This is a genomic window from Fluviicola taffensis DSM 16823, from assembly GCF_943372375.1.
Taxonomy (GTDB): domain Bacteria; phylum Bacteroidota; class Bacteroidia; order Flavobacteriales_D; family Crocinitomicaceae; genus Fluviicola; species Fluviicola taffensis_A.
In genome coordinates this window covers 173,015-229,869 of the sequence record NZ_CALRYJ010000001.1, presented here as the reverse complement: position 1 = coordinate 229,869, position 56,855 = coordinate 173,015, and the positions used below count along the sequence as shown (strand labels likewise).

Sequence of the window (56,855 nt, the reverse complement as noted above, 5' to 3'; positions counted from 1 at the left end):
ACAAGCGGTTTTCATGGTTGATTGTCTCCTTAAGAATGAGCTCCGGAATATCGATGAGGTAAAGCAGGTGCTGGAGTTCGCTTTCACTTAGTTTTTGAAGAATACCCCGGATTTCTTCGTTCCATTCCTCCGGATCTGTGCTTGTCAGTTCGAACTCGCCTATTCCCGAACGCTGAAAGTCCTTGTGAATTTGTGCTTGCAATTTTTCAAGCAGCTTGCGTTGACTCAATCGCAATTGCAATTTCTGAACGAGTGCATTTAAATCTTTTTCATCCATAATTCAGTCATTCAAAGTGAACTTACTACTTTTGTGTCATGTTTGAACACTCAAAAGAAGCAATCATTTTTGATTTGGGAGGCGTTTTGTTGAATTTGGATTATGATTTAACAGAAAAAGCTTTTATTTCCCTTGGTATGACCAATTTTGGAGAATCGTATTCTCAATTGCAGCAAACACAGCTATTTGACCGCTTTGAAAGGGGAGAGGTTTCTTCTTTTCACTTCGTTAATCAGCTTTTGGATCGTTTGCCATTTGGCACTACAGCGAATCAGGTAGTTCATGCCTGGGACGCTATGATTTTGGATTTTCCGGTAGAACGATTGCAGTTTTTGGAAGAGCTTTCTAAGAAACACCGTCTTTTTCTGTTAAGCAATACCAATGATCTCCATATTGATGCTGTTCGAAGATCTTTGGAAAAAACCGTTGGACATCGGAACCTGGAGCAATATTTTGAGAAAACCTATTTCTCGTCTGCAATCGGAATGCGCAAGCCGGATTCAAATATATTTGAATTTGTTTGTGCTGAAAACAATCTGGACCCGGCAAAAACACTTTTTATTGATGACAGCCCTCAGCATGTGGAAGGAGCGAAGAATGCTGGTCTGGACGCTCTTCTGTTAGCAAAAGATCAGGATGTTTTCGAATTACCCTTTTTCCTGGCATAATTCCACCAGCACTCCATTCGAAGATTTCGGATGGATAAATGCGACCAGTTTGTTATCAGCCCCGTTTTTGGGTTGCTCATTCAATAATTGAAATCCTTTGGAAGCAAGGTCGTCCATGGATTGTTTGATATCGGTAACATCAAATGCGATGTGGTGAATTCCTTCGCCTTTCTTTTCAATGAATTTGGCGATCGGACTTGCTTCATTACTTGCCTCCAATAGCTCGATCTTTGAGTCGCCTACTTGAAAAAAAGCAGTTTTTACTCCTTCACTTTCTACCGCTTCTGTTTTATAGCATTCGGTTCCAAGAAGTTCCGTATAGGTAAGAATTGCCTCCTCCAGGTTTCTGACTGCAATTCCAATGTGCTCGATTTTATTCATAGGATGAATATAATAAAAAAAGGATGAATCAGTGGGGACGCGATGCATCGCGTCCCCACTGAATTTTATAAAATAAAAAAAACCGGTCACTGAGTCCCGAAGTTTCGGGAAAGTGCCGGTTTTCAATTATTTTTTAAGGTCTTAACCTTTAAAGAATTTTTCAGTTTTGTTATCGAAGTTGATATAGTAAGCTCCTTTCAATAAGTTTGAACATGGAACTGACGAACCGATACCTTTCTTGACGATGTTTCCATATGCGTCATAGATTTCGTACTTCGTTTCAATTGGCTTCCCTGATGCTGTGAAATTTATTTCATCCTTGACCTTAACAGGGTTCTTGACGACTATCGGAACGGAAGACGTGAATTTTACATCTTTCGAATTTCTTTTAGCACCTGAATGGTCAATTTGCACCACACGAACTGTGTTTTCACCGGAGTGAGGAGCAACCAGGAATTCATAAGCGTTAGTACCAGGAGTACCTTTTCCTTGAACTTCACCAATCTTCACCCATTTGTTCCAGCGATATTGTTCGATGATAAATGGAAGTTTTCCTTGTTCGTTTGTAGTCTTCCAGGTTAACATTCCACTATTTTGAATTTGGATGTCAACCGTATTGAAAGTACTTCGTGGAAGTAAAACTTCCGGATTTAAAATTTTCGGTTTACAACCGTCATTGTGTTCGATAACAATGAATACCGGTTCACCAATTTCTATGTTGAAAAGTGAAAAGTCAATTTCAAAAGCCGATATGGCTGTTCCTCCTGGCAAGATATCACCGTTGACAGTTACTTTTGTCGCGCAAAAGCCAAACCCGTCTCCGTCTTCCGGATTTTGGACGTATAAATTTTTACCCTGATAACTTCCTTCAATAGAAAGAACCGCTGAGCTTGAAAAGCTTAGCAGTAACGCGAAAGAGCAAAGTAAGAATAAGTTTGTATGTTTCATTTTCTACTTAGTAGCTACACTAAAAACTGTGGCAAGTATAATAGCTATTTTTTACATTACCAACATTTTACGCAACGAAATTACAATTTTTTTTTCAATTCAACCACCTTAAGAGTTTATTTGTCATGAAATATTGCACGTTCGTCGATTAAACTAGTGATAAACTTAATATTTTAGATATGTAAATTTTGATTTTTTAAGTTATTTTAGTAAAAGATTTTTTCTATTCTTGTATTGACAAACTCTTTCGCTACTATGAAATTAGTTCCTATAGTTCTCCTAATTGTTATCCTTACATCTTGCGGTTCAGATAAAAAACAGTTTGAATACGCCGGAGGAAGTTTTAAAATGGCTTTGGATAATACTCCGTCAACCTTTATTGCAAGGGAAGTAAATGACGTGTACTCTTTTGAATTACTTTCTCAAGTGATGGAAGGGCTGGTAAGCTTTAATGCGGATGATCTTTCCCTTCAACCTCAGATTGCTGAAAAGTGGAGTATCAGTAGTGACGGTACGGTATTCACTTTTACAATCCGTGATGATGTATTCTTTCACGATAATCCCGTCTTTAAATCTTTAGATGATCGGAAACTGACTGTGGATGATGTGTTATTCACATTTGAAAAGGCGTGTAAACCGAATGAGGAGGGAAATCCTACGGCTGCGTATCTATTCCTGCTTGCAAACCAGGTGAAAGGTGCCAAAGAGTATTACGAAGGAAAGACCAAATCGATTAGTGGTATGAAAATCAAGAAGAACCAGATTGAGATCACTTTGATTAATCCGGATCAGACATACATTAACAAGCTTGCTAATTTAAGTGCAAGTATCGTTTCCAGAAAAATCGTTGAAGCGAAAATGGAAACAGACGTGGTTGGAACAGGACCGTTTTGCTTTACAAAACCCAAAGAGGAGGAGACCTATATCTTATTGAAGAATCAAGATTACTACATGACTGATAATAAAGGGAATGCATTGCCTTATCTGGATTCGGTGGTTTTCTATGTTCAGACCAGAAAATTGGAACAGCTTGAAATGTTTGAACAAGGGAAGACCTTATTGATTTCAGGATTACCAACTTCGCGAATCACTGAGATGCTGGACGGACGAATTTCCGATTTTAATGAGCAACCTCCATTGAAGGAATTGTACAATAATCCCTTGCTAACAACTCAGTACTATTTCTTCAACATGAATGACCCCCGTTTTCAGGATGTCCGTGTGAGAAAAGCATTCAATTATGCAATAGACCGGAAACGCCTGGCGGATAATGTACTTCGGAATCAATATTACGAATACGGGATTTATGGAATCACTCCTCCGATCAGTTCGGTCTTTAAAGGATACGATTTCTCCGAAATAAAAAAATACGGATATGATTTCAATCCTGAATTGGCGAAGCAATTGTTGGCAGAAGCCGGTTATCCTGCGGGTAAAGGTTTTGGAAGTGTCGACTTGCGATTGGATATCAGTGATTTGAATACGGCTGTGGCAGAAGAATTGGCTGACCAGATTTACCAGACTCTTGGAATCAATGTGAACATTGACGGATCGAACTTTGAGCAAAGGAACGAAGACGGAAACATGGGGAGAGGGGATATGTTCCGCACAGCTTGGATTGCGGACTATTCGAGTCCTGAGACATTCCTGGGGAACTTCTATGGGAAATTGGTTCCGAAGGAAAAAGATATGCCATCGAGTGGAAATCAGTCGCGTTATGTGAATCCATTATTCGACAAGTATTTTGAGCAGGGTCGTTCGGCAAGCCAGAAGAAAAGGTTGGAGCTGTTTTCAAAAGCAGAAATTGAGTTGATGAAAGATCCACCGATTATCCCGCTTTGGTATGCAAACGATTTTACATTGAGCTATTCCCGTGTAAGAAACCTGAAAAATAATCCGATGGAATTTTTGGATTTGCGCAGGGTATATATCAAGGAATGGACTAAAGAGGAATATTTGAAGTCTATTCAATAAGTGTATATTTACCGCTTGATATACTCAAAGAATGAAAACTATCCTTACCGTATTGTTTTGCGCGATGGTATCACTATTGATCGCGCAGCCCACCCAAACCGTTCGTGGCACTGTTCTGGATTCTGAATCGGATTTTCCGGTTTTCGGAGCTCAAGTTGTCATTACACTTTCCGATAGTACGAAACTGAAAGCATTCACCAGCGAAGCAGGTGTTTTTGAGTTTTTAAATGTACCGGTAGGGAAACATCCCATATCGATTAAATCAACGGTTTATGAAAACTATGCAGCTTCCGTAGAGGTCAATTCAGGAAAACAGACTGTACTGGAAATCAAGGTGAAGGAACGCATCAGTGAAGTGGAAGAAGTGGTCGTTACTGCCCAAAAGCCAGGAGAGGTCAAGAATGAGATGGCAACTGTTTCTGCACAGCAATTTTCTGTGGAGGAGACGGAACGCTATGCGGGTTCGCGGGGAGATCCTGCCCGGATGGCAAGTAATTTTGCAGGTGTCCAGGGAGCAGATGACTCACGTAATGACATTGTAGTCCGTGGAAATTCTCCGCTTGGAATCGTTTACAAAGTAGAAGGAATAGATATCCCCAATCCCTCGCATTTCTCCATTTCCGGAAGTTCCGGTGGACCGGTTTCCATTATCAATAACAAGAGTTTAGCGAATTCGGATTTCTTCATGTCTGCATTCCCGGCAGAGTATGGGAATTCCGTTTCCGGTATTTTCGATTTGAAATTGCGCAACGGAAATTCCAAACAACATGAGTTCACAGGTCAGTTTGGATTCCTGGGAACGGAAGTCCTGGCAGAAGGACCTTTGAGCAAGAAAAGCAATGCGAGTTATCTGATCATGGGACGTTATTCCACCTTGAGCTTATTCCAGTTCATGGGAATCCGCATTGGAACGGATGCTGTTCCTGTTTATGGAGACGGTGCTTTCAAATTCAACTTTCCTCTTAAAAAAGGAGGTCAACTTTCCCTTTGGGGAATGGGAGGTAAGAGTGACATCAAGATCCTGATTTCCGAACAAACAGAATACACGACCGATTTATACGGGGAAGGTGACCGCGACCAATACTTCGGAACAGGAATGGCAGTTGCCGGATTGACCTATAAAAAGTCGCTTTCCGAACGGACCTTTTTAACTACGACCTTTTCCGGAAGTATCGAAGACCAGCATTCGCATCACGATTTGTTGAACCGTTCATTGGATACGACCTATACTGATGGAGAACCTAAAGTAAACATTCGCGTGGACAGTATTTACCGGATCATGGGCTATGATTTCAAGATCGCCAAGTATTCCGGGATGTTCACCATCAACCATAAGATCGGGAAACAACATGTGATCAAGACAGGTTTGAATGCGGATGTCCTGACATTCAATATGACAGACAGTGTATTGAATGCAGCGGGAACTCAATTCCTCAATCGTTGGGACTATAAAGGAATGGGAGGGGTTTTGATTCAGCCTTTTTTCCAGTGGAAATACCGGATCACCGAAACAATGGATTTCACTGCCGGATTGCATGCGCAATATTATTCTTTCAGCAATTCATTGAGTCCGGTGGAACCCCGCTTGGGATGGAAATGGGCCATGAAAGGAAATCAGAAACTATTTGCAGGAGCAGGACTACATAGTCAGACACAACCGTATTATACTTACACCTATCATTTGGAAGATGCTTCAGGAGATAAGGTGTATCACAACCGAAAGATGGGTTTCACGAAATCGGTGCATTCTGCATTGGGTTACGAAAAGAACTTCAAAAAGGGATTCCAGTTCAAAACGGAAATCTATTACCAGTATTTGTATGAAGTTCCTGTAACTGTTCAGCCATCTTCGTTCTCGATGATCAACCAGGGAAGCGGATTTGCACGATTCTTCCCGGATACTTTGAAGAATACCGGAACAGGAGTGAACTACGGTTTGGAATTGACCCTGCAGAAGTTTTTCGATAAGAGCTTTTACATCCTGACAACTGTTTCCATTTACGACAGCAAGTATAAAGGAAGTGACGGAATAACGCGGAATACAAGCTACAACGGATTGTACACTGCCAATATCCTATTCGGGAAAGAATTTCATGTCGGGAAGAAACATACCATTGGTTTTGGAGGAAAAGTGACTGTTGCCGGCGGTAAACGTTATGGTTACATCAATTTGGCTGCTACCAGTGCTCAGAAAGAACTCATCTTTAGTGATTCAGCATTTAATACGCGTCAGTTCAAGGATTACTTCCGTGCGGATTTAAAAATCAGTTGGAAAATGAATGCGAAGAAAGCGACTCACGAGATCGGTTTGGATTTGGTGAACATTCTGAACACACGAAATATCTTAGGATTGGCTTATGCTCCTGATTTGGCAAACCCAAGTAAGGAACCGCTTGCGGAGAAAACACAATTGGGTTTCCTTCCGATCTTCTATTACCGGATCAGTTTCAAATTGGCGAGCGGGAAGAAAGAGTAATTCAAAATGCAAAATGAAAAATTCAAAAGTTTGGACTTTCCTGTTTTTTCTAATAGTTGGCTCATTTCTTTTTTCCTGTAACAGCCCCAAGCGACAGAAAAAGATAAACGACGGAAAGCTTTTTGAGAAACTCAAGGAGAAAAAAGGCTATTTGAACGCATTGGAGCTGAAAAGACTGGAGCAGGATTTCTCATTGAAACTGTTGGATAAATATGATCTGTCCGGATTTGATGAAGAAGATACTTTGGCCTATTTCGTACGTTCCGGATTGCATGTATGGATTGCAAGCTGTTATTTGGAAAATGAACAAGAGAGCCACTATCCGTTTTTCTGTCTAAAGGAAACACCCGAAAAGGGATTTAAGCTTCTGAAACATGGAACTGTTCCTGTACTTTACGGAGAGTGTTCTTACGATCTGGATAAATTGCTGGTTTTAAAAGGAGATTATGTCATTATTTCGCAAAAATCGAGTGGAAGCGGATTTTGTGATGACAACCCGATCGTCTTTCATAAAAATGGAAAGCAACAAGTTGAGAATGGAGACAATCGTTTTCAAATCATAACCTGGAGCTGTCAGGATGGAGAAGAGATCTGTTTCAAACGCGATTTCAAATTTGAATTGGATAAACCTGATTTACTGGTCCGCATCCATGAAGTATTCTATGACTGGGAGGCAGAACAAGATGTTGGTTCAAGAAACTACGATCTACGTTTTGTAATAAAGAACAACACGATCTATTTTCAGGACACACTTTATAAATAACCCGATTCCGGGTAATCAATCGAATTGATAACTCAGACTAAAGCCATAAGGTGTCGGTCTGATATTAAACTGGCTTTGAGCCTTATTGTTAATCCACCGATTCATTCGATTTGCCATCCAAAGATCGTAAGCCAGTAAGAAGCCTCCTTGCAGCATGAAACTGGAACCAAAACCCTGATTTCTGTCCGGATTTTTGGTGCCGCTGTAGTAGTTGAGCAAACCACCGGATGTGATGTAAACAAAGTCTAATCCGGCATTGATTAAAAAGATCTTTTTATACTGTTTTGCCATTTCAAATTCGGAGAGACTTTTTTTGCGTACTATGTATGGGGAGATTAAACTGTAAGCTGCAAGTGATCCGTTCACGACATTCCAATACCCATTCATTTGATGAAAATGGAGTGCTTCACCATCCGCATTTTTGACCAGAGATGCTGCACTTGCCATATTGATGACCGACCAGGAACCAAGTGCAATTGATCCGTTTCTAAGAGTTGTTTCAACTGGTTTTTGCTGTCCAATGGAAAGCAAAGGAATAAATAGAAGCGTGATCAATAGTCTCATGATGGATAAAGATTTCTGGAATATAAAAGATTATCAGTTGAATATCAAATCTATTTCATTCGCAACCAACCCAGGATTCGGGAGTGATCGATTTCCCACAATCCATCATCCGATTCCAAATCGAACACATCTCTCGGATGATCGGGGTTCCCGGCATTCTGCTGAATGATTTCCACCTCGTCTTCCGTTACTTTTGAAACAATGACTACATGTCCGTATTCATTCGACCAGGTTGCATCCATAATGATCAGATCACCGACCTGTGGTTTGCTCTTGCTTGGGTTGGTATATTGGATCAGATCACGGTCTGCATTCAATTCACCGTCTTTTAGATCCTTGTTGAAGAAATCGATGGCATTTCCATAAGCATTGGGCATCTTGTGCTTGTAATGCTGATAATAATACCGTTTCACAAATTCCACGCATTGGTATTTCAATCCGATATTGTATCCATCCGGTGAAGTGTTCCGTTCGCTTACATTTCCCATTCCGCCATTGTAATAAACTACCACCTGATTCAGACTGTCAAGCGGATCACCGATTGCATACACCCGGTTCGGTCCTTCCTCCTTCTTATAAAGGAAAAACACCAAAGTACCGGTTCCGAGGATAGCCATGCAGAGGAAGAGAATTTTTTTCATTGGTTGGAAAGATTGGATTCTATGATTTTACGGACGTTTTTCAACCCCTTTTGGGTGCAATATGTTTGATAAGGAAGTGAGAAAACGGGACCAAGTAAACGGGTCAGAAGATTTCCCGGTTTGGAAAAGGTTTGAATTTTGAAACTGATTTTCCCATTCGTTTCTTCCAATAGGAAATAAGAAATCCCACATTCAACATGTCCTTTCAATGTTTCGTAACTGAATCCACATCTCTTTTCCTCATGGATGACCTCTTTTATTCGAACTCCGAAGAGTACCTTTTGAGAGAATTTCGGGAAAGGAGGAAGGTAAACTTGTTGTAAAATGGTATCACCTGCCTGCATGGTTCTTTGTTCATCTTCCCATTGGGTATAAGCAGAAAGAATAGTTAGGGGGAAAATGTGATAATCGAAAAACGATTGAAGATGGAGTTCTTTGAGATCGGAACAGTTGTGAATTTCAATTGAACTGACCTTTTCTCGTAATTGACTTTTTTCATAGTTCATTATTGGAACTTGTTTGAGTTCCTCCAGATATTTCCTGAACTGTTTTTGTTGGTTGAAAAAGGCAATTTTCATTGTTATGGATTTGGACCAAAGTTAACTTACAATCGAATACCAAGCACACATACATCATCCACTTGTTCCAGATTTCCTTTCCAATTCTCAAATCGGTTGGATAGGGCATTTTACCTGGTTTCGTATCTGAGCAATCAGTTTGCATCAAATATACTATTCTGCGGAATATCAGCTTACTATTTGGATTTTAAGAGTTCTTTTTTCCAGGCAATAACATCTATTCCTTTTGAATAATGAATCAGGTCCGGTTTGCGATTCAGATCAATTGAACCGATCTGATAATTCGTGTGGATGTCTGAAATACGAACTTCCTGAAGTTCCCAAGGTAAGTGATGTATTTCATACAAGTAGTTTTTTTCACCTTTGTCTAAATACAGACAATAGCGCTCTGTGAGCCACAAGTCCAGTTCAGATTTTGAAATGGTGTTATTGGAAACTTGATAGTTTGCTGCAAATTCAAATCCTTTTTTCTTTTGATTGGAACTGTAAGTTTGAATTTCGTTTTGATGGTTTCGCTTCATTTTTGCTTTCTCATACGGTAATCCTGAAAGCATTTTGGAGATCACTGCGGATAGTTGTTTTTCTGCTTCAATATTGAGAAAGTAAACTCCCGGTTTGCCGTTGTGGATTACGTAAGTTCGAATATTGATCTCATGAAAATGGGAGACAGGAGAAAAGGAAGGTAAATTTTTCGGTCTTATTTTTTCCATCGTGAATGCGACAATGGAGATCCATGCTTCATTCTCAAAGGTATCCAATGTTAAACCGCTTGGTAAAAGTTGTTGCAGGGTATCTGCGGGGACTTTCCAATGCAGAAATAAAGCCTTATTCCATTCTTGATAGTAACTCCAGCGTTTAACCGGAAGAGGCCATTTTCTGTGTGAAACAGTTTGATACAGGAGCTTTTTGGTTGACTTTTTCATGGAATTAACACCTTTTTATAATGGACCGACCGAGTACTGCAAGGAGATCTTAACCATTTGTTTGTCCAATTGCTCGACCTTCTCCAGGCTTGCGATCGTTCCGATTTCCGAATCATTGATAATCAGTTCTTTTTTCAATGCGTTTTTGGAATTCGTCTGATAGGCTTTCAATAGCTCTTTTTCGAGGGTTTCCCAATCTACCGGTGCATGGCAATGATCCTTGATTTCATTTAAAAGTGAAACGGTTGTTTTTGCCCAGTAAGCCAGGTCATCTGTTTTCCCGGAATAATTTCTGGTGGTGAATTCAAAGGTGAGTGAATAGTATTCGCAACCGGAATTGATGATCGTCAGGTAATTTCCGCTTTTCAGAAGGGCATATTCGATTCCCTGTAGGACATTTCCTTCTTGAATTTTTTCCAATTTGAAGTTCCAATCCCGAAATGCTGTGCTGTCGAGTACCGGACTTGGAATGGATCGCGTGCAATCGTAGTTCAAGGTATCTTCCGGTGAAATGGACACGGTCTTTATCGGCTCTTTCTCTTGTTTTTCGGGATATTCTAGCTCGAAAACCTTTGGTTCGGAATGGTCCACGCAAGATGGAAGGAAGAACAGGATGGAGTAAATCAACTTTTTCATGAATATTACAAGATTTTGCAGCTTGTCCAATTCAAAAATAGGAAATAGTAATCAGGATTGACCTGATTCTGCGTAATTTTGAAACATGAAACCAGAACGAAAAGATATCAAACCGGGAATGCTTGTGATGTTCATTCAAAAGAAGCACCAGGCTTCCGGCGAATTGACAGAAGGAATTGTGAAATCATTGCTTACAAGCGCTCCTTCCCATCCGCATGGGATCAAGATCATGACGGTGGATAAATTGGTTGGACGGGTTGTAGAGATTGTGGATTCCGAGGTGGATTGAATGATATAAAACCAGTCGGGGCGGAAAATTTTCCGCCCCGACTGGTTTATTTTATATTGAGATTTTTTACAAATCAAATTTGATTCCTTGTGCCAATGGCAACGAATCCGTGTAGTTGATGGTGTTTGTCTGACGACGCATGTAAACTTTCCATGCATCAGATCCTGACTCACGTCCGCCACCGGTTTCTTTTTCACCACCGAAAGCTCCACCGATTTCAGCACCTGAAGTACCGATATTTACGTTTGCAATTCCACAGTCAGATCCCGCTTGAGATAGGAATGCTTCTGCTTCACGCAAATTATTCGTCATGATTGCCGAAGACAATCCTTGTGGAACTCCGTTTTGAATTGCGATAGCGTTTTCAACACCACCGGAGTATTTCATCAGGTACAATACCGGAGCAAATGTTTCGTGCTGAACAATTTTAAATGTATTCTGAGCTTCTGCAATTGCCGGTTTCACATAACATCCGGATTCGTATCCTTCTCCTGAAAGAATTCCTCCTTCAACCAAAACTTTTCCACCTTCTTCTACAACCTGAACCAATGCATTCTGGTAAGCTTTTACCGCATCTTTGTCAATTAGTGGTCCAACGTGATTGTTCTGATCCAATGGATTCCCGATACGCAATTGTTTGTATGCGTTCACCAATGCATCTCTTACTTTATCGTAAACAGATTCGTGGATGATCAAACGACGTGTGGAAGTACAACGTTGACCGGCAGTTCCTACCGCACCGAATACGGCTCCGGGAACAACGATTTTCAAATCTGCACTTTCCGTAATGATCACGGCATTGTTTCCACCCAATTCCAATAAGTGACGACCCAAACGTTTTCCAACTGCTTCACCAACCAATTTACCCATGCGAGTAGATCCGGTTGCAGAAATCAATGGAACACGTGTGTCATTCGACATCAATTTTCCTATTTCAGCGTCTCCGACCAACAAACAAGAAACTCCTTCAGGAACTCCGTTTGCTTCGAAAACTTCTTGAGTCAATTTTTGACAAGCGATAGCAGTCAAAGGTGTTTTTTCAGATGGTTTCCAGATACAAACGTCTCCACAAACCCAAGCCAAAGCTGTATTCCAGTTCCAAACTGCAACCGGGAAGTTGAAAGCAGAAATAATTCCTACGATTCCCAGCGGGTGGTATTGTTCGTACATTCTGTGTCCTGCACGTTCCGAGTGCATGGTCAAACCGTATAACTGACGTGAAAGTCCAACTGCAAAGTCACAGATGTCGATCATTTCCTGAACTTCTCCTAAACCTTCTTGCAATGATTTCCCCATTTCGTAAGAAACCAATTCGCCTAAAGCTTGTTTTTTCTCACGGATCTTCTCCGCCAACTGACGAACAACTTCCCCACGTTTCGGTGCAGGAACCATTCTCCAATATTTAAATGCTTCTTGTGCTTTCAATACGATCGCCTCGTATTCTGCCTCCGTTGCCGAAGAAACAGATGCGATCACTTTTCCGTCAACCGGCGAAACTGAATCGATTTGAGTTCCACGCGTGTTAAACCAATATCCTCCTGTTGAAGCTCCACGGTTTACCGCTTCGATGCCCAATGTTTTTAATGTTTCTTGTATTCCAAGATCTGTTGCTGTTGCTGACATTCCTTTTCGATTAGTTTGTGCAAAATTACACAATTTTGGTGACTCCAAGTGAATAGCAGTCAATTATCAAGCGAATAAATGTTAAGGATTATTTTGATTGGTAATGTGGATGATTGTATTTTTATTTTGTTGAGTATAAAATATCCCAAGCTCCATATTTCATTTCCTTTTCAAAGGTATCACCAACATAATTAAATGGTTCTTTCTACTTGATACCTTCAATCCAAATAAGTATTGGCTACTAATCATTGTCTGCGATTTCTTCTAAACTTAATTCAGAGAAATCAGTTGCGATCAATTGCTGTTCGCCATCAAGGATATATATTATCGGGGGATTTTCCGCATCTTCTTCTAAATCAAAAAGCAGCATTCCGTTATGGTTCATTTCGGCATAACCATGAATGTGAGGCTTATACATTCCTAGAACTGCAAACGGAATCCATTGCTTGTTATCCACTTTTAGTTCAAACTCCTCTTCATCCAAAAAGTATTGATAAATGGTTGCGAAGTCGCTGACTGAATGATTGCAATAGGCATCCTTTTCCTGGTCGGTCATTCCTTCCATTCCTTTTGCCCATTCGTCGTTGTCAAGGATGATTTGATTCCAATCCAGCATAGAGCAGCTTTGAACTTCACCATCAATTTCGATCTCTAAGTCTTTTCCGAGATAATTCTCAAGCAATTTTTTTAGATTTTCCATTGTTCTTCCTATTTAACCCCTTCAATCTGCTTCAAATGCTGTTCCACCTGGTATTTATTGAAATTGTCCCAATGAGGAGGGGAAGTGGTTTTCTCACCAACCATGGCATCGATGCATTTATTTTCGTCCTTGTATTTGTCGTGTAGTACTGCCAGGATTTGAAAGAAAAATTCATCGAGCTTCCCGATCGCATCAAATTCTCCTTTGTGTGACGATAGGTTTAACAGATTCAGAAGCTCTTTCTTTTCAGCTTCGGTTATTTCTGTCAAATGACCGTATTTCAGGGATTTGAAAACCAGGTTGTTCCATACCACGCTGTCGTGTGCCCAGCTTACATCCGGAAGATTCAAGGAGTGCTCACAAATTAGGATGATTGCATGAAGGACATCATTCAGATAGCTTGCAGGGAATTCATCAAAGCTTCGGAATTCGAAACCGCTTTGGTACATTTTTTCCTGGTTGAAATCCAATCCGACATCCGAAAGCAATTCATAATCCAGTTCCGATTCAACTTGATCGCGCCACCAAATATTTTCTTCCTTGCCAAATTTCAGGAGTTTTCTGAATTCGTCCACGTTGTATGTCAGAACCTTTCCTTTTGCCATTGCTTTGTTGAAGGTACCAACTCCGGTGTAGCGCGACATGGCGTTTCTCATGGAACCGGAAGCGAATTTCTCATTCAGATCATACTTCTTGCTAATGGTCTCCATAATATCCGGACTGCCCAGTGTTGCTATGAAGAAAGGCTCAAACCATTGCAGCAGGTAGATGGCGTTGGAATGGATCTTCTCAAAACCGGGATAATCGATGATCCTGCTGTTTTCTGTCAGCGTTGGTAAGGTAATGTGAAAATGGTAAGTCCCGTTATTGAACAGAACGAGGTGGTCCTGATTGGACATGAACATGTTCAGTCCGATGTTGTAATTAGGAAAATGCAGTTTTCCGTTTAGAACCGAAGATTCGTTCAGTTTATCAATGAATAACTTTTTAGTAGCTGCCAGCTCGTCACATGAATCGGAGATGGTTCTGTTTTCAAAGTATTTGGTTACAAATTCAATCGAATCGCCATCAAAATTTACCGATCCCATCGGGTTGTTCTTTTGAGTGAGCATACTCTGAATATTGTAAGGCTGGGTTTCCAAAAAAGCCTCCAGGATCGATTTTCCTTGGTATTCCGGATTGTCGACAACCGGTTTGGTAGTTGCTAAAGTCTTGTGTTGGTAGTTTAAATCCAGTTTATCCAGTGAATGACTATTGATCATTCGGCTGATCTTATAATTTTTAGTTTTATCGAAAGCTGCTTCCAATAGATGATCTAAGCCCCCCGATTTATAACAGGTTCTGTAATCAATACTGTAGCGTTCGCAGCCAATTTTTTCTTGTATGAATGCACCGGAAACGATGAGTGATTCCTCGAATTGCATATAGGTTTCGTTTTCCAGTCCAATTCCCCAGTAATACTTCTTTTTCTGATTTGCTTTCATTTATTGTAATTGGCTTAGTAATGTATTTAAGTTTTGGCTGAACAATGTCTGTTTAATCATGGTAATAGAAAACATGGGAGGAATAACGCTCGTGATTCCACCAATCTTTCCGCGCTTTCGAAAAGTAGTTGTAATTCAATTTTCCAGCTTGCGATTGCAAAGGATAGATCACCACACCATTTTCGCGGTATGCTTTTTTTGCAGCTGTTTCAGGAACAATCGGTACGATGTGTCCGGAAAGTCCTACGATCTTCCGTTTGGCGCAAATGATCCCAACTCCGCCTTCTTCGTTTACTTTCCGTTGGATCTCATCCAGGTCCGTCATGCGTTTCCAACCAAAGCTGGCTCCCCACATCAACAGCCAATCATGGATCGCACTCGAATAGATGCGGGCAACGGTTTGATCAAAAACAGGCTCAACCTCCTGTCCGGCGAGTATTTTTTCGAGTGATTCAGCTGTCCACCAAACAGTAGGGATATAGACTTGTGCAAAATAGCAAAAATCATACGCGTACACATTGCAATAGGTATCATCCACCGTTCGTTGATATCTCAGACTGTGTTTCACGTCCAGTTTATCGATGAGCTGTTCGATACTGGCCTTTTTGGTTTCTACATTCGTCAGGTCTCGATAAGGAACACCGGTATCACTGATGGGATGAGGTTTCGCTGCCTGGGAATCTAACCGGGATTCCGGGTGTACCGATAAATGGGCACTTTTTATTCGCCTATCCGGTGTTGGATCTTCGACTAGCGCTGTTGAATTCGTTGCTGTAGTTTCTTTTTTCATTTTGGCCTTTTTGAAATGAAGCGTCATGATTGCATCCGCAGCGGCGGATCGGGTAAAGGTAATTAATTACGAATTACGAATTACGTCCCAATAGCTATCGGGATACGAATTACGAATGCCGGATTAGTGAATCAAAATCAGAAAGAATGGAATTTAGTATCAAGAAAGGTGAATACCGTATGTGAGTTGTGAATTGAAAAAGCACGAGTGTCTAACTCGTGCTGGCAAAGGATTATAAGATATGCAGTTTCTTTTAACCGCTTATTTTCAATGACTGAATGAATCCGTCGTTTAGTTCAAAATGGAAGTTCAAACTAATAGGACTGCCCTCAAAAGTGCCTGAAATTTCTGCCGACAAAACACTTGAAGAATCGGTTTCTCTAAATGCTACAGGTTTCATTACCGTTTTATATTTTTCGTTTCCTTTGGCTATCCACTGCTGGATTTCAGTTCTTCCTTTGTGTGTTTTTCCTTCGTCAAACATGACTCCTGTTTCTGAAAAACAATTGGCATAAGCGACACTGTCATAGTTGTCTTGTGCTTTTACTAAATCTGCGATTACTTTTGGTAAATTCATGCTGTTTATTTTTAATTGATTATTAAACTGTTGGTATTGTTCCTCCGTCAATTACGAATTCCGTTCCGGTTAAATAATTGGCTCTTGGCGAAACAAGGAAGCCAACCAATTCTGCAACTTCTTCCGGTTGTGCCGGTCTGCCGAAAGGGATTCCTCCTAATGCGTCCATGACACCTTCAGTGGCTTGCTCTACCGTGATGCTGGAGCTTTCGGCAATTCGTTCCATCATTGCTATTGCTGCCGTGGTCTTTATCCAACCCGGAGACACTGTCAGTACGCGAATACCTTTTGGTGAAACTTCGTTGGAAAGACTTTTGCTGTAATTGATCAAACCTGCTTTTGCTGCGGCATAAGGCAAAGTGGAATCGTACAAAGGCAACTTGCCTTGAATCGATGCTATGTGGATGATGACACCGCTTTTCTGTTCCAACATTTGTGGTAAAAATCCTCTGTCTAAGCGAATGGGTGCGAGCAAATTGGTTTGAATTCCCGATTCCCAATCTTCGTCTGTCAAAACAGCAAACCCACCACTTGGTGTTTCGGAACCACCGAGATTGTTTACCAGAATGTCCAATTTTTGATAGGTTGATAAAATTTCTGCAGTCACTTTTTGTGTTCCTTCCGGCTTACTCAGATCAGCTGAAATGAAATGCAGTTTTTCATTTGCTTTTTCGGGTTGATTTCTTGCTGTGATAATAACTGTTGCACCTGCTTTTAGTAATCGTTCTGTAATGGCTTTTCCTGCTCCTTTTGTTCCACCGGTTACCAAAGCAATTTTGCCTGATAGTTCATTGTCGAAATTAAATTCCTGTTCCATTCTATACTTATTTTGTTAGTCAATCTATAAGCACAAAATTGAGGTGTATCATCTCTTTTTACAATAAGGGAAAGTCGAATTGCATAGGGATAAAATTTTCCCTATTGTGTAGTTTGGAGCAGTGCATTAACTTTATCTTATGAAAGATCGAAAGATTCCTTTAAACTTGAATTGTGGTCTTGACCTGATTGGTGAAGTGCTGTATGGCAAATGGAAAATCCGCTTGTTGTGGTTCATAAATGAAGGACATAAACGTCCAAGTGAATTGCAACGCAAGATTCCTGATGCTTCACGCAGGGTTCTGACTATCCAGTTGAAAGAGTTGGAAGACCACGAGTTGGTTACGAAAAAAATCTATCCGGTTGTCCCGCCGAAAGTAGAGTATAGCCTGACGGAGTTTGGTAAATCGTTACTACCTGTTATTGCAGCTTTAGGAAACTGGGGCGATGAGAATGAAGAGCGCTTGCGAAATGTTATTTTGAAGGGGTGAGAAAGTTGGACCAAGTTTACTTTCTTCTTATCTGTTTAACGATTCACCCTCATTTTCCCAACTCATGGCAACTTTTCCTTTTGTGCGCATGGCTTCAATATAGCCTATTGCTTGTGGAAGTTCCTGGTAAGGAAAAATTTTTTCTATTCGGGCAGCGATTTTCTTATCCCGGATCAGAGCGGCCAGGATTTCCAGGTCTTTTGTGTTGGCTTCGGCAGTGAACTGTGTTAAGGGAAATTTGCTGAACACTTTTTTCAACAGGACCGAAATCATGAGCCCCATTGTTGTGAAACCAACCATTACTCCGCGCCGTCCCATGCGTTTATAATCGTTGAAGGACAAGTTTCCGTTGGTGTCCACAACCAAATCGTATTTCCCGGTGTGCTGATGAATATTTTCCCGGTCATAAGCAATGACTTTCCGGGCACCCAACGACCGGACAAACTCTTCGTTTTTACCAGAGCAGACAGCAGTGACTTGTGCTCCGTAAGCTAAGGCAATTTGAACAGCAAAATGGCCCACACCTCCCGAGGCGCCATTGATCAGCACCGTTTCTCCTTTTTTCAGTTGCCCGTGAGTGATGAGCGCTTGCAAAGCAGTTAATCCGGCGATCGGAACGCATGCCATTTCCGGGAAGGTTGTTCCTTCAGGCATTTTGGCGCAGATACTTTCTTCCACGCAGGCATATTCGGCAAAAGCACCTCCTGAAAGAGATTCTCCGAATACCTTGTCACCAACCTTGAATTGCGTAACATCCTTTCCTATTTCTGTTACAATTCCGGCAAAATCGGCTCCCAGGATTTTATTTTTGGGTTTGAATAATCCAAAGGTCAAGCGGGCAAAAAACGGTTTGCCACGCAAAATATGCCAATCAGCCGGGTTAGCTGAATTTGCACCTATTTTAACGGTTAGCTGATTCTCTTTCAGAGTCGGCATTTCGACCTCTTCTAAACGAAGAATTTCAGGTCCTCCGTATTTGGTTTTAGTGTACGCTTTCATGGAACATTCTGATTCGTTATCGTCATACAGTTTCGGTTGTGGCGAAACCCTCAGGATCTTACTTTGAACGGATCCTGAAGCGAAATTAACGGTTTTGTCCCTTGATTTTTTGTGCTTGTGAGGAAATAGCTGATAATCATGCCGGGCGGTCGTTAGAGGCTGTAAATGACATTCGCGGGTTCCCAATAGGATTGAAATTGGAGTTGTGTTTAGTGTTTGTCGGTCGCTGTCAATCGAAGTATATCATTAAAAACAGGACGCTCAAATAGGTCCAAAGCAACGAAAGTAAGATATGTATGAATGTTTCAAATTTTTTGCCTCTCCACAGGTCAGTCTAATTCTGATTGTATCTATCATGAATCTCCATCGCATGGAACACGGATTGCACATGGGTTTCATTTAGTTGCGTGATATTCACTTTGGACAGATTTTCAAGAATGAAATCGGTATTCGCTGCAGTAAACAGTTCCGTATTCATTTCGGAATACAATTCCTGAATTTCAAGGATGATCTCTACATCTGATAAACTCATGTCATTCGAACTGGCTCTATCCAGGTTGTTATAGATATACACGGTGTATTTGTCAAAATTGGATTCCGTGTCCAGCTTGGTAATATCCTCTCCGCCGTTGAGGTTTATGGATATCGCCTTGAATGTATTTCTTAAACCCTGGAATTTCCTGAGAATCCCCAGGAATCCCCAAAATAAACCGGTGAATAAATTCAATAAGGCATAGAGAAAACCTAAAAGATAAGGTAGGATTCCTTTTCGCAAACGAAATGTCTTGGAATTGTAGTAGTAATAGAATAAACCAAAGTTTACAGATATTTTGTAATACCTGCTGACGTGTTTATTGGGTTCAATTTTATTCATGGATTCTTAATTTGTAATCACGTTAAATTGATGTCGGGCTAATTTTTTTCACGTCCAACCCAAACATCTCCTATTCGTTGATAATATGTTTTGCCATATTCTCCATCGCTTATCTTGGAAGCGGTTTTCTTTATGCGGCTATGGAATCGCTGGTCCTTGTAAAATTGTTTTGGGTTCTGGTAGTTTTCCTTAGGCCAATGATAATCCACATTTTCATGCGTATCGTATAAATTCTTCCGTTCCCATGTAAATCGTTCCAATTGATCTTGACTTTTTCCATACGCTTCCGTTCTAATTGAAGCGTCTTTTGTGGATTGATCAAACCAATGATCTGTATAGCGTTCAATTCGTTCATCAATGGCACAAACCACTTCGGATCTGATTATTTGAGGTTCACATAACCAGATTGCCAGGTAATAAGGCTTGTTTAGCTTTTCGAGTTCTACTTTCCACCTGTCGTGGATTTCAAACAGCAATTCGACGATTCGTTTACGGATCAGCCCTCTGTTCGGATGATTCCCAAAACCATACTGATCTTCGAATTGGAAATTCAGGAAGTGCTCATCTGAAAGTTGCCCCGGATCAAACCTGGAATCTTCCGAAGTTGATTCAAGGTGTTTTAAAAGCGTTTTATTGTTTCGGATTTTGGACATGGATGCTGATAGATTGGACTTGGCGCAAGATAAGGGTTATGCTTCGTTTGTTTCATTATAGATGTCTGGTCATTTTAGAATCACTCTTTAGTTTCTTCAATCGGATTTTGGCTAATTGATCCGATGGTTTTAATCGAACGGCTCTTTCGTATAGTTCAATTGCTTTTTGACTATTTCCTTCTGAATAATATGCTTCTGCACGAACCAGTATTTTCATGTACATTTCAGCTTCTTCGGGATCCGCTGAATTCACCAACTTGGTATCCTTCACCACCAAAAAACCCAACAATCCTTTTTGTAAGTGCACCTTGATACGTTCTGCATGGTCGAGATTAGTGCTGCATGGAAAAATCAATTGCTTCTCAAAACCATGATACTCCACAATTGCATAGGGATCTCCGCAACCATGACGACCTTTGGACAATTTTCCTGTTTTGATGACTTTCAAATCCACCAATTCTATTTTCCCGGTTGGAATATAGAAGTTCAAAGCCATAAAGAAGAACATCAATAACCCTCCGAATAAAATAATGCCGTGAAAAGCCTGTAAAAAGAAGCCGTATGCATTTTCTACGTAATACCGTATCTTATTCCTGAAAAGAAGAAACAGAATGAAGCCACCTCCGATAAAAAGCGTTAGGGGAATAGATACGTTGATAAACGTTTTTCGGAATAGTGAGATCTCCCAAATAATTGCTCCGATGGAAACAAATGTCATAATAGACATGAGTCGATCAGCTTTCTGATTTGGCTTCTTTTTTTGCGCCATATTTTCCTTATTATCCCCGGATTCCCTTTTTATTTACCCTGCTGTTCACCGCCGAGTTCATTTATGATCAATTGGATCCGGTTATTGTAACTATCGATTTGCATCTGGTACCTGTCTGTGTCTTCCGAAATGGCTTTGTAGAGGAGTTCGTAGCACTCGAGTCTCAGTACACAGTATTCCCTTAGCAGTTTGTTATTCGTTCTGACCTGAGGTGGTAAGTCCATTTCCTTGAAACTATCCAGCAGGTCGATGCTTTTCTTCCAATAAACAATGCCTTTATCCTTAATTGCATAAAGTAACTTGTCGTTGGTTGTATTGGTGGGTAAGCTATATACTTCCAATGCCGTCTCTTCCATGGAAGCGAATTCTTTCATTTTGGCCTCATAGGTCCCGATGTCATTTGGAAGGACACGGTAAACAACAAAAGAAAAAATCAGGAGTAGGGTGAACAATAAACTGATCGTACCGAATTTCAATTTGTCTTCATCCGGTTTTCTAAGACTTGGGATGAACGCATAACCGATAACAAGTCCGCTAAGCAAACCACCCATGTGGGCTGCATTGTCTATCCCGCTGTCCGCTTTCAATCCATTCAGGATATTGTAACCGACAAAGACCCCAATGCTCGTCAATAAAGCTTTTCGTGCCGATTTCTCGATGAGGTTTGTTGACAGCATCGCAAGGAATACTCCATACATTCCGAATATTGCTCCAGATGCGCCCGCACTGATTGTCAGGTCGTGCCAGCACAAGCTTGCAATACTTGCAGTGATCCCTGTTAGAAAATAAGCAGCTGCAAATTTCGCCCTTCCCAAATACGGTTCCAAAAGCGAACCGATGTAAACCAAAGCGAACATATTCATCAGAAGATGGAAAATCCCGATATGCAGGAAACAATTCGTGATGAGCCTCCACCATCCGCCTTCCAAAGTTAAGGGGCGGAAATTTGCTCCCCAGGCAATCAAACTCTCGTTGGCGGGAGTCATGAAATGAACTCCGGAAATAACCATCAGGATAAAAATCGCTAGGTTCAGGTTTATTAAGATCGGCGTGACGAAATAACCCGGTGTGGGTTTGAAGATTGAAATAAAATCGGTGATCCCTTCTTTGGATGGGGTTTCTTGACTTAAGAAATCTTGCTCCTTTAGAACCAAATTCGGTTTAAATTCTTCGTATTTCTGTGCCAGTTCTTCCGGAGAATAGGAGGCTTTCAATTCATTGAATGTGGTGATCAGCTTTTCAATATTCTTTCTGTTCTTCCCCCAATCCACCATCTGATTGCCCGTGCATTCACTTTTCAGGTTTGCATTGTTGCCGTCGATTTTCACTTTCACTTCTTCACTCCAGGAACTCATGGAGAATGCCGTAAAAGCAATGAAACCGGTTTCACTCGTGTAACCGATATTCCACCCCAATTTCTTTGCCGCTTCCATTGCGAGGACAAGAAATTGTTCTGTCGTTAAGTTGTCAAGAGGGATGTCCTGAATGTATTTTGGTGAAACTCCGAATGCCATGTTGATGATTGTCTGTTAGTTGTTTTTGATTACGTTATGGAATGTAATTATGAATGGTTACCAAAACTTCCACCAAGGCTTGGATTCATTGCTTGAATCAATTGGTTTTGCGACCTCTTGTTTAGGGTCCTGATTTGCGATTTTTTCTTTTTCCCCGGAAGCAGCAGAGAACTCAGGCGGATAAGTTTTTGTTCCTTCTATGTAATAGTAGATTGCAGTCCCAAAACCTGCTTCAGGAGTGATGTTACCAGATTGTTGAATTATAAATCCGGTGGCGATGGCTGCAGACTGGGCAAATTGCTCATAGGATAAATTCCGCTTATTCAGAATTTCCAATGCATGATTTTGCAGCAAGTCAATCGAGTCCAAAAAGCTGGTTTTAGCCATTTGCTGATTGTCATTCTGCATCTTACTGTTGTCAATAGGAACACCTAAATTAGTTAGTACAGCATGCGTAATATTTACCAACTGAGGACCTTTACGATTTGCCTCGTCTGATAGCATAACCGTTCCGGGTTTTGGGGAATCAAGTTGAAAATTGAAAGACCGAAACAAAAAGCTTCCTGCTAATCGCGCAGATGCAGATATTGCTTCTATCGTGTCAACTTCTCTTTGATCACTTCCTAATTTCCAGGCAATTAATTCAACGAGGTCATTTACTGCTTCGTTTTGATCTTTCGTTATTTCCATTTTTTTGGTTTTATTGGTTAAAAGTATTTATTCTTTTCGTCCCATCGTTAAAACCATCAACGCGAGCCCTCCGGGGATAATACCCAGGAAAGTTGCATAGATAGTCAGGTATAACGCGGTTGATCTATGAAAGACCAGTTCCAGCAGCACACCAATCAATGCAAGGGCAGAGGAGATCAGAATGACCAGAATGATAAACTTTTTAAGCATGTTTTTTCTTTCAGTCGTTATGTGCCTATTACTCTAAGATCCAAGGGGTGATCACATCATCGTGAAGAATATCACCATCAGTGTTCCGGGAAACACGAAGACCAGCGACGCAATTCGGGCAAAGTTAAACCAGGCGCTTTGTCGTCTGAATAGGTAAGTAGCCAGTGGGATCAGCAGCAGAATTTGAAATAAAGGAAACCAGGTAAAGATGGATTCCTGTCTGATCTCTTCATGCTTTGTTATTCCGAATCGATCGTCTTTCATGTTGTAGCTTAACTTCTTCCCCGTTCGAAAAATAGGAGAATAGATCATATTCAAACTGTTTTCCTCCCGGGCATACCAGTCTCCCAATGTTGGAGTGAACATGTATCCTTCCACGTCCAATACCTTGTGCCAGGTATATTCCCAGTCCCGATTGATTTTCCAGGATTTTTCCGATAGTTTTTTTGTTGGTCCGTCAACGAACACCTCAATGGTGGAAATCACCAACATCAGCGTACAAAAGACCACAACCGATTTAAAGAGAATCCATTGCCACCCGGAGGTAATGCGCTCATAAAATTCTTTTTCCTCACGTGCTTCCTTTTCTCTTTTCAGCCGCACTCTTTCAGCCGCATTGCGCATGGATTCCTGGTGGTTCATATTCTAATCGTTTCAGTTTATTGCAATATTACTGATTTTCTTGGAATTCAGTTGGTGATTGAACAGGTTGGAAGATGGCTTTTCCTAATCACCTGCTTTGCCAGCTTGGGGTTATTCGCAGATTAGTAATTTTCCACTCTCCAGTCTAAGTCTAGTGCATCAAAGTCATAGTCAACATACTTGTGTTTACTTATTAAGGTACTCATTTCGATGTCTTGTTTTGTAGGATCCAGGATGAGCCAGATGGTTTCATCTATCTCATCCAGGTTTTCTTTTATGAGTGTTTTTAATTTGTGCTGAAGGTGAAAGCTATAATGCAGTCCAGCCGAAAAACCTTCTAACATTCCTCCATTTGGGTAAGTCAGTTTATAAACCTCTTGTCTAAAAATGAGCAGGTTATTATAGAGCCACGCAATGTCCGGAGGTCTTAGATTGATATTTCCTGCCATTTCCGGATAGATTGAAGTAATGGTTTCAATTATTTTCCAGGAAAGCTCCGCATTTGCATGCTCTTCGCGGTCATGAAGGAACTCACCGTTCAATAAATACTCCAGATTTGTCAGCTTGTTAAGATGCCTTGCCCTGTCCTGGCTTTGCTTGTTACCAGAAATGGAATATTTTATTTGAACAAGCGGATTGACATATTTTTTTGTAAGCCCAAATGCATCAAGCAATGATTCAATTTGCTCTAGTCGAGCCTTTGCAGGTTTACTGTTTTTATTTTGAGGAAGTGACCATACATAGCGATAGTCCAAAATTTTATATAGTAGGTCTTTTGCTGTCATACTTTAATTTGCACAGAACTTATTTCATGCATCCTAAAATACAATTTATAGCGCAAATTATTTTTACTGCCTCTCTCAATTAAATGAGGTTCTAAATTTTCAGTTTACTAATAACCTGAGTTCGATTATTTATTGCTGTCATCTCATAACATATATTTATCATAGTATTCAGCAAAAGATTGAAACTGAAACTCATTTGCTTTTTTTCCTATGGTAGTATTTTTTGCAAGTGATTCAAACGCATGAAAGGCGCCTTTAAACAGTTTAAAGTTTACTGGAATATTCTCCCTTCTAAGAGATTCAACATAGTTAATCGTTTCATCTTTAAAAGGTTCTAAATCGCCAACAAATGTGATAGTTGGAGGCATGTTTTTGTAATCAGTATTCATTACAGGAGATGCGTAGATGGGAATAGTGCCCTCAATGTTTTTAAGATAATAACTCCAGCCTACTTTATTCGTTTTCGCATTCCAAGCAGGTACTGAATTCATTTTCTTGGCTGATTCTGTATTTTGTAGGTGGTCTATCATTGGGTATATAGGCATTTGAAATGCAATATTGACATCTTTCGTATCTCGGACTTTTAAGGTAACGGCAGCGGTTAAACCTCCACCTGCACTGTGTCCTGCTATAATAAATTTGTCTGAGACAATTCCAAGTAATGATGCATTTTCTTTCATCCAGAGCAATGTGTCATAACAATCATTAAACCCATCAGGATAAGGGTTCTTTATCGATTTTCTATAATCAGGTGCTACAATTATGCAAGGACGGTTTTCAATAAATCCTTTTATCGCGTCTAACGCATTTTCCGGAATTCCCATCATGTATCCTCCTCCGTGAAGGTATAGCATTCCTGGCAAATTAGTATCAGCGTTTTTAGGTTTAAAAATTCGAATCCGGATGTCAGGACCATTATTTTTACTTGGAATAAGGCGCTCTTTACAATCCAACCCATTTATCGATTTCCCCTTTGATAACTTGATGAGACTATTAAGAAGATTAATCGTCCATTTTCTAGTAAGCAAAGATGCCATTACCTTCATAGGAAAGTAATAGCGTCTTAATTCCTTATCGTACATCTTCTTTGTTACACTCATAATATAGTTATTTTACCTAATGGTTTTGAGTTTTTGGAAGAAGTGGAATACGAAGTGTTAAACGATCAATTTACCGCAAAATTGGTATGAGACAGGATGTTCAATCATCTAATGCCTCCGCTTTTTTTCAAACCCGTATTCACTGTTCTCCCTTCTCCATTTATTTTGACTTGCCACCTCAATTAAACGATGCTCTATATTCTACTGGTGTCAAGTTTGTTTTACTCTTAAATAATTTGCTAAACGATTGTGGATGCTCAAAACCTAATTGATAAGCAATTTCGCTTACAGATAAGTTGGTAGTCGCCAACGTTTCTTTCGCTTTTTCTATCAACTTAGTGTGGATGTGTTGCTGTGTGCTTTGCCCTGTTAGTGTTCTTAGCATATCACTCAAATAGTTTGGTGAAACATGCATCTTGTCGGCAAAGTATTGAACCGTTGGAAGTCCTGATTCTAGCAATTGGTTGCTATTGAAATACTCACTAAGTAAGTTTTCCATTTTAGTCAGCAGGTCATTATTTCCTATTTTTCTGGTCAGAAATTGTCTGTTGTAAAATCTATTGCAGTAATTGAGCAATAATTCGAGATGTGAGACCATTACATCTTGGCTATACTGGTCAATGGAGGTCTTGTATTCTTGTTCAATATTTTTGAAGATGCTTTCAAGCATTTGCTCTTCTTTGTCTGATAGATGCAAGGCTTCATTTACTGCGTATGAAAAAAAGCCATAGTCTTTGATTGCCTTACCTAATGGATAATTTAAAATAAAGTCTGAATGAAAGACCAACCACCAACCTGATACCTGATAGTTTTCGTCACTTCCTACTGACAAAGTTTGTTTTGGCGCTGTCATTGCCAATACACCTTCATCAAAATCGTAATAATTTTGTCCGTATTTAAGTTTTCCAGTTAGATTCTTTTTAAGGGATATTCCATAAAAATTGAAAAAGAAATGTGCTTCATCACTATGCTCTGATGATTTGACTTCATCCATATTTATCAAACTAATTAAAGGATGAAGCGGCTTTGGTAAACTCATCAAGCGATGCAGTTCTGAGATTGAATTAATAGTAATATGTTTTATTTTCTTAGCCATTTTTCAACTGTATTGCAATCAATTCTACTGGTTGTTAGCACAAGTATAATTGATACGTCTTACTTTTTAATTCGATTTTGGTTTTTTTACAAACATCCAAGCCCAGGCAATAAAAAGAAACTGAATAGGAAGCCTGATAATACTTGCGATAAATTTCTTGTCTTCTGTTTGGTAATACCCGATACTCTCCGGTATGTGAATAACAAAGAAAAACACCACTAACATTGCTACAATGAGCTTCGCAGCAATAGCTCTGGTTTTGATTGGTATCAGTAATAGAGCCAAGGAAATTTCGATGATACCACTTAGCGTTATTAATAGCGTGTGTGCGGGTAACCAAGATGGCATCATTGCAAAATACTGCTCGGGTTGCATAAAGTGCATAGACCCCATAAATAGGTAAAATGCTACTAAAAGCCATAAAGCTATAATTTTTACTATTTTCATCTTAAAATTCGTATTTATGGTTTGTTAATTTTTCAGACACCTCCCACAATTTTTTAGCTAGATTGCTGTCATAGGAAGTATCACTTGAACGAACCAATTCCGGAAAACCTTTCATTTCGCTCATTTTAGTTGGGCCAAAAAACTCAGCACCTTTTAAACTTGGTTCTGTAGCTGCTCTCAAAATGGGCAATGAACCCATATTCACTTTTTGTGCCAACAAAACATTCATTACTTTCATCATAAAACCAGCATCTTTTTGAAGATTAGTAGCCGTATATCCAGGGTGAGAGGCTGTTGCTATTGAATGGATATCAGCAGCTTTGAATCTGCGATCAAGTTCATAAGTAAACAAAAGATTGGCAAGTTTGCTCTGTGCATAAGCCTTTTTGGTGTCGTAACCTTTTGAAAAATTCAGGTCATCAAAATAAATGGTCGGCTCAAAATTCTGTCCTTGACCTTTTTTATGTAATACACTGCTTTGTGAAATAACTCTACTATTGGGCGTTGCTTTAAGTAAAGGCATTAGCAAGCCCGTTAGCAAAAAATGGCCTAAATGGTTAGTCGCAAATTGCAATTCTTGGCCTTGCTTAGTTATTTCCTTTTGCGGGGTCCACATAATACCAGCATTGTTAAGCAATAAGTCGAGTTTGCTGTACTTCTTTAGGAATTCATCCGCAAAAAGTCTTACCGAATCTAAGTCTGAAATATCTAATTTCATCAAAGTTACGTCAGCAGACTTGCAGCGTTGTTTAATTTCCTGTTCTGCACGTTTGCCTTTTTCAAGGTTGCGAACCGGCAAAATGATTTTTGCCCCTTTTTCACTTAATACTTTAGCTGCTTCCAGTCCAATACCACTCGTTGCACCTGTGATTAAGATTGTTTTACCTTGTTGAGAAGGAATATTGTCCTTTGTCCAATTTACTGTTGCCATTCGTTTCAATTTTAATTGTTGTTGATGGCACAAATTTCCGTCAAATTGCAAGGTGCTTTGTAGTCAAATCTCTGAGTGCTGTATCCAAAACAAGGATATGTCGGAAATCCATTCTCTATTTTTGAATGTTCAAAGTTTGAAGGGGCTTTTCATGGTGATAGTTCTGTTCTATGCGCAGCTTCTGAAGCGAATGAAAGGATAAACTCGGGAACCGATCTTCCATCTTCCTTTAGCAATCTTCTATCAATTGAAATTAATCCTGAAGTGTTGGGACAAATGCTCGTGCCAACTGAGTGATTGAAACCTTTAGAATGGTTAATCTTAACGCAAAATAGCGGCAGTACGGATCAGTCGAATTCGAAGGTTATCGATACGTTCTACCCGGAAGAGAAAGTTGATTCCTCCTGCCTCATTGCTAAAAGTCATCAGCTGTTTTCTTTTTGAGAAAGTCCAAAACCCCTCGTTTAAACCTTTTGGTTCGTAAACATAACGTCTGTTCAAGGTTTTTAGCACCTGTAATTTATTGATGGTTTTCTCAATGTAATAAAACTGATTATGGATTGAATCTACAATCTGAATAATATCGCCGCTTTGCAGTTTCGCTAGTTCCAATAAAACAGGAGATGTTTCGGATGTTCCGGCATTTGGATCCTGCAGCAGCAACTGATAGGTTACGCTATCAACTTCCATGCTCCGGCGCTTTGCAGCTTTGCGCAGATCGATAAAAAAGACATAAAATTCGTTGGCTATCCCTCTTGTGTCCAAATCATTCTGTGCAAAATCTATTCGCCAGCTTCGAGGATACAGTTCATCCATTTTCTGATCATCTTCTCCTGTTATTTGCTCCAATGATTCCAATTCATAAGATTTGACCAGAAGCAGTGTGTCTGAGAAAATTTCGGACGAATCGGCGACGTTCCTGTTGTAAACAATCCATTGGTATCTTTTCAGTTCTTTTTCTGAAATTTTATTTTGAGAAAATACCGGAAGAACCAAGAAGCAATAGCAAATTAAAAGCAATAGTTTCATAGGAACCCTAACGTTTAATTTCTGAAAAGTTACGTTCTTTTTTCTGGTACTGGCAACATGATCGCGCCAGCTTGGGGAAGAAGCTTTTGTTTTTTAGTCTTTCACCAATTTTTTAGGGAACTCAAATATGTCCAGAAAATAAAGACAATCTGTAGAGGAACTCTGAACCACAAATAGGCTAAACCATTTCCGTCAAATGTTCCTTTCTGATAGTCAATATGTTTTACAGCAGCGTTAATGTTTGCCGGGAGCAGTACTATAAAAAAGAGGATTAAAACCCAAGCCGAATAAACTTTAAAACCCGGAATTATCAAACCAATTCCTAATAGTATTTCTAAGACACCCGTTAGATAAACTATTTCGGTTTTTAGTGGTATTCCGGATGGGATCATCATTGTCATACCTTTTGTAAAAGCAAAATGTCCTATCGCTGTAAAGAAAAGCATCGCACACATTCCAATCCTTGCAGATAATAACAAGTCGTGTTTTTGAGTTAGCAGCCTAATGGAAAGGATTGATATGAAGAAAACGGCAATTAATACGATGAATGGTTTCATTTTTTATGATTTTGTTTTTGCAAAGTTCGTTACAGGTAGAACTTTATGCAATGAACCCAAGTTAAGAAATGCGTTTTCGTATTCTACTTAATGCCTGTGGTGTAATTCCGATATAGGATGCAATATATTTTAGTGGGATCAGCTGCAATAAATGCGGTTGTTCTGTAAATAAATTCAAATAGCGCTGTTCTGCTGAGTCTGTTAATAATGTTAATTCGCGGATGGATTTTTTCAAAAAAAGGTCTTCGCCTGCAAGTCGTCCAATTTTATTCCCTATTTCTGTCTCGGAATAGATGTGTTGTAAGTCGTCATAGGTCACACTCCAAAGAATGGTTTCTGTTATTGTTTCTAACTGGTAAGTTGAAGGTTTTTGCGTTAAAAAAAAGTCGTAGGCGCTTACAAAATTTCCTGCAAATGCAAAACCGAAAGTTAAGTCTTCAAATTCGGTTGGAATACAAAAACGAACAATTCCCTTTTCGATATAAGACAAGTAATTTTCCTTTTGGTCTACTTTTAACAAAAGTGATTTTTTGGAAAATTCTCTTCTTACAATCTTGGATGAAAACACCTCCCAATCACGATCTGAAATGGGTGCGAATTTCTCAAAGTATCTTCTGATTTCATTCATTGATGCAGTCTGTTCTTAAAATGACACCTAGCTTATTTTCAGCCACCTAAAATACAATTTATAGTGCAAATACCATGCTTCTGTGCGCCATGTGTAGTTTTTGAAGTGTACCGCAACCGATCTTCCATGATCAGGAAGCAATTTGTCATGATCGGGAACGAAAGTGAAATCGTCCGGAACGCGTGTTCAACGATCAGGAATGAATCTATTGTGATCTGGAACCAATCTATCTGGATCTGGAACCAATCTTCAATCAATTGGAAGCAATCTCTTGGGATCCGGAATCAATCTTCAATCAATTGGAACGCATCTCTTGAGACTTTGAAGCAATCTATCGTGATCTTGAACGCATCTCTCAGCTTCTTGAACCAATCTATTGAGACCTTGAACGCATCTCTTGGGATCCGGAATCAATCTTCAATCAATTGGAATGCATCTCTTGAGACTTTGAAGCAATCTATTGCGATCTTGAAGCAAAATTTGACGGGAATGGGGGAAGGTGTCTTCAGCAAGTAGGAGAGAGCTTGTTATACGTAATCTTATAATTCGTTTAATTCATACTTCTTCTTTAAACCTTCATTCCAAAAGCAGCTTGATATCCGGGCATATTCATTATTGGTTATTGAATATTCAATAATGATGGTATCTCCTTTTTTACGATAATCGAGCCATGGATGACCAATATTGTCATCAGTTATTGTGTAGGTTTTATTTGATTCATTTTTGTAGCTGAAAGTGATGGAATGAGATGCCCCTCTATGTGTATGAGTATCTTCTATTTCTTGTACTATGCCAATTGTGCGCTTGGATTTCTTATATGCCTCTTTTTCATTTTTCTCAGAAATAATAAAATAAGGACCTAAAATTGCGATGAGCATTCCTGCAATAAGAAAGAATCTGATTTGAAGTTTTTCTTCATCGTATAACAGATTGTATAACTTGGGGTATTTCTTTTTAAGCATTCGTTTCTTAATTCCTATTGACGGTTTGTATCCATTGTCTGCGTCTTGCTTAGGTGTAAGCGTATAATTTACTTGGCGCTATTCATGATGTCCTCAAATTCGTTCATGGTGATGATACCAAGTCTTGATAACGCCATAGAAAAGTAAGGTTCAAATTCTTGTCCGCCATCCTTGTTTTTTATTTCAGTAAGCATTGGGACAACTTCCGGATTGTCTTTGAAAAGATGAATTCGTTTGAATGCGGCAAGTTTTACATGAAGGTCGGTGTCATTTAAAACAGCATATTTAATAAGTGGAAAATAGTCGGATTTACCCGTGTCGCCAACGACCATAATTACACCCATTCTATCCGCTTTATTTAATTGGGAAAACTCCTCAAGGGTGGGTATTGCTTTCTTTTCGTTAGTATGTCCAGATGCTTGTTTGTTTTCTTGTCTGCCGAATAGTTTGTTGAATATACCCATGGTCTAAAAGTTTTTTGTTTACCTAAATGTCGGTCCGATGCTCATGCCAGCTTTAGTTAGCAGAGATCACCTGTTTTCAATAAAATTTAGTTTCGGATTTGCTTCATATAGTTTTGTCACAAGCCATTTCCTGTCTGTCACCCTGTTTATTTTGTATTTGGTCAATCCATACAAAGCAAGAGGTACTGGTACAATAAATGGAATGTAGGCAAATGTATAGTTTTTACTTTGCGCGTTTGTAAAGAAGACAATTGATCCCTCATTTCCTCTTCTATCATTTATTCTGATTGAAACAATTTCTTTTAATGGAATTTTAAAAATCATTCGACCATCGTAATATTTGATGAGGTAATCATCCTCAATAATGCATTTGATCTTCCATCTTTTTCTAAATGAATTATAAATTAAGAAAGTAGCGAGCGCAAGAAAGAAGAGGTTGAAAATTACCATAAACAGGACTTTGTCTTCATTGTTTACAGCATTTTGAGACAGTATTGAATAAACAAACAATGAAATTAGAAACCCGTGGGCCACTAAAGAAGAATAGACATAATCTTCTAATCTGAATCTGAATTTTGGATTTGTTTCAATTACGGTTGTCATTTGTTATCCTGTTGTTGCCTAAAAGAGTGTTAAATCAATCTGACTTGAACCTCTGTCAGACTAGTTTTTCTTTTTATGAACTTTCAACAATCCATTTTCATATAATCCACCGGCATCAATTCTGGTGATGTCTTCCATTGCAAATAGGATTCTCCCTCGGTCTAGTGTACTCCGGGTGCCAAATTCTTTGATAACAATGGATTCTGCATCCATCTCTTCAATTTCCCCAATGATGCACATTCCATTATCAATGTTTTGAATATGTAAATTGACATGTTTAAATGCTTTGTTCACTGATTTTAGAATTGCTTCAATGGAATCGATTTTAAGTGACTCGATATTCTTTTCCTGATCGTGTTTATTGATGATTTTATGGACACTAGTCAGATCATTATTTGCCCACTTGATTCTGGTGATATCTTCCCGTTTGAAAACAACAATTCCATTGAACAATCCATCGTCGTTATAGTGTTCAAGAAGAAGAAAATGGTCATTGAATTGTCGAATGAAACCATAGAAAGATTCATTAAACAAATCGGTAAAAATGTCTACAAATGATTTTTCAGTTTGTAATTTCTTTAGGTTCTTTGATGCTATATCCATTGTGAGGTTAATTACGCCTATTTATTCATGCACCCCTAAAATACAATTTATAGCGCAAATAGCATGCGTTTGGGCGCTGTGCTTAGCTTTTGAAATGAATGAAATAATTTATCCGATGCTTGCCGTCAGCTCACGCATAGTTAGGGTTATCTAATTTATTTTTCAAAATAGTGAATTTCTCGAAAACGCAAGTTGGTAACTTTTCCTTTTTGCATGGTTGAGCATAAAATCCAATTTCCTTGTTCATCATAAACATATTCATAGTCATTTTGGAATGAAATTCCCGGTCCTTCTCCCTCGATATGTAGCAGATTTCCATAAGCATCATACTTGAAAAATTGAGTTTCGATTATCTTTCCATTCACATCTTTTTTAACCCAATTTTGCATAAAACCTTGCTCGTTATAAAAGTAAGTCCAGTTGTAGATTTCGATATCACTTGTATTAAAATTCCGAGCTGAAAGGATGCGATTAAGTGAGTCATAAGCGTAGTAATAAACCGGCTGTTTTTTCCTGTCAAAATAACTTTCAATTCGAATGATATTTTTCCTGTCATCAACCGTATAGATAACACTATCTGTTTGCATAGTGCTTACTGCGGTTCCGATTACTTGATTTCCTTTTGTTTTCCAATCCAGGCTTGCACTAAAATTGTTCAAAAAAAATTCACCATAGCGACCTTTACCGGTGTTCTGATTAAACTCTCCCTTTAAAATTACGATAGTTGATAAATGACCAAGAGAGTCATAGATGTATTCCATTCCTTTAGTCCTGGATATATACACTGATTTTATTTCCCGACCTAATGTGTCAAAATATTTTTTTTCTTGAAAAAACGGACCTGGTGAATTTAAATGTGCTTTAACAATACTGTCTATCTTTTCTTTTGAGACAGGTTTATAAAACTCCTTTGTATCCACTGATTGAACAGCTCCCTGAAGCTTATATCTGGCTCTATTTCCACATTCTGAATAGGTGAATAAAGAAGTTACACGGTGTAATCCGGAAAAATAATCCTGACCCATTACTTTTGATGTAAGTAACAAGGCACATAAAATCATACTATTTTTCACCCTACTCATAATTACCACTAACTTATTTCTACACACACCGAAAATACAATTTATAGCGCAAATACCATACTCCAAGCTGGCGCGAGTTCCTGGGCAATCTTCAACGAACAGAAACCAATCTTCTATCTTCCTTCAGCCAACCTGTCCCGCCAACCTCAAGAAATGATTGATTCTGTTTGAGAACTTAAAAAATCCTTTTTAACTTGGCAGGACTTAATCATACTAAAAACAAATGCTATGAACGGAGATATTCTAGATCAACTATCAAAAGACACAGGTTGTCCAAAATGTGGAAGTAATTCGGTTAGCGCGGTAGGCTGGAGCTGGTGGGGAGGAATGATCGGACCCAAAATGATGAACCATACGAAATGCCAAAGCTGCAGTTATACCTACAATAGTAAAACACGTCAGCCAAATACGAGAGGCATTGTTATCTATTCTGTCATTGCGGCCGTTATTGGATTGGCACTTGTCTTTTTAATAAACCGCTGATTCTGGGTCGGAAATACGATTCGAATGAAAAGATCGGGAAATTAGCAGGGGGATTTTAGGGAGTTGATGGGGGTTTGAGAGAGCAAGAGTTGCAAGCTCGTGCTAACAAGAGGAGCAACATGCTCGTACTAACTGGGAGACTTGCATTTATTTATCTTCTAATTCCTTTTTTAATATCAACTTTTCATTTTTCCTCTCAATTTTATTTCGTTCGGATTTCATTTTTTGTTGATATTTGTTCTTGTCACCAAGAAAGTGCATATTTCTTTCGGCTAGCCATGTATTTTGTCTCACCATAATTCCATTCCAAATACAAGTTTCATCTCCACATATATGTTTCGAGTATTCTCCAAAATTTCGATGTTTTATCTTTTTGTCTAATAGGATTTTTTGTTGATTCTTGATAACATTGTTCCAAATGTTTTCTTCGTCTCCTTTTGTTAAATCTAGCCCAAGTGTTGAAACTTCTACAAATGTACCAGGATCTTTTAATTGTAAGAAATCAAAAGTCTTTTTGAAAATTGTATGAGCATAATCTCTGACTTCTATTTTTTCCGACATACTTAATTTGTCATTCTCAATAATTGATCTATACAGTCCTAAAGTATTAAAGTCATTGTATTTTTTATAATTGTCAATATAAAAGAAATATGCTTTAAGTGTCAATTGATTAAATTTTTGTCCTATTTCCATTGACGTTTTTTATTCGGTTTAGTTCGTCTTACCGCTTTTTCAAATGTGCTGTTATAAGGCATTTTTCTATTCATTTTTATGGAGATTTAAGTACAAGTTCATTAACTTCTTTGTCAATTTTTACCCATTCAGCTCTTTTTTCTATGTCGTATGGAGTTTCACTTGTAATCATAAAAAGTGGTGTCAAATAGAAAACTTCAACTGTCCGTTTATTGTAACCTAATCCGCCAATATCTTGCATTTGAAATTCTACTTTTTTAAAACTTAGGTGTTCGTTTTGAAACAAAATTGTCTGCGTCTGCCAAGCACCTGATGAGAATAAAATTTTCATTGGGTTTACGACAAAAATTAAAACCAAGAAAATTGTCGGATAAATAGTTCCTATAATTCGTTTAGTCTTTGTCTTTATTGAAAATAAGTTCCAAAGTAGAATTGTCGGTGTCCCGATTAAGAAACCAAAGTAAACGAACGATTTTAGAAATTGGTTCTTGATGTCAAAACTTGTCAAGCCGTCTAACAGAAAAAGTAAAACTGTCAAACAGTATATAATATTTAATATTTTGCTAGTCTGTGTCAATTCGTTTGTGTTGTCTTAAAATGCTCTATAACGTTTCCTTGCTGGAGCTTGTGGCGGCTTATGGAAAGTAAACGAACAATTTACCGAAAAACTAGCCATAAGTTTTAGCAAGTGTTGTGCGAAGTTTTAGTATAGAAGATGAGAATTCTTTTCTTGTAATCTTGATAAGATGACTTTTCTTAAACTGTCAAAAAAGTTTGGTATTACTTTACTAACTCGCTGATAAAAAATTAATATGTCATTATATTCTACTAAGTCTTTGCCTGTGAATTCAATTATATTTTCAATTTCGTCCGTTTCTAATATGTTTGAATGCTTTATGGAGTTATTTACTCTTCGTAACTGATCAACTTCAAAATAATTTTCTATTTCCGAAAGTTCAACACCATGTTGACTTAGAAAAGTTGAGACTTTATCTATTCCAGATGCTTTTCTACTTTCAAAGTCAGAATACATATTTGACAATATATGTTTAAGCGCACTTTCAAAGGTTTTATAAGCATATATAATTTTCATTTCCGCTAAAATCTTTATTTTCTCAGCGGTCAATATTTCTTCAACTATAACTTTAAAATCTTTAGTCAAATCAATTTTTCGCGCTTGTAATTCTTTGACTTCTTCTATTTTGGTTTCAATACTTTGTTCAAGTAAAAGATCAAAATCATTACTTTTTAACATATATAGAAAAACTGAATATCGAATGTCCTGAGCTTTACGTTCATTTCCATTCTCGTCGAATGTTTTCATGGTTCCGGTTCTTAAAAATTTCGCACAACTTATTTATCCGTCTCAAAAAATGAGACAAATCTCCCCTAATTTAGTGGTTAAGTCTCACAAACAAGTTTTTCAGATAAATTTTCTATATCACCCCACCTCGGCCTTCAATTCCAGTAGCGTCAAAATTTGCAAGCCAAAATGTGATTGGTTAATTTGTCAATATACTCTGCTTTCCAATAATGTATGTCATTTATGTGGTTGTAATCAATATTCTCGTCTTGATAAATATTGAAAAATGGTTTTTGCAGAAAAATTATAATTGTGTCATTATTGGGCCAACCTTTGGATGTTTCAATAACCTTATTTCCGGATTTTAATTCAGCATTTAAAATTACTTTCAATCTCTCACTAAATTCGTCTATGTGCTCTTGTGTTATCATAAGAATTATCGTTAGTCTTATCTCAAGGATTCAAGAATTGGATAACTACCTGCTAATGAACTCGAATCATTTAATCGTTTTATGCCAAATTGAATCATTCATTTCTGAGCCTGACATATTTGTAACCATGTATTTAATAAAAACATTTTCAGATAATCCACTTTGATAGAGGTTTTGTCTGAATTGATTATTTGCAGTCAAATTATAAGTGGATGAGATGTCTATTTTCCAATTCTTTCCTTCTTTTTTGAATTTAATTTGATTTCCGGAATCAACACCATCAACTAAAAATTCAGCTGTTGCTTCATTACCATTTAGATTAATCTTTTTCAATTCAGTTATTGGTAGTCTATTCTTAACGTTTAGGCCTTTAGACAGTGTGAAATACATCAATTCTTTACCACTGTATTTTTCTAGAGAACTGCTACTCATAGTTTGCCTTAAATAAAGGATGAGTGTTTTGTCAATGGGTGGTTGCATTGATAAATTGACAGAGTCAGAAAATTTAGCCTTTTCAACAATGTTATTGTAATAAGCAATAGTTTCTTCACTAATATAACTCACCATTTCATCAATATTTTTTGAAGAAACAGCAATTTGATAGTTATTATAAGCATCTGTAATCACTTCGGAATCTCCTTTTTGTCCAGTACAAGATATTGCAAGAAAGATGATTGTTGTTAAAAAGAATAAGTGTTTTTTCATGTTGGTTGTAAAGGTTCAACAGATTCCCTATATCACCCCCTTAGCCTTCAATTCCAAATACTTGTTGATTGAATTAATCGACAAATCTTCCGGTTTGGAAAGGATGGTCTGGATGCCGTTTTGGCGCAGCTCGCGGGCAATGTTCCACTTCACGTTCGACATTTTATCGGCAACCGTGGCTTCGATGAGTTCTTTGTGGGTGTGAACGGGTTGTTGTGCCAATTCCTGCAATTCGTTGTTCTGGAAGAAGATCACGACCAATACGTGGCGTTTGTTCAGGCGTTGTAGCATCGGTAATGCACGGCGCATCGCAAATTCGCTTTCAAAATTGGTGAAAAGGAGTAGGAGGGAGCGCGTTTTTACTTGTTTGCGGATCGTTTGGTAGAGCAATTCGAAGTTTCCTTCTTTGAACAGGGTTTTCTGATTGTAGAGGGTTTCCAGAATGCGTCTCAATTGTCCCTGGTTGCGTTCAGCCGGAACGATGGAACCCATTTTGTCCGAGAAGGTAATCAAACCGGCACGGTCGCCTTTTCGCAAGGCAATATTGGTGAAGACCAAGGTGGAATTGATCGCATAATCCAGCATGGTCATTTTGTGAAATGCCAATTGCATCGGTCGGCTTTTGTCAATGACGCAATAAACCGGTTGCGAACGCTCTTCCTGATATTGGTTCACCATCAATTCGTTCTTGCGGCTGGTAGCTTTCCAGTTCACGGTCCGGATGTCGTCGCCTTGCACGTAATTGCGGATCTGTTCGAACTCGCTCGTGTTTCCGATGCGGCGCACCTTTTTTATTCCCTGAGAAAGCGTTTGCTGGTTGAAAACTTTCAACTCGTATTGCTTCATCTGCAAAACAGACGGATACACTTCGATTCGTTGAACTAACGGAATCACAATGCGTCGTTGAGCCAGGAATAGGGTGGAGCGGACAAAGATGACCACGTCCCGGAATTCGTATTCCCCGCGTTCGGTTGGCGTGAAGCTATAATTGAAATCTTTGGTCTTTTTGGGTAAGAGAATGGTGTTCCAAACGGCAGACCTTTTTTGCATGAAGAGCGGATACCCTTCATAAATCCCAACTTGTAAGGGCTGGGCAGTTTGGTTCAAAATGGAAACCACCACTTTGTTCTCGTCTCCCAGGTTCATACGCTCCAGGTATTTCCGTTGCACACGAATGGGTTCTTTGAACAGGTTGACAAGCAAAACATCCAGGATCAAGGCAAACAGCAGCACAAACAAGATTGTTTTGCCAATGATGCCCAGGAAGGGAACGAAAAACGCCCCTCCGATCAACGCAACTCCTATTCCTGCTGTGAGGAAGAAGAATCGGGTGAGATGGATGCTTGCAAGTAGTTTCATTAACGCGGAACTTCGATTGTTTGAACGATTTCGCGGATAACCTCTTCCATCAATGTTCCTTCCATTTCCGCTTCCGGAGTCAGGATCAAACGGTGATTCAATACGTGGATCGTCACAAATTGGATATCATCCGGAGTAACGAAATCGCGTCCGCGGATGGCTGCAAATGCCTTAGCCGCTTTCAAAATGGAAAGCGAAGCACGCGGCGAACCTCCCAGGTACAATTTGGCATGGTTACGCGTCTTATTGACAATTTGAGCGATGTATTGGATCAAACGATCCTCAATGATGATTTTCTCTACGATAGTCTGTACTTTGCGCAATTCATCTGCTGTGAATACGGCTACAATGTTCTCCAGATCGGGCGATTTGATCTGCTCTTTGTAACGAGTCAGGATCAGCATTTCTTCCTCCAATGTCGGATAGTCCAGTTTGATCTTGAAAAGGAAACGGTCCAATTGCGCTTCCGGCAAATTGTAGGTTCCTTCCTGTTCCACCGGGTTTTGTGTGGCAATCACCAAGAATGGGAAAGACATCGTATACTGTGTTCCGTCATACGTGATTTGTCTTTCTTCCATTACCTCGAACAAAGCCGCTTGTGTTTTCGCCGGAGCACGGTTGATCTCATCGATCAGTACGATATTCGAAAAGATCGGACCTTTCTTGAAGTTGAAAGAACTCTCTTGCATGTTGAATACCGAAGTACCGATTACATCGGAAGGCATCAAATCCGGAGTGAACTGGATCCGCGAGAAATCTACGTGAAGTACGCGCGACAATGCTTTAGAAGACAGGGTCTTCGCAACTCCCGGAACACCTTCCAACAAGATATGGCCATTGGAAAAAATCCCCGCAAGCAACAACTCGATCATTTCAGATTGACCGATGACGTATTTCCGCATTTCTTCGCGCACGCGATTCACTTTTTCAGCAACCCAAAGCAGGTTGGTCTGATCCCGTTGAACGAAACTTGGGGTGACCGCTTCAGGAGCCTCATTCGATGCCGATGACAAAGCACTTGGATGTTCTTCCGGAGCAGAGTTATTTGGAGCCGAATCGTTTGATTGGCCTTCTGTGTTTGGCATGTATGCCGCTAAATCGTCATTTCCTTCCTGGATCATGATTTATGAAGTTTAATGAATTCTACAAATTGATTCAATGCAGACTTTGCTCTTCTTGAAAGTAAGGTCTGACGTATTATAAAGGTATTTCCATCTTCACATTCGAAGGTGATACGGGATTTCTCCACGTTACAACGAATGGTCTGATTTAATGAAATTACGCGTTTTCCGGCAACTAAGCCATAAATGATGAGCTCGTTTGCCTTGATGGTTGCAACCGGGATCCGGATGTAGCGTGAAGCGAAGTAAATCAATACGATTGCAGGAATGATGAAGAACATTCCGATACTTCCTCCTAAGGACAAAAGATACAATCCGCGGATTAGGGTCAATAATCCCATTAACAGGATAAAGGCTCCCATGATAATCCACTTGTCCAGGTTCACCTCCTTGTCGGAAGCTACAAAACTTTCGGTCGGACGAAGAATCCCCGTTTCAATATAGAATGCGCGGATTTTTGCATTGACCGCACCCAAATGTTTGTTATCCACGTTGTTCTTTCTGGAATCCAAGCTTCTCACGATATCCACGAGTTTCTCCGAATCGGATGGCACTTTTGCAATCAGTTTTTCCAGGTTTTGCTCCAGGTTTTCTTTTCGGGACAGGTCGATGTAGAAATGCCTGTTGATGGAAGAGTAGAAGTTCTTGCGCATCACCTGCAAGACTCCTATCGGTGAATTGCGGGAAATGTAAATGGAACTCAGGGTTTCCACAAAGGCCAAAGACATGTTCCGTTTCTGGTTGTAGCCCGGAAGGATTTCCTCTTTTCGTTTTGCCCGGAAGAAGACGTAAAGCAACAATAAGACAATGAATAGGAGGAATGCCAGTCGCAAAGCCGGATTCTTCAAAATGAACTGGATCAGGGAAGTATCTTCTTTTTCAGATCCTTCATCTGCATTTTCATCCTCAAAGTCTGAAATCGGCTGACTTGAATCATTGATCCCACAAGTGAGGAAAATAACCGGTTTATCCTTCGGGATCTTGTTCAGTACAATGCGGGCATGGGCATAACCGTTCGGCTGAATCACCTGGTAGTTCTCGAATAAATTCGGGATACTGTGGAAGTGAACTTTTCCTTTGTGGTGTTTCTCATAAAATGCAAACGGATGTTTCATCGCGTACATGTAGGAGCGGTAGTTCGTGTCGATTATTTCGGTTTCCGAAAAGGAATACCAGTCTTCATTGATGGTGTCATTCTCATAAACATGGTAGAACGGAACAGTCGTGTCACCGATCCAGGCGAAAAGAACCTTGCTGTAATCCCAATAAAAAGCACCTTCTTTAAAATGACGTTCGTAGAGGTTACTGGTCAGGTGATTGAAACTGAGGTAAACGGTGGCTCCGCTATCCGCATAATGCATGATGGAGTCGTAATAATCGTCTGCGCCAAATTCATCTCCGATAAACAGGTAAGTCGCTTCTTCGTGATTGGGAATGGTATCCAGGTCTGACCAGTATTTCAGGTTGTAAATGGAATCGGTGACGTGAACATCCAGGAGATCCATGAAGAAGGAAATGTTTCGCGGATTTTCGTCTTTCAGGTCATATACTTTCTTCCAATCGGAACTGTATCTTTTCTGGATGTATCTGGTGGAATCCCCGGTTCCGTCGAGCAACCAGACTACCACACCGATAAACAGTGCGAATGCCAAAAACGATATGATCACTTTTCTGTTCATTTCGCTTTTTCAATTTTTTGGAACGCTGTTTTCAACTGGGGTTCGATTACCTGATAGCTTGCGGAATCAATGTTGTAATCTCCATACCAAACCAAATCGTAGATCGATACGATCTGCTCAAACTCGCGGGCAATCGGTCGGCCTTGAACTTCAATGATGTAATGCATGTTCGTCTTTTCCCGTTTCCAGAAAATCCATCTTCGCTGAATCAGTTCTTTCATGGCAAAGAGGAAGTAGATACGGACACATTCTTTGTAATTACCTGAAGCAGTTGCTTCTTCCAAACGCAATTCGAGTTCTGTCTTACTTATTTCGGCAGGATTCAGGTCCTCCACCAAGGCTTCAAAAGGAATGGTCTTGATGCGGGGACTTCTGTTCTTGATCATGTAATAGATGAGGATTGCCAAGGCAACGACCAATAGGATAATTCCCAGCCACTTCCAAAAGCCGGTTGAGATATTGGGTGCATCCAGATTGGGGCCTTTTGGCGCATCAAAATCAGGGATGTCTACGGATTCGGAAGGCTCGATATTGGGGTCTTCGTCAATACTTCCTGATCCGCTACCATCGCCATTTTTTCCGCCTTTTCCACGTTCCAGATCTTTCGGGGAATAAGGAGTTCCCTGATAAGGTTTGGTGGTTCCGTTCGGACTTCCCGAACTGGTAGAAACCGATTCATTGATGGAAGTCGGGCTATCGTAATAATCCGATTCCGGACCTTTGTATTTTTCAGATTGCTTGTATCCGTGTTCTTCACGGATCTGATTCCACTTCTCGCGGGTGGTCAGTTCTTTTTTCTTACCTTTTTTCGCGCCATCTTCAGCGTTTTTAGCAGAAATAGAAAACGGAACCCCGATGGTCAGGGAAATCAATAAAACGATATGTGGAAGAAACTTAATCAAAGTCAAGTGAAGTTTCTTGATAACGTTTGCGTTTTCCAAAATTGGCGAATTGCTTTCTCAAACCGGTCGATTGACTTTGTTCCTGGAAAGTATGGTACATGAATCCCATCATGATCACAAAGAAAGGAAGTGAGAAGAGCATGAAAATGACGTAGATGATTTGTCGGGTGATATTTGCCGGAACTAAAAAGTCGGCAGTGTAATAGCGGGAAACATTCTTGACGAAACCTGCCAATTTATCGAGGAAATCTTCCAACATTGGTTCGCGCATGAAATTCACTTCCTGGTAGCTGAGAACACATGCTATCGGTTGAGCGAAGATGAAAAGCACCAATCCCATCAAGGAAATTCCAAGAAGTACCGTTCCATAATTCTTCGCTCCGAATTTGAATCCGTTCCCGAGTTTTTTTCCAAAACGCTCATCTCCTAAAATAATGGATGCGCCCTGAAGCCAGAAAAACGGTGTAAGGAATACCACCAGGAACATCCAGTACCAGGGAACATAGAAAAGGATCAGGAAGAGGAAACTCATTCCTAACCAGGTTCCGGGAAGTTTTTGAAGCATGAAAGGAACAAACAGTTTCAAACTTGCTTTTTGCTCCTGGTTCCGGAAATGATACAGGATCGACAAGGTAAAGATGGAAAAGATGATTGTCCACAACAAAGTGACAACAAAATCACTGATCGACTGGATGTCAAATCCCATCATGATACTCAACTGAGAAGCCCAGTCATATTCGTATTGATGCGTCAGGTCTTCGTAGCGCATCAAATCCTGGAAGACAACGACCGCAATGATGATTGGAATCGTAAGCACCAGGTTGTAGCGCATGATCTTACCGATATGCACGCGATAGAAAGAGAATGAATCTGAGAAAATCTGACCGAAAGTCCGGATTTTATGTAAATCGAATAGGTTGACATAGGTTTTAATCGGAGGATCGCTTTCATGAATCAATTCCGGATGACGTCTTGCAACGACAATGGGGAAAATGATGTAATAGAAAATGATGATGGCGAATGAAATGGAAATAATCGCCCATTTTGCCCAATCAGCCAGTTCCTGGTAATTGTGTGTCACATAACTTTCCAAAAAGCCTGCGGCAATGAGGAATGGAATGAGTGACATCATAATCTTCAAGCCTCTTTTGGCGGAAAGTTGTAAACTCTGTAATCGGGTATAGGAACCCGGGAAGAGCAATCCGTTTCCGAGCGTGATTCCTGCTCCTCCTGCAATGGCAATGGAACTGATCTCAAAAGCACCGTGGATCCAGATTCCAAGGAAAGAAACGATCAGTAAACCTTTCAGGTGAAAGAAATACTGGAAAGCCCCCAACATGATGGAGTTATTGAAGATCATGATGTGAGTCCCGATGGTGAAGAGGATTCCTGCTATGAAGGTGTAGAATGAAACGGTGATGTTATTGAGCGTAATCTCCAGGAACATGCTTACCTGTGATCCGCTGTGATAAACCCCCAGGGGATCTCCCTTTTCAATGTTTTTCAAAGTCATCTCAACATACGCATCACCCATGATCATTCGTGGGAAATCGGGATTGAAATGTGTGGAAATCACTCCGACCAGTGTCCAGAATAGGAAAATGAACAGCGCAAAGAGTAAGTTTTTACGTGATCTGTAAATTTCCAATGGAATGGAAACGCGCCAAACGGTAAATAGTTTCCGAAAGGAATCTTTTCGTTGTTTGTGCACTAAGTTGTGCACTCCTTGAGCTATCTGGTTCAGATAAACACGAACCGTACGCTTGTTATAGAACGTTTGGGCATAACTCAAATCATCCGTGATGTCGGAATATAAATCGGCGATTTCTTCAGGATCACTTGTTTGATTTGAAGTCAAAGACTGGAATTTCTTCCATTTTTCCTTGTTCTGTTCTATGAAGGAGGTTTCTTTCATGCGGTTCGATAAAAATAGTTGTTTTATTGAATCTGGAAAGCCTGCTGCTGAAATTTATTTTGAAGTCCGGTGCTTCGACTGCGCTCAGTGACCTCAGACCGTGTTTCAAGTAAAAAACGAAAGAAAAGGTGACTGAGTTTCGGTCATCGAGCATAGTCGAGATGTCGAAGTCACTTTCTCTTGGAAGCCTTATGCGATACTTCGAATTTCCCGATTCTAAGGAAGAACCCACCTTTTTCCGTTTCAGTCGCTTTTCCGGTTTTGAAATCCACCGGTGTTTTTGTTTTCTCTGAAATCGTGTTGGTGATAAGTGGAATCGGATTTTTCATATTGGAACCTCCCGCATTTGAAGCCAAATCGTTATGAGGAGCTTTATTCACTTCTTCATCCAATGTAGGAGAAACCGGTTGCTTATCGTTTTTGATCGGAGGCAGAATCGTCGGTTGATGCGGTTTGTTGTCCGCAACTTGATTTTTCTCCGGTTCCGGTTGGATAGGAATGATTTGCTCTTCCCGCTCTTTCCCTTTTTGGTTCTTGTTTCGATCCTTTTTAGGGTTCGGAGCACCAATGGCTGTGTTTTTCTGAGCAACAAAGGTGCTGTTTTCCTCTATTGGCTGAGTAGACGGATCCACTTCCGGTGATTTTTTATCTTTTGGATGCGTTTTCTGGTTTGTTTTCGTGTGATTTGCGAAGACACTCGGATCTTTCTGCGGATCACCGGAATTGAATCCCACTTGGAAGAACAAAAGAACGACCGCCGCCGCACTTGCAATGCCGACGATTAGTTTCCAGGAAACAAATGCAATTTCCTTCTCTTTCAAATCTTCTTTATTCGGATAAGCAACAACTACCGGTTCCAAACGTGTTTCCCCGTAAGCGGCAACCACTTTTTGAGCTTCCGGATGTGAACCTAAATACCCATCAAATACCTTTTCTTCTTCTTTGGAAAGTGCGTGTTCTATTTTTCCGATTGCGAAATAATCCAGGTTCTCATTGGTAACGCTGGTCACTTCTTCCTTTTTTAGCAAGAGTTTTTCGAGTGGGTCCATCTTTTCCGGAGCGTCATCGAGAAAAACGAGTTCCTCATCCACTTGCAATTCCGGATGTGCAGCCAGGAACTCCTCAAACGCAATTCGCTCCGCTTCGGAAAGGGTTCCTTCCAAATAATCCAGGTAAAAGGATTCGTAATTGTCGATATGAATGAGTTTCTTCATGCTACTAATTCTGTTGATTTCAAGTAGTTCTTCAAAGTCTGACGGGCTCTAAAGATATATACTTTCACTTGTGATTCGTTCAATGCCGTAATCTCTGCTATTTCATTGTAATTATATCCTTCATAGTCTCTCAATAGAATGACTGTCTTTTGAATTTCAGGAAGCCGGTTCACAGCTTCTTGCAGTGTTTTCTGAACATCGAACAAGTGACTTAAGGTGTCATCCTGCTTGACGTCCTCGCCATCAAAGCTCGTGGTGCGTTTTTCCTTTTTCAGGGTATCGACCAGTTGATGGTAAGCTGTTGTAAACAAATACGACTTCGCTTTGGAAGCTTCAATTGTTTCGTGTTTTTCCCAAACCTTCGCAAACGTTTCCTGAACCACGTCTTCGGATAACATACGATTTCGGGTGTGCTTGACTACAAACCGATAAATATTATCAGCATACATTTCTACCGCCTCGTTGTATTCTTTCCTAGTCATGTAGTCGTTTAACAATCGTAAGACTGTCTCATGCCTGTAAAGTTACAGCAATGATTGCTTTTTTTTGAAAAAAGTTGCAAACCACCTGTTTTGTAGCGGTTTAAAATGTACTATTGCAGTGATTTTAACAAATTTCCTATGAAACTAATAGCAGTATTCCTTTTAACTTTTTCCGGATTTTCAATTGCAAGAGCTCAATGCGACATGAATGTCCGTGAAGCTTTCGGTGGAGTTTGTTCCATAACGATTTACAATACCTATATCACGATCGGTGCCATTGCGGATGCTCACGTGCATGATGTGTACGATGCCAACCGGGTAAAAGAATTGATGGGGGAGCAAACCTCGATGCTTCAAACGGTTATTGGGCTACTTGAGAAGTGCAAGGTGGTGAAAAGCAATGGACTTGAAGCGGAAGATGTTCAATTCGTCAAAGATCTGACTGCCTGTCTGGAATCTCTGAAAGCCGAAGCACAGGACTTGAGTGATTATGCAATTTCCAAAAGTGAAGAGGCACAAACCAGATACAATACCAATCGGGATAAGGCCTGGAGCCAGATAAAAGCGCTTTTGGGTCTGGAATAGTTATTTTCGCGTATCTATTTTGATTTTTCACTATGACGGAGAAGAAGGAATTCTTGTTCAATCGTTTTTGGTTTCAGGAAGTGGTTTCACTTATCATGAAGCTTCACCCGGTCATTTTATTCTTGCTTGGCTGGCTTGATTCGAAAGAGAGTTTTCTGGTTTTGATTTTGGGATATTTGATGTTTGCCTTGCGTATTCAGGCAGCAATGGCGATTTCGTTTATTTATGATTACCAATTACGTGTCTTAAAAGCAATCGGTCGGTCAACCGGATCGAAAATTGGATCCGCGCTATCCTACTTGATAGGATTCTTGATCGTCCTTTGCATTTGGCTTTTCATCTACCTGATTTTCTTCGGATTGTATTATGATTCAGTTGCGCGGCAATATGCCTTTGGAGGCCCCGGACCTTTTGATGGAGAATCAGGTCGCTTGTTGATTCAGACACTTTGGATTAATGGGATTTACTTTTTAGTACTGGAAGTCATTCATCTGAGAAAAATGGTGAAGGAACTGACACCGGAAAAACACGACCTCATGCGTGCAATCTTTTTAAATGTACCCTTACAAAACTTAAACAAGTGGTCTGCGTTCCCCATGATTTGGTTGATGATCTGTTCTGCAGGATTTATTTTCCTCTGCACGGCAAGAGCATTTCATGGCGCAATCATACTCTATTTTATTTTCGATATCGGTTTTACCTTTTTGAAGCGTGTAGAGAAACGAAAGATCGGGTGATTAGATTTTAGTAATTATCCTTTTGACGGTTGAATTTTCTCCGATTACTTCCAATAGGTAAGAACCCGAAGCCAATGCTGACAAATCAATTGTTGCAGTATTAGCTGATTCCCGGAAGGTGATTTTTTCACCATGCAAATTGAATAAATGGATTCGGTGAATTTCTTCGGAGGATTCAATACAAATTAAATCAGATGTTGGATTTGGGTAGATTTGAATTTCAGTTTCTTTCCCGGAAGTAAGACCCAAAACAGTGCTTTTGTGATAGGCAAGTGTTCCACCCACGGCTGACCAGATAAATTCAGGATCCGAATTTGAATCGATATTGGCAATAAGCACTTCATTGGTAAACAGGGAATTGTTTTCATACAGAAATGTTTGTCCGCCAAACGTTTCATCTCCATTATTGTAAAGCATCCGTACCTTGTTGGAGTAGGCCATGTAAAGATCCTGAAATCCGTCTGCATCTGCATCAACAGATTCCATGGAGGTAATAGAAGCGGAATTAAACAGGGTGCCTTCGAGTTGAAAAGTTTCATCTCCGTTGTTGAGATACAATTTCACGTCTCCGGTAGAATGTTGGACTACCACATCTTTGAATCCGTCATTGTTTATGTCTACCGCATGCACCAATCGGGTAATAAATTGTTCTGAAGTAATTAATTGTGGAGTAAAATTTCCTGCGCCATCATTGTAGTAAACAACTCCACCGATGGTTTCTGCTGTGATGACATCCGGATGTCCGTCATTGTTCATGTCAGCCGTTTCTATATACATACACTCCAACACGTTCGGAGAGGTTTGTGTGGTGAGAATGTGTTCTTTGGTAAAGGAGGCATTTCCATTGTTTCGGTAAAAATCAATAGAATGTTGACCGATTACAACGATATCCGGGCTTCCGTTGTTGTCAAAATCTTTTACAACCAAGGCATTTAGGAAGATGATTCCTGAATCCACTTCTTGTTTGATAAAACCAGCACTTCCATTGTTTAGATAAATGACCACTTCACCATACGTTTGACCAACTGTTGTTAAATCTGGTGATTGATCGCCATTCAAATCTCCAACTGCCAGATAAACCGGGTAGGAAAGAGTTGAATCAATAATGGTCTTACTAGCAAAAGAGCCGTTTCCCATAGTTGAATAATAGGCAACTTGGTTAGTAAAAGCCTGAGCAACAATGATCTCATTTTGGTTGTCATTGTTTAGGTCTGCAGCAACCAAGCGTCTGATGCCTTGAGAAGCAGCTGAGTTGTCAATCACATTTATCGAACCGAATTGAGGAATTGCAATGGAGGATATTAATAAGAAAAGTAGAAGCGTACTGTTTTTCATCGTTTGAATAGTCATTGGATAAATGAGTTTGGCTATTAGATACCATTTCTTCAATTAGTTGGAAATTATTCCGGTTTTCTATCTTTTGGGTAATCAGAGGAACCAAAAATGGGAACTTCTGAAACTAATACGGATGCTATTCATTAGCACATCTGTTGGAAAGGATGCCTCAACGGATTTTAAATTAGGAGATAAAAACGAATAAGTTGGTTTTAGCTTTCTCAAGCGATTGGAGTAGCGGAAAACGGTCGATTAGATTTTAGCATTTTCTTGAATTTTAAAAAGAAGGAATTCGTTAGAACCCCTTCTTTTAACCTAACACTAGTAGCTCTAATACTATACTGCTTGAAACAAAGGTATTCAGAAGGGACGCTGCATGTTATTTTTTTTTACAAATGGCGTTTAAACTTTTGTGGACTGTAAAAAAACGAGTTGTTTGAACTAAAAACATCTTTTCATTTGTTGTCTGAAGATTATCGATTCCTGACTTTTTGCAAAGGAATTCGAACCATTTGTAAAGAAGAATCCGTGCGTTTCTTGATCCGTATTAAATTCACTCCAAAGCTTGCCCAGGCAATTGGTAACAATCTATTTGGTTGGGTTTGGTAAATAAGAGTATCATCTAAAAAGTTGGAATCATGAAAAGTAAATTTTTAAAGTATTTGAAATTACCTGTATACGGTATTTTGTCGATTGTTGCTGTGTCTTCTTTTGTTGGTTGTAAAGAACGAACTTCCTATGCATATACCTTCGAACATACGGTGAAAGTGAGTCCGGTAAAAAACAGTTACAATGTGGGAGACACTGTTTATTTTGAAATAGATTTGCCGGGTGATATGGAAGCCTTGGTACACGATGAGAAGAAAAACACTTTTTTTTACAAAACATTTCACTTGGCAGGTTTCGATTTTTATGATGGGATACTGGACTGTTATAAGATTAACCAAATAGGTAGTGAGTACACCAAATTGCCCGGATTGGATGCGTTTACAAGGATTTCTTATTCGGGGACCTTGGTTAATAATGATCATACTTCGTTGGTTTACCGGCTTGAAAAGTCGAATGGGGGGCATCATTTCAAAGTGGGTTTTGTTTGCCAGCAGTCCGGGATCTTCTATTTCAATCCGAAAACGTTCTATTCCGGATCGGGAAGGGTAAATGCTCCCGTAGATTTGAACCTTAGTTCGGAAGTTGATTACGATTATCTTTCTCTAATTGATTACCCGGTCAATCCAAATGCGAATGGAACCAATAATAACAATGCTCATTTATATCCGGTAACTACACCGAATGTGGTTCCTATGAATTATCAAAAACAAAGTTTTCTGGTAATTGTGAACTAAGTATTTGTTTGAATTTTGCTGATGGGTTGTTTCGATTTGATGTTTTGCTTAGGCAATAACGCTTTGATGAGATCATGAAAAGAAATTTCGATCGAAACATGAAGCGAGTAGTTAATGAGCAATAGAAGCTAGTTTTCTGTTAACCTTTTATTTTACGAACAGCTTGAAATACTTTGCAAACAATTAGGAAGAAGACACTTGAGAGCGTTAATTTTGTATGATGCTGAATAAACCCAGACAATATACGGCCATTGTCATTGATGATGAAACACTCGACAGAAAGCTGATCAAGGAATTGATAAGTCAATACATTCATGGCATTGTTATTCTGAATGATTATCCGGATATCGTTCAAGGTGAGGCAGCAATCCGTGCTTCTAAGCCAGATATTGTTTTTCTGGATATCAATATGCCAGGTGGAAATGGTTTTGATTTGCTTGATAGGTTTTCCAAGAATCACCGGGATTTTTTGCTCGTTTTTATAACCGGTCATGATGAATATGGTATCCGAGCTGTTAAATCCGGAGCTTTTGACTACTTGTTGAAACCAATAGACATCGATGAATTAATCATGCTCTCGGATAAGATTTTAGATTATTTTGAAGATAACTCCAAGGCATCTGAGGCATCCATTTCCGTATTCACAAATCGGGAAAGGGAAATTCTTTCAGAATCCGATATTGTTTGCATAGAAGCAAACGGAAGCTATTCCCGGATTTATTTGTTGGACGGTTCGGAAAGATTGGTCTCAAAAAATGTGACACAACTGATGATTGAACTGAACAGTCAGAAAATTAAGCGCGTCCACAGATCATTTGCGATAAATCCATCCCTGGTAAAGAGTTATCGGGTTAGTGGGGGAGAATTTGATGTAGATCTTCCCAATGGTGTTTTGGCCAAGGTCTCCAGGAAATTCAAAAAAGAATTTAAATTGTATGTGGGTTAAAGGGCTTGTTGTTGCACTCGTATTAATCGGTAGCCTTCATTCAAGAGGTCAAAGTTACATACTTGAAAAATACGGGGATAAACAAGGCTTGAACCACAGTGTGGTTTATCGGGTTTTTCAGGATTCCGAAGGATTTGTTTGGGCAGCAACCGATAATGGATTAAATCGTTTTGAAGGGGAAGATTTTTCTTCGATGAATAATCGCTCCGAGCTGATTTCCGATTATTTATTCGGGATGACCGAGTTGAAATCGGGAATTTTATTTTCAAGTTACAATAATGGGCTGGTGCATTATTCTTTTCGCGACAAAACCTTCCGGAAGTATAAGAAATCGGAGCAAGTAGCCAAACCGATCGATAGTTATGTTCACGGGGATTTTCTGCTGGTAATTGATAATGTAGCAACCCTTTGGATCATTAAGAATGGAAAGACGATTGCTCGAATGCCATCTGTGTCCAGTGTGTTTAAGTCGGACGGAAAAATCTATTTGTGTGCAGGTCTATCCGGTATTCAGGAACTGAAACTTTCCGGAAATTCGTATTCTCTCAGTACGCTCTACCGGAGTAAAAACCAGTTCATGGTTCAGATTGTTCCGATGAAAAATGGAAATTGGATGGTTGTTTCAGCGGAGGAATTACTGGAATTTAACCCTGTTTCAAAGGAGATGTCCGTTTTGAAGGGCTCAGAAGGAATTTCCATGTATATTACCGGGTATAAACCTGCATTTAAAGATTCTTACGGAACAATCTGGTTAGGGCTGTTGGACGGAAATGTTTATCAGTACGATGAAAGTAGGCAACATTTGAAGCTGACCTTTGAACGCACCGTTGTGAACCAGTTTTTTGAAGATAGAGACCGGAATCTGTGGATTGCAACGTATGGGTTCGGGTTGTGGAAAATCGCTCCTTTCCGGGCCCGGGAATATTTATTCGACGGACATCTGAGTACGGGATTTGGAGTTGTTTCACGCGGAAAATCCAGTTATTTTGTAGGGTACCGTCAATTGTATCTTCGTGGAAATAACCCCCAAATACTTCGAGATATTAATTTGTTCCGGAAACAAGTCCGGACTGAAAACCTGCTAGGGGTAGTTTATGCAGATGATCAACAGTTTTTTTATTGCCGAAAATATACCCTGTATTACAATGACTGGAAAAACCTGACTTATGAGGTGAACACCGGAAGTTCGAATAAAAACCTGTTAATTTCTCAGGTGCTTCCCATAAATGGTCATCAATTTGTGATAGCAACCAGGAAAGGAGCTTTCCTGTTCGATAATCAAAAAAGAGAAACCAGGAACTTTGAGACACTGAAAAATAAAATCGTTTACAGCGTGCATTATGCCAATCAAACGTTGGCTTTTTGTACCAATAAAGGTGTTTTTGTGGGTGATTTGAAAAAACTTACACGTGTTCGATTTCCGCAACAGCAGCAGACAGAATCGATTCGCTCTGTATTGTTATTTGATTCGAACAGATTGATTGCAGGATCCAATAAACAGATTTTTTATTTTAATCGGTCTTCCGGCAAACGCAAGGTGCTTAGCAAAGATGTTTTTTGTTCGAAAATTATAAGTGCCTACGGGTATGTTTGGGCGCTCTGCGACAAAGGATTGATCCGAATAAACAAAGATAACCTGAAGGCAGACCTGATCTCATCTGATTACGGGGTTCCTACTTGGGCTAAATCTTTAATTGTGAAAAACGGTAAATTCTATATCATGTATCGGGACCGGGTCCTGGAACTGTCCGCTCACAATTTAGTGAAGCAGCATTTCAGGAAGAAGCTCCGGTTGAATCTGGATTTTGTGCTTTTTGGGGAAGAGGAGTATTATACTATTCCGGATCAAGTTTTACTGAAAGAACCACTTAAGAAGGCCGTTTTTAAGTTTGTACTTCCAAGGCATATGTATGCAAACGGTTCCCGTTTTTTTGTTAAAATCAATGATGAAATCGAGCTCGAGGGATCCGCAAGAGGTCGTTTTAATCTCTTGAACCTCCCGCATGGAACGAATAAGTTTACGTTCTTTGCTCAGGATGAGAATAGCAAGATAATTGCTCAAAAAAGCTATTACATTTATAATCCGTACCCATTTTGGCGTCACCCGATGGTGCTGATCATCTATTTGATATTACTTATTGCGCTCATTTGGTTTATTTTCTTTAAACGGCTTCAAAAATTGAACAAACGGAAGGCGTTGGAATTGGAAACGAACAGGCTGGTTTATGAATTGAAGCAAAAATCGCTCATTAATATGCTGAATCCTCACTTTCTAAATAATGCTATCAATTCCATTCAGGCATTTGTGGTGATGAACGATCAGCGAAAAACACTGAAGTACTTGTCCCAATTTGCGCGATTGATGCGTTTAAACCTCGAGTTGCTGAATTCGAGTATGGTTCCTTTAAGCAAAGAGATTGAGAGCATCCGTTTTTATACCGATTTTGAGCAGGTAAGAACTTCCCGTAAGTTTGAGTTCCTGACTATTATAAATACCTCGCGAGATTTGAAGGAGTTTCAGGTTCCGTCCTTCATTATTCAACCCTTCGTGGAAAATGCCATTTGGCACGGGATCTTAACCACTACTGATCAGAATAGAAAAGGTCGTATCATTTTGGAATTGGAAGAACGGGAAAAAGACATTCTGATTTGTGTAAGAGATAATGGGATTGGAATCAAAAAATCCCTGAGCATGAAGACCGAGAATGCCTTAAAAATTTCGTTGGGGACACAAATCATTAAGGAACGATTTGAGATTTTCAAGAAGGGAGACCCCCATTATGGAATCCAAATCATCGATAAATCGGAATCCGGAGGCACAGGAACACTGGTGAAAATTACCGTTCCTAAAATTATTTCAGAAGAAATGATTGATGAATTAGCCAGTCGTAAAAAATAACCTGCGGTCCGCAAAAATTAGTTGAATTACACATTTTAGCTGCTTTACTTTTGGTAAGTTATTAGCGAATTGCTACAACAACTTCTAACTAATTGTTACGTATTATGTGGAAAAAACTACTTTTTTTAAGAAGGGAAGCTTTATTGCCGACTTTGTTATTTTTATTGCTTTTGGTATGCTCCATTCACAGAGCTCAAGCTGCTACCTATTATTGGAGAGGGGGAACTGGCGAATGGTCTGATGCAAGTAATCATTGGTCTTCCGATCCTGTGCAATTTCCTTCATCGGGGCAATTTTATTCATCCCAGCCAACCTCAAACGATGACGTCGTATTTGATTCTTTCTCTGGTCCTGTTGGAGGTTATACCGTTACTTTGGGTATCGGTACCGCTAAAACGGCAAGAAATATTACGGTTACTGCTTCGGTTAATTGGGCCGGTAGTTTGTATTTTAATCTCTATGGAGATATGGATCTCAGTAGTCCGATCAATTTTAATTTGTATACGGGACAAATTTGGGTCTACCAGCAAACGAGCGGAGTAACGAAGAATATGAATGTGGGAACCACTATTTTCACGACTCCTATTATTTTTAAACCCAATTTTTCTGCCAATACGGTTATTAACGGTACTTATACGAACACCAGTTATTTAGAAGTTGATCTGGCCGCTAATACAGACCGGGTTACGTTTCAAACGAATCTTGCGAATGCCGGAGGAGGATTAATTCTTAAGAGAGGAGAGGTTTATTTCGAACAAGGTTTTACGAATTACTTAAGCAGCTCTCCGGATTTTATTATTTCTCCGAATGGAAAATTAGTTACCAAAAACAATTCACGAACGGGTACTATTTACAATGCAGGTATTGTTGATTTAAATCCGTTAGGAAGTAGTTTAACACACAATTTCGGAACGGTTACCGGAACCTATTATCTTTACACACCAACTGCTGTATCGTTGAATATTCAAAACTGTACAGTGAACATTGGAAATGTTTGGTCTTACGGGAGCAGTACAAATTCGATTTATACCTTGCAAGCTAATGGAAGTACGCTAAACTTTCGTCCAACCGCAACGGAATTTCAACCGAAGAATTACACCTTCTCAAATGTCAATGTGGATAGTTTGGGGGTGCCTTTCCGTTTATTGTTTCAATCTGTAAATTCCGGTACAACAACGCCTTCTTTTTCAAACTTGAATCTGATGAGAGATATTGATCTGAATTACTCCACTTCAGGTTTAGGGATTTTGCTTCGGGTGAATATCGATAAGCTCATCTTATGGCCGGGGAGGTCTTATTTTTACAAAACATCTATTGGTGGTTCTTCACCCAATGAAGCAATCGGAAGTTGCGCACGATTCGTATGCGATAGTCTCTTCCAAATGGGAACATGTGAACGCCCTATCTTCTTATATAAAATGGCCTATGAATTAGGAGCACCCGGTTCCGTTCTTTCTGCTAATATTCGTTCATACGATGGTATTTGGGCATTGGGTGGACCTTACAATACAGGAGCAGGTTCTATTATGATGTCGGGTGGAGCATCGGGATGGACATTCCCGGCACTTCCGACACCCAGAACCCTGATTTGGGTTGGGCCTATTCCTTCTCCTGCCAATATCGGGAACGCAAGTACTTATGGTTCCTGGAAAAATAGTGCCAATTGGCGTGATGCAGCTGAATTACCGGTTGCAACCGGACCCGGATATACACCAGGTACTCCGGCTTGTCCGCCTACATTAATGGATTCCGTTGTTTTCCATAATAACTCGTATGTTCAGGTTACTGATCTTTCAAGATCCATTGCCCGAAGCATCAATTGGTTGGGCACCGGAAGAATCTTCGCTGCGAACAATGTAGACATGGATATTCACGGAACATTGACCTTTAGCCCGGGAACGATCAATGATTTTTATGGAACGTATCATTTTAAAAATGATCGTCCTTATCGTTGTCAAATCAAAACCAGTAACAAACCATTTAGGGCGGGTGTTGTATTTAATGCAGCAAGTAATTCCAATAGTTGGTTAATCGTGGATAGTTTGACTGCGTTAACATCGGATTTAGATTGTGGAGGACAAGGAAACTATTCCATTTTGATAAAGAGCGGTCATGTGCACACAGGTACGGTCAATTGCGCTGCGGGGAACAGTGCAATCATTTCTGGAAGGTTATATGCGTTTGCAGGTGGACTTAGTTTGTATGATAGTGATGTTATCGTGACCGGTAGCGCAGGACCAAGTGCGGTTTTGAAAATCGAAGGAGTTACGTTGAATGCCGGAACTTCCAATTTTATTTGTAATTCCCAAAATTTTCAGACGCTTGATTTTGGAGCAAATAAAAAGTATTATGCGATTACCTTGTCAAATACTACTACTCCGATTTTTATCGGTGATCCTTCTCATGGCGTTAATTTCACTTCAGGTGATACGGTTGTTTCGCTGAAAGTGAATGGCAATACCAAGCCTTGGTTTCAGTTTATTAGT

The 56,855-nt window shown here is 39.7% G+C and carries 61 protein-coding genes (2 of these 61 running past the window's edge); 14 read left to right on the top strand and 47 right to left on the bottom strand.

Annotated features, from left to right (window positions below; genetic code table 11):
• Positions 1–277, bottom strand: partial view of a hypothetical protein gene (locus AAG807_RS00995; protein ID WP_341899975.1) — the 5' portion only. 68 nt of this gene lie to the left of the window's left edge; 277 of the gene's 345 nt are visible here — the first part of the coding sequence; its start codon is at positions 275–277; its stop codon lies beyond the left edge, outside the window.
• Between the two features lie 38 nt (positions 278–315).
• Here AAG807_RS00995 and AAG807_RS00990 point away from each other — a divergent pair, with 38 nt between their 5' ends.
• On the top strand, positions 316–945 hold the full coding sequence (locus tag AAG807_RS00990; protein ID WP_341899974.1) for an HAD family phosphatase: 630 nt from the start codon (positions 316–318) through the stop codon (positions 943–945).
• Here AAG807_RS00990 and mce read toward each other — a convergent pair.
• A complete protein-coding gene (gene mce, locus AAG807_RS00985; RefSeq protein ID WP_341899972.1) occupies positions 925–1,326 on the bottom strand; it encodes a methylmalonyl-CoA epimerase in 402 nt (133 codons plus the stop codon). The genes AAG807_RS00990 and mce overlap by 21 nt on opposite strands.
• 141 nt (positions 1,327–1,467) lie before the next feature.
• On the bottom strand, positions 1,468–2,274 hold the full coding sequence (locus AAG807_RS00980) for a hypothetical protein (protein WP_341899970.1): 807 nt from the start codon (positions 2,272–2,274) through the stop codon (positions 1,468–1,470).
• A gap of 255 nt (positions 2,275–2,529) precedes the next feature.
• Here AAG807_RS00980 and AAG807_RS00975 point away from each other — a divergent pair, with 255 nt between their 5' ends.
• From AAG807_RS00975 to AAG807_RS00965, 3 genes are read left to right on the top strand one after another with little or no spacing between them, the layout of a single operon-like run.
• A complete protein-coding gene (locus AAG807_RS00975) occupies positions 2,530–4,248 on the top strand; it encodes a peptide ABC transporter substrate-binding protein (RefSeq protein WP_341899968.1) in 1,719 nt (572 codons plus the stop codon).
• Positions 4,249–4,279: 31 nt separating this feature from the next.
• A complete protein-coding gene (locus AAG807_RS00970) occupies positions 4,280–6,724 on the top strand; it encodes a carboxypeptidase-like regulatory domain-containing protein (protein ID WP_341899966.1) in 2,445 nt (814 codons plus the stop codon).
• Positions 6,725–6,737: 13 nt separating this feature from the next.
• A complete protein-coding gene (locus tag AAG807_RS00965; RefSeq protein ID WP_341899964.1) occupies positions 6,738–7,487 on the top strand; it encodes a hypothetical protein in 750 nt (249 codons plus the stop codon).
• Positions 7,488–7,502: 15 nt separating this feature from the next.
• On the opposite strand, the gene AAG807_RS00960 is transcribed toward AAG807_RS00965, so the two are convergent.
• The 5 genes from AAG807_RS00960 to AAG807_RS00940 all read right to left on the bottom strand — a co-directional run bounded on the left by AAG807_RS00960 (position 7,503) and on the right by AAG807_RS00940 (position 10,829).
• Positions 7,503–8,051, bottom strand: a complete 549-nt coding sequence (locus AAG807_RS00960; protein ID WP_341899962.1) for a hypothetical protein — start codon at positions 8,049–8,051, stop codon at positions 7,503–7,505.
• A gap of 50 nt (positions 8,052–8,101) precedes the next feature.
• The gene (locus AAG807_RS00955) at positions 8,102–8,692 is read right to left on the bottom strand and encodes a CHAP domain-containing protein (protein ID WP_341899960.1); all 591 of its coding nucleotides are present in this window, start codon (positions 8,690–8,692) and stop codon (positions 8,102–8,104) included.
• On the bottom strand, positions 8,689–9,270 hold the full coding sequence (locus AAG807_RS00950) for a DUF1990 family protein (protein WP_341899957.1): 582 nt from the start codon (positions 9,268–9,270) through the stop codon (positions 8,689–8,691). The genes AAG807_RS00955 and AAG807_RS00950 overlap by 4 nt, the downstream gene beginning before the upstream one ends.
• A gap of 176 nt (positions 9,271–9,446) precedes the next feature.
• Entirely contained in the window at positions 9,447–10,193 is a 747-nt protein-coding gene (locus AAG807_RS00945; protein WP_341899955.1) for a DUF2071 domain-containing protein, read from the bottom strand.
• Positions 10,194–10,208: 15 nt separating this feature from the next.
• Entirely contained in the window at positions 10,209–10,829 is a 621-nt protein-coding gene (locus AAG807_RS00940) for a hypothetical protein (RefSeq protein ID WP_341899953.1), read from the bottom strand.
• An 85-nt stretch (positions 10,830–10,914) separates the two neighbouring features.
• Here AAG807_RS00940 and AAG807_RS00935 point away from each other — a divergent pair, with 85 nt between their 5' ends.
• The gene (locus AAG807_RS00935; RefSeq protein ID WP_341899951.1) at positions 10,915–11,118 is read left to right on the top strand and encodes a YwbE family protein; all 204 of its coding nucleotides are present in this window, start codon (positions 10,915–10,917) and stop codon (positions 11,116–11,118) included.
• Positions 11,119–11,184: 66 nt separating this feature from the next.
• Here the strand turns inward: AAG807_RS00935 and AAG807_RS00930 are convergent, their stop codons facing one another.
• The 6 genes from AAG807_RS00930 to AAG807_RS00905 form a co-directional block, all read right to left on the bottom strand.
• The gene (locus AAG807_RS00930) at positions 11,185–12,741 is read right to left on the bottom strand and encodes an aldehyde dehydrogenase family protein (protein WP_341899950.1); all 1,557 of its coding nucleotides are present in this window, start codon (positions 12,739–12,741) and stop codon (positions 11,185–11,187) included.
• 241 nt (positions 12,742–12,982) lie between these two features.
• Positions 12,983–13,441: a hypothetical protein gene (locus AAG807_RS00925; protein WP_341899948.1), complete on the bottom strand. Its 459-nt coding sequence runs from the start codon at positions 13,439–13,441 to the stop codon at positions 12,983–12,985.
• An 8-nt stretch (positions 13,442–13,449) separates the two neighbouring features.
• Positions 13,450–14,925: a hypothetical protein gene (locus AAG807_RS00920; protein WP_341899947.1), complete on the bottom strand. Its 1,476-nt coding sequence runs from the start codon at positions 14,923–14,925 to the stop codon at positions 13,450–13,452.
• Positions 14,926–14,977: 52 nt separating this feature from the next.
• Positions 14,978–15,715, bottom strand: coding sequence for a hypothetical protein (locus tag AAG807_RS00915; RefSeq protein WP_341899944.1), 738 nt, complete (start codon positions 15,713–15,715; stop codon positions 14,978–14,980).
• Positions 15,716–15,968: 253 nt separating this feature from the next.
• Positions 15,969–16,292 (bottom strand): nuclear transport factor 2 family protein, encoded by a 324-nt coding sequence (locus AAG807_RS00910; RefSeq protein ID WP_341899943.1) that lies wholly within the window; start codon positions 16,290–16,292, stop codon positions 15,969–15,971.
• Between the two features lie 22 nt (positions 16,293–16,314).
• The gene (locus AAG807_RS00905) at positions 16,315–17,109 is read right to left on the bottom strand and encodes an SDR family oxidoreductase (RefSeq protein WP_341899941.1); all 795 of its coding nucleotides are present in this window, start codon (positions 17,107–17,109) and stop codon (positions 16,315–16,317) included.
• A 139-nt stretch (positions 17,110–17,248) separates the two neighbouring features.
• Between AAG807_RS00905 and AAG807_RS00900 the strand changes: the two genes are divergently transcribed.
• Positions 17,249–17,599 (top strand): helix-turn-helix domain-containing protein, encoded by a 351-nt coding sequence (locus tag AAG807_RS00900; protein WP_341899939.1) that lies wholly within the window; start codon positions 17,249–17,251, stop codon positions 17,597–17,599.
• Positions 17,600–17,626: 27 nt separating this feature from the next.
• Here the strand turns inward: AAG807_RS00900 and AAG807_RS00895 are convergent, their stop codons facing one another.
• From AAG807_RS00895 to AAG807_RS00820, 16 genes are all read right to left on the bottom strand, one after another.
• The gene (locus AAG807_RS00895; protein WP_341899937.1) at positions 17,627–18,598 is read right to left on the bottom strand and encodes an NAD(P)-dependent alcohol dehydrogenase; all 972 of its coding nucleotides are present in this window, start codon (positions 18,596–18,598) and stop codon (positions 17,627–17,629) included.
• A gap of 334 nt (positions 18,599–18,932) precedes the next feature.
• A complete protein-coding gene (locus AAG807_RS00890) occupies positions 18,933–19,472 on the bottom strand; it encodes a hypothetical protein (protein ID WP_341899935.1) in 540 nt (179 codons plus the stop codon).
• A gap of 38 nt (positions 19,473–19,510) precedes the next feature.
• Positions 19,511–20,125 (bottom strand): hypothetical protein, encoded by a 615-nt coding sequence (locus AAG807_RS00885; RefSeq protein WP_341899933.1) that lies wholly within the window; start codon positions 20,123–20,125, stop codon positions 19,511–19,513.
• Between the two features lie 55 nt (positions 20,126–20,180).
• Positions 20,181–20,894 carry a tetratricopeptide repeat protein gene (locus tag AAG807_RS00880; protein ID WP_341899932.1) on the bottom strand — a complete coding sequence of 238 codons (714 nt, stop codon included), beginning with the start codon at positions 20,892–20,894 and terminating at the stop codon, positions 20,181–20,183.
• 29 nt (positions 20,895–20,923) lie between these two features.
• Positions 20,924–22,408, bottom strand: a complete 1,485-nt coding sequence (locus AAG807_RS00875) for a rhomboid family intramembrane serine protease (RefSeq protein WP_341899930.1) — start codon at positions 22,406–22,408, stop codon at positions 20,924–20,926.
• Positions 22,409–22,465: 57 nt separating this feature from the next.
• On the bottom strand, positions 22,466–23,098 hold the full coding sequence (locus AAG807_RS00870; RefSeq protein WP_341899928.1) for a hypothetical protein: 633 nt from the start codon (positions 23,096–23,098) through the stop codon (positions 22,466–22,468).
• 27 nt (positions 23,099–23,125) lie between these two features.
• On the bottom strand, positions 23,126–23,308 hold the full coding sequence (locus tag AAG807_RS00865; RefSeq protein WP_341899927.1) for a hypothetical protein: 183 nt from the start codon (positions 23,306–23,308) through the stop codon (positions 23,126–23,128).
• 51 nt (positions 23,309–23,359) lie between these two features.
• Complete coding sequence (locus AAG807_RS00860; RefSeq protein WP_341899925.1) at positions 23,360–23,950, bottom strand: hypothetical protein; 591 nt, start codon at positions 23,948–23,950, stop codon at positions 23,360–23,362.
• Between the two features lie 122 nt (positions 23,951–24,072).
• Positions 24,073–24,735 carry a hypothetical protein gene (locus AAG807_RS00855; RefSeq protein WP_341899923.1) on the bottom strand — a complete coding sequence of 221 codons (663 nt, stop codon included), beginning with the start codon at positions 24,733–24,735 and terminating at the stop codon, positions 24,073–24,075.
• 143 nt (positions 24,736–24,878) lie between these two features.
• The gene (locus tag AAG807_RS00850; protein WP_341899921.1) at positions 24,879–25,835 is read right to left on the bottom strand and encodes an alpha/beta hydrolase; all 957 of its coding nucleotides are present in this window, start codon (positions 25,833–25,835) and stop codon (positions 24,879–24,881) included.
• A 178-nt stretch (positions 25,836–26,013) separates the two neighbouring features.
• Positions 26,014–26,931 carry a helix-turn-helix transcriptional regulator gene (locus AAG807_RS00845; protein WP_341899919.1) on the bottom strand — a complete coding sequence of 306 codons (918 nt, stop codon included), beginning with the start codon at positions 26,929–26,931 and terminating at the stop codon, positions 26,014–26,016.
• Between the two features lie 66 nt (positions 26,932–26,997).
• Positions 26,998–27,378 carry a hypothetical protein gene (locus AAG807_RS00840; RefSeq protein ID WP_341899917.1) on the bottom strand — a complete coding sequence of 127 codons (381 nt, stop codon included), beginning with the start codon at positions 27,376–27,378 and terminating at the stop codon, positions 26,998–27,000.
• 1 nt (position 27,379) lies between these two features.
• Positions 27,380–28,309, bottom strand: a complete 930-nt coding sequence (locus AAG807_RS00835; protein WP_341899915.1) for an oxidoreductase — start codon at positions 28,307–28,309, stop codon at positions 27,380–27,382.
• Positions 28,310–28,630: 321 nt separating this feature from the next.
• Positions 28,631–29,338 carry a hypothetical protein gene (locus AAG807_RS00830; RefSeq protein ID WP_341899913.1) on the bottom strand — a complete coding sequence of 236 codons (708 nt, stop codon included), beginning with the start codon at positions 29,336–29,338 and terminating at the stop codon, positions 28,631–28,633.
• Positions 29,339–29,439: 101 nt separating this feature from the next.
• The gene (locus AAG807_RS00825; RefSeq protein WP_341899911.1) at positions 29,440–29,895 is read right to left on the bottom strand and encodes a hypothetical protein; all 456 of its coding nucleotides are present in this window, start codon (positions 29,893–29,895) and stop codon (positions 29,440–29,442) included.
• 61 nt (positions 29,896–29,956) lie between these two features.
• A complete protein-coding gene (locus tag AAG807_RS00820) occupies positions 29,957–30,523 on the bottom strand; it encodes a cyclic nucleotide-binding domain-containing protein (RefSeq protein WP_341899909.1) in 567 nt (188 codons plus the stop codon).
• Between the two features lie 126 nt (positions 30,524–30,649).
• On the opposite strand from AAG807_RS00820, the gene AAG807_RS00815 reads away from it, so the two are divergent.
• Positions 30,650–31,039 (top strand): hypothetical protein, encoded by a 390-nt coding sequence (locus AAG807_RS00815; protein ID WP_341899907.1) that lies wholly within the window; start codon positions 30,650–30,652, stop codon positions 31,037–31,039.
• Positions 31,040–31,062: 23 nt separating this feature from the next.
• Here AAG807_RS00815 and AAG807_RS00810 read toward each other — a convergent pair whose 3' ends face one another.
• The 5 genes from AAG807_RS00810 to AAG807_RS00790 all read right to left on the bottom strand — a co-directional run bounded on the left by AAG807_RS00810 (position 31,063) and on the right by AAG807_RS00790 (position 34,303).
• A complete protein-coding gene (locus tag AAG807_RS00810) occupies positions 31,063–31,485 on the bottom strand; it encodes a hypothetical protein (RefSeq protein WP_341899905.1) in 423 nt (140 codons plus the stop codon).
• A 68-nt stretch (positions 31,486–31,553) separates the two neighbouring features.
• Positions 31,554–31,949, bottom strand: coding sequence for a hypothetical protein (locus AAG807_RS00805; protein ID WP_341899903.1), 396 nt, complete (start codon positions 31,947–31,949; stop codon positions 31,554–31,556).
• Between the two features lie 66 nt (positions 31,950–32,015).
• Positions 32,016–32,552 (bottom strand): hypothetical protein, encoded by a 537-nt coding sequence (locus AAG807_RS00800; RefSeq protein WP_341899901.1) that lies wholly within the window; start codon positions 32,550–32,552, stop codon positions 32,016–32,018.
• 60 nt (positions 32,553–32,612) lie between these two features.
• Positions 32,613–33,155 carry a hypothetical protein gene (locus AAG807_RS00795; protein ID WP_341899899.1) on the bottom strand — a complete coding sequence of 181 codons (543 nt, stop codon included), beginning with the start codon at positions 33,153–33,155 and terminating at the stop codon, positions 32,613–32,615.
• 155 nt (positions 33,156–33,310) lie between these two features.
• Positions 33,311–34,303, bottom strand: a complete 993-nt coding sequence (locus AAG807_RS00790; protein WP_341899897.1) for a hypothetical protein — start codon at positions 34,301–34,303, stop codon at positions 33,311–33,313.
• A 162-nt stretch (positions 34,304–34,465) separates the two neighbouring features.
• On the opposite strand from AAG807_RS00790, the gene AAG807_RS00785 reads away from it, so the two are divergent.
• Complete coding sequence (locus tag AAG807_RS00785; protein WP_341899895.1) at positions 34,466–34,720, top strand: hypothetical protein; 255 nt, start codon at positions 34,466–34,468, stop codon at positions 34,718–34,720.
• A 147-nt stretch (positions 34,721–34,867) separates the two neighbouring features.
• Here AAG807_RS00785 and AAG807_RS00780 read toward each other — a convergent pair whose 3' ends face one another.
• The 11 genes from AAG807_RS00780 to AAG807_RS00730 form a co-directional block, all read right to left on the bottom strand.
• On the bottom strand, positions 34,868–35,413 hold the full coding sequence (locus tag AAG807_RS00780; RefSeq protein WP_341899893.1) for a hypothetical protein: 546 nt from the start codon (positions 35,411–35,413) through the stop codon (positions 34,868–34,870).
• A 76-nt stretch (positions 35,414–35,489) separates the two neighbouring features.
• The gene (locus AAG807_RS00775) at positions 35,490–35,744 is read right to left on the bottom strand and encodes a hypothetical protein (protein ID WP_341899891.1); all 255 of its coding nucleotides are present in this window, start codon (positions 35,742–35,744) and stop codon (positions 35,490–35,492) included.
• Between the two features lie 372 nt (positions 35,745–36,116).
• Positions 36,117–36,737, bottom strand: coding sequence for a hypothetical protein (locus AAG807_RS00770; protein ID WP_341899889.1), 621 nt, complete (start codon positions 36,735–36,737; stop codon positions 36,117–36,119).
• Positions 36,738–37,213: 476 nt separating this feature from the next.
• Positions 37,214–37,852, bottom strand: a complete 639-nt coding sequence (locus AAG807_RS00765) for a hypothetical protein (RefSeq protein WP_341899888.1) — start codon at positions 37,850–37,852, stop codon at positions 37,214–37,216.
• A gap of 27 nt (positions 37,853–37,879) precedes the next feature.
• A complete protein-coding gene (locus AAG807_RS00760) occupies positions 37,880–39,211 on the bottom strand; it encodes a DUF58 domain-containing protein (protein ID WP_341899886.1) in 1,332 nt (443 codons plus the stop codon).
• The gene (locus AAG807_RS00755) at positions 39,211–40,332 is read right to left on the bottom strand and encodes a MoxR family ATPase (protein WP_341899883.1); all 1,122 of its coding nucleotides are present in this window, start codon (positions 40,330–40,332) and stop codon (positions 39,211–39,213) included. The genes AAG807_RS00760 and AAG807_RS00755 overlap by 1 nt, the downstream gene beginning before the upstream one ends.
• On the bottom strand, positions 40,329–42,011 hold the full coding sequence (locus AAG807_RS00750) for a hypothetical protein (RefSeq protein WP_341899881.1): 1,683 nt from the start codon (positions 42,009–42,011) through the stop codon (positions 40,329–40,331). The genes AAG807_RS00755 and AAG807_RS00750 overlap by 4 nt, the downstream gene beginning before the upstream one ends.
• Complete coding sequence (locus AAG807_RS00745) at positions 42,008–42,913, bottom strand: hypothetical protein (RefSeq protein WP_341899879.1); 906 nt, start codon at positions 42,911–42,913, stop codon at positions 42,008–42,010. Before AAG807_RS00745 ends, AAG807_RS00750 begins: the two co-directional genes overlap by 4 nt.
• Positions 42,906–44,828 (bottom strand): stage II sporulation protein M, encoded by a 1,923-nt coding sequence (locus tag AAG807_RS00740; protein WP_341899878.1) that lies wholly within the window; start codon positions 44,826–44,828, stop codon positions 42,906–42,908. Before AAG807_RS00740 ends, AAG807_RS00745 begins: the two co-directional genes overlap by 8 nt.
• Before the next feature lie 170 nt (positions 44,829–44,998).
• Positions 44,999–46,042, bottom strand: a complete 1,044-nt coding sequence (locus AAG807_RS00735; RefSeq protein WP_341899876.1) for a hypothetical protein — start codon at positions 46,040–46,042, stop codon at positions 44,999–45,001.
• A complete protein-coding gene (locus AAG807_RS00730; RefSeq protein WP_341899874.1) occupies positions 46,039–46,524 on the bottom strand; it encodes an RNA polymerase sigma factor in 486 nt (161 codons plus the stop codon). The genes AAG807_RS00735 and AAG807_RS00730 overlap by 4 nt, the downstream gene beginning before the upstream one ends.
• Positions 46,525–46,662: 138 nt before the next feature.
• On the opposite strand from AAG807_RS00730, the gene AAG807_RS00725 reads away from it, so the two are divergent.
• Complete coding sequence (locus AAG807_RS00725) at positions 46,663–47,109, top strand: hypothetical protein (protein ID WP_341899872.1); 447 nt, start codon at positions 46,663–46,665, stop codon at positions 47,107–47,109.
• Between the two features lie 32 nt (positions 47,110–47,141).
• Positions 47,142–47,846, top strand: coding sequence for a hypothetical protein (locus AAG807_RS00720; RefSeq protein WP_341899870.1), 705 nt, complete (start codon positions 47,142–47,144; stop codon positions 47,844–47,846).
• On the opposite strand, the gene AAG807_RS00715 is transcribed toward AAG807_RS00720, so the two are convergent.
• Positions 47,847–49,196, bottom strand: a complete 1,350-nt coding sequence (locus tag AAG807_RS00715) for an FG-GAP-like repeat-containing protein (RefSeq protein WP_341899869.1) — start codon at positions 49,194–49,196, stop codon at positions 47,847–47,849.
• Between the two features lie 623 nt (positions 49,197–49,819).
• Here AAG807_RS00715 and AAG807_RS00710 point away from each other — a divergent pair.
• From AAG807_RS00710 to AAG807_RS00695, 4 genes are all read left to right on the top strand, one after another.
• Positions 49,820–50,524, top strand: coding sequence for a hypothetical protein (locus AAG807_RS00710; RefSeq protein ID WP_341899867.1), 705 nt, complete (start codon positions 49,820–49,822; stop codon positions 50,522–50,524).
• A 220-nt stretch (positions 50,525–50,744) separates the two neighbouring features.
• Positions 50,745–51,470: a LytTR family DNA-binding domain-containing protein gene (locus AAG807_RS00705; RefSeq protein ID WP_341899865.1), complete on the top strand. Its 726-nt coding sequence runs from the start codon at positions 50,745–50,747 to the stop codon at positions 51,468–51,470.
• Positions 51,460–54,369: a histidine kinase gene (locus AAG807_RS00700; protein ID WP_341899863.1), complete on the top strand. Its 2,910-nt coding sequence runs from the start codon at positions 51,460–51,462 to the stop codon at positions 54,367–54,369. Before AAG807_RS00705 ends, AAG807_RS00700 begins: the two co-directional genes overlap by 11 nt.
• 104 nt (positions 54,370–54,473) lie before the next feature.
• Positions 54,474–56,855, top strand: the beginning of a protein-coding gene (locus AAG807_RS00695; RefSeq protein WP_341899861.1) for an HYR domain-containing protein. The gene runs 6,306 nt beyond the window's last position; only the first 2,382 of its 8,688 coding nucleotides appear in the window; its start codon is at positions 54,474–54,476; the stop codon falls past the right edge of the window.

Excerpts from the sequence above, each read along its gene's own strand:
- AAG807_RS00990 (WP_341899974.1), top strand. The coding sequence starts at position 316 with ATGTTTGAACACTCAAAAGAAGCAATCATTTTTGATTTGGGAGGCGTT.
- mce (WP_341899972.1), bottom strand. The coding sequence starts at position 1,326 with ATGAATAAAATCGAGCACATTGGAATTGCAGTCAGAAACCTGGAGGAG.
- AAG807_RS00980 (WP_341899970.1), bottom strand. The coding sequence starts at position 2,274 with ATGAAACATACAAACTTATTCTTACTTTGCTCTTTCGCGTTACTGCTA.
- AAG807_RS00975 (WP_341899968.1), top strand. The coding sequence starts at position 2,530 with ATGAAATTAGTTCCTATAGTTCTCCTAATTGTTATCCTTACATCTTGC.
- AAG807_RS00970 (WP_341899966.1), top strand. The coding sequence starts at position 4,280 with ATGAAAACTATCCTTACCGTATTGTTTTGCGCGATGGTATCACTATTG.
- AAG807_RS00965 (WP_341899964.1), top strand. The coding sequence starts at position 6,738 with ATGAAAAATTCAAAAGTTTGGACTTTCCTGTTTTTTCTAATAGTTGGC.
- AAG807_RS00960 (WP_341899962.1), bottom strand. The coding sequence starts at position 8,051 with ATGAGACTATTGATCACGCTTCTATTTATTCCTTTGCTTTCCATTGGA.
- AAG807_RS00955 (WP_341899960.1), bottom strand. The coding sequence starts at position 8,692 with ATGAAAAAAATTCTCTTCCTCTGCATGGCTATCCTCGGAACCGGTACT.
- AAG807_RS00950 (WP_341899957.1), bottom strand. The coding sequence starts at position 9,270 with ATGAAAATTGCCTTTTTCAACCAACAAAAACAGTTCAGGAAATATCTG.
- AAG807_RS00945 (WP_341899955.1), bottom strand. The coding sequence starts at position 10,193 with ATGAAAAAGTCAACCAAAAAGCTCCTGTATCAAACTGTTTCACACAGA.
- AAG807_RS00940 (WP_341899953.1), bottom strand. The coding sequence starts at position 10,829 with ATGAAAAAGTTGATTTACTCCATCCTGTTCTTCCTTCCATCTTGCGTG.
- AAG807_RS00935 (WP_341899951.1), top strand. The coding sequence starts at position 10,915 with ATGAAACCAGAACGAAAAGATATCAAACCGGGAATGCTTGTGATGTTC.
- AAG807_RS00930 (WP_341899950.1), bottom strand. The coding sequence starts at position 12,741 with ATGTCAGCAACAGCAACAGATCTTGGAATACAAGAAACATTAAAAACA.
- AAG807_RS00925 (WP_341899948.1), bottom strand. The coding sequence starts at position 13,441 with ATGGAAAATCTAAAAAAATTGCTTGAGAATTATCTCGGAAAAGACTTA.
- AAG807_RS00920 (WP_341899947.1), bottom strand. The coding sequence starts at position 14,925 with ATGAAAGCAAATCAGAAAAAGAAGTATTACTGGGGAATTGGACTGGAA.
- AAG807_RS00915 (WP_341899944.1), bottom strand. The coding sequence starts at position 15,715 with ATGAAAAAAGAAACTACAGCAACGAATTCAACAGCGCTAGTCGAAGAT.
- AAG807_RS00910 (WP_341899943.1), bottom strand. The coding sequence starts at position 16,292 with ATGAATTTACCAAAAGTAATCGCAGATTTAGTAAAAGCACAAGACAAC.
- AAG807_RS00905 (WP_341899941.1), bottom strand. The coding sequence starts at position 17,109 with ATGGAACAGGAATTTAATTTCGACAATGAACTATCAGGCAAAATTGCT.
- AAG807_RS00900 (WP_341899939.1), top strand. The coding sequence starts at position 17,249 with ATGAAAGATCGAAAGATTCCTTTAAACTTGAATTGTGGTCTTGACCTG.
- AAG807_RS00895 (WP_341899937.1), bottom strand. The coding sequence starts at position 18,598 with ATGAAAGCGTACACTAAAACCAAATACGGAGGACCTGAAATTCTTCGT.
- AAG807_RS00890 (WP_341899935.1), bottom strand. The coding sequence starts at position 19,472 with ATGAATAAAATTGAACCCAATAAACACGTCAGCAGGTATTACAAAATA.
- AAG807_RS00885 (WP_341899933.1), bottom strand. The coding sequence starts at position 20,125 with ATGTCCAAAATCCGAAACAATAAAACGCTTTTAAAACACCTTGAATCA.
- AAG807_RS00880 (WP_341899932.1), bottom strand. The coding sequence starts at position 20,894 with ATGGCGCAAAAAAAGAAGCCAAATCAGAAAGCTGATCGACTCATGTCT.
- AAG807_RS00875 (WP_341899930.1), bottom strand. The coding sequence starts at position 22,408 with ATGGCATTCGGAGTTTCACCAAAATACATTCAGGACATCCCTCTTGAC.
- AAG807_RS00870 (WP_341899928.1), bottom strand. The coding sequence starts at position 23,098 with ATGGAAATAACGAAAGATCAAAACGAAGCAGTAAATGACCTCGTTGAA.
- AAG807_RS00865 (WP_341899927.1), bottom strand. The coding sequence starts at position 23,308 with ATGCTTAAAAAGTTTATCATTCTGGTCATTCTGATCTCCTCTGCCCTT.
- AAG807_RS00860 (WP_341899925.1), bottom strand. The coding sequence starts at position 23,950 with ATGAACCACCAGGAATCCATGCGCAATGCGGCTGAAAGAGTGCGGCTG.
- AAG807_RS00855 (WP_341899923.1), bottom strand. The coding sequence starts at position 24,735 with ATGACAGCAAAAGACCTACTATATAAAATTTTGGACTATCGCTATGTA.
- AAG807_RS00850 (WP_341899921.1), bottom strand. The coding sequence starts at position 25,835 with ATGAGTGTAACAAAGAAGATGTACGATAAGGAATTAAGACGCTATTAC.
- AAG807_RS00845 (WP_341899919.1), bottom strand. The coding sequence starts at position 26,931 with ATGGCTAAGAAAATAAAACATATTACTATTAATTCAATCTCAGAACTG.
- AAG807_RS00840 (WP_341899917.1), bottom strand. The coding sequence starts at position 27,378 with ATGAAAATAGTAAAAATTATAGCTTTATGGCTTTTAGTAGCATTTTAC.
- AAG807_RS00835 (WP_341899915.1), bottom strand. The coding sequence starts at position 28,309 with ATGGCAACAGTAAATTGGACAAAGGACAATATTCCTTCTCAACAAGGT.
- AAG807_RS00830 (WP_341899913.1), bottom strand. The coding sequence starts at position 29,338 with ATGAAACTATTGCTTTTAATTTGCTATTGCTTCTTGGTTCTTCCGGTA.
- AAG807_RS00825 (WP_341899911.1), bottom strand. The coding sequence starts at position 29,895 with ATGAAACCATTCATCGTATTAATTGCCGTTTTCTTCATATCAATCCTT.
- AAG807_RS00820 (WP_341899909.1), bottom strand. The coding sequence starts at position 30,523 with ATGAATGAAATCAGAAGATACTTTGAGAAATTCGCACCCATTTCAGAT.
- AAG807_RS00815 (WP_341899907.1), top strand. The coding sequence starts at position 30,650 with ATGATCAGGAAGCAATTTGTCATGATCGGGAACGAAAGTGAAATCGTC.
- AAG807_RS00810 (WP_341899905.1), bottom strand. The coding sequence starts at position 31,485 with ATGCTTAAAAAGAAATACCCCAAGTTATACAATCTGTTATACGATGAA.
- AAG807_RS00805 (WP_341899903.1), bottom strand. The coding sequence starts at position 31,949 with ATGGGTATATTCAACAAACTATTCGGCAGACAAGAAAACAAACAAGCA.
- AAG807_RS00800 (WP_341899901.1), bottom strand. The coding sequence starts at position 32,552 with ATGACAACCGTAATTGAAACAAATCCAAAATTCAGATTCAGATTAGAA.
- AAG807_RS00795 (WP_341899899.1), bottom strand. The coding sequence starts at position 33,155 with ATGGATATAGCATCAAAGAACCTAAAGAAATTACAAACTGAAAAATCA.
- AAG807_RS00785 (WP_341899895.1), top strand. The coding sequence starts at position 34,466 with ATGAACGGAGATATTCTAGATCAACTATCAAAAGACACAGGTTGTCCA.
- AAG807_RS00780 (WP_341899893.1), bottom strand. The coding sequence starts at position 35,413 with ATGGAAATAGGACAAAAATTTAATCAATTGACACTTAAAGCATATTTC.
- AAG807_RS00775 (WP_341899891.1), bottom strand. The coding sequence starts at position 35,744 with ATGAAAATTTTATTCTCATCAGGTGCTTGGCAGACGCAGACAATTTTG.
- AAG807_RS00770 (WP_341899889.1), bottom strand. The coding sequence starts at position 36,737 with ATGAAAACATTCGACGAGAATGGAAATGAACGTAAAGCTCAGGACATT.
- AAG807_RS00765 (WP_341899888.1), bottom strand. The coding sequence starts at position 37,852 with ATGAAAAAACACTTATTCTTTTTAACAACAATCATCTTTCTTGCAATA.
- AAG807_RS00760 (WP_341899886.1), bottom strand. The coding sequence starts at position 39,211 with ATGAAACTACTTGCAAGCATCCATCTCACCCGATTCTTCTTCCTCACA.
- AAG807_RS00755 (WP_341899883.1), bottom strand. The coding sequence starts at position 40,332 with ATGATCCAGGAAGGAAATGACGATTTAGCGGCATACATGCCAAACACA.
- AAG807_RS00750 (WP_341899881.1), bottom strand. The coding sequence starts at position 42,011 with ATGAACAGAAAAGTGATCATATCGTTTTTGGCATTCGCACTGTTTATC.
- AAG807_RS00740 (WP_341899878.1), bottom strand. The coding sequence starts at position 44,828 with ATGAAAGAAACCTCCTTCATAGAACAGAACAAGGAAAAATGGAAGAAA.
- AAG807_RS00735 (WP_341899876.1), bottom strand. The coding sequence starts at position 46,042 with ATGAAGAAACTCATTCATATCGACAATTACGAATCCTTTTACCTGGAT.
- AAG807_RS00730 (WP_341899874.1), bottom strand. The coding sequence starts at position 46,524 with ATGACTAGGAAAGAATACAACGAGGCGGTAGAAATGTATGCTGATAAT.
- AAG807_RS00725 (WP_341899872.1), top strand. The coding sequence starts at position 46,663 with ATGAAACTAATAGCAGTATTCCTTTTAACTTTTTCCGGATTTTCAATT.
- AAG807_RS00720 (WP_341899870.1), top strand. The coding sequence starts at position 47,142 with ATGACGGAGAAGAAGGAATTCTTGTTCAATCGTTTTTGGTTTCAGGAA.
- AAG807_RS00715 (WP_341899869.1), bottom strand. The coding sequence starts at position 49,196 with ATGACTATTCAAACGATGAAAAACAGTACGCTTCTACTTTTCTTATTA.
- AAG807_RS00710 (WP_341899867.1), top strand. The coding sequence starts at position 49,820 with ATGAAAAGTAAATTTTTAAAGTATTTGAAATTACCTGTATACGGTATT.
- AAG807_RS00705 (WP_341899865.1), top strand. The coding sequence starts at position 50,745 with ATGCTGAATAAACCCAGACAATATACGGCCATTGTCATTGATGATGAA.
- AAG807_RS00700 (WP_341899863.1), top strand. The coding sequence starts at position 51,460 with ATGTGGGTTAAAGGGCTTGTTGTTGCACTCGTATTAATCGGTAGCCTT.